Raw genomic sequence first — 55,744 nt, forward strand, 5'->3', positions numbered from 1 at the left:
CGCGTCGTACGCCGCCGTGTCGGCCTGCGTGAAGCCGTGGTGGGCGCCGGCGTAGACCTCGCACCGGTGCCGCACGCCGGCCGCCGTCAGGGCCGCGGCCAGGCGCTCCTGCTGCCCGGCGTCCATGCCCGGGTCCTGGTCCGCGTGGGCGAAGTACGCCTCGGCGGTGATGTCCCCGGCCACCAGGTGCGGACTGTGCGGCCCGTCCGTCGCCAGGTTCGCGCCGTGGAACCCGGCGACCGCGGCGACCCGGTCCGGATACGTCCCCGCGGTGCGCAGGGCGAGCCCGGCGCCCATGCAGTAGCCGACGAGCGCGACCGGGCCGTCGGCCGCCTCCGGACGGTCGGCCAGCAGGCGCAGGTAGGCGCCCGCGTCCCGCATCGCCAGGTCCGGGGTCAGCGACCGCATGACCGGGCCGAGCCGCTCGAAGATCTCCGGCCGCGCCCGCGGGTCGATGAACTCGGGCAGCTCCACGACGGGAGTCCGTCCACTGCGGTAGAACACGTTCGGAACCAGGACGGTGTATCCGGCACCGGCCAGCCGGTCGGCCATCGACCGCAGGCTCGGACGCAGCCCGAAGGCGTCCATGAACAGCAGGACCGCGGGATGCGGTCCCTCCTCGGCCGGACGGGTCAGGTAGGCGTCGGCGGTGCCGTCGCCGGTGGGGATGCCGACGGCGGTTCCGGCTGTGGCGGTCATGCTGTGGTCTGCCTCTCTCTGTTCTTGCGGTCGGACGGCGGGCGCTTCGCTACTCGAACCGGGCCGTGTCGCCCGCGCCGTGCCGCACGATCTCCGCCTCGCCGCCGGAGAAGTCGACGACCGTGGTCGGCTCGGTGCCGCAGTCCCCGGAGTCGACGACCGCGTCCAGCACGTGGTCCAGCCGGTCCTTGATCTCCCAGCCCTGCGTCATCGGCTCCGCCTCGTCGGGCAGCAACAGCGTGCTGGACAGCAGCGGTTCACCGAGCTCGGCGAGCAGGGCCTGGGTGACGACGTGGTCGGGGATGCGCACACCCACGGTCTTCTTCTTGGGGTGCTGGAGCGCGCGCGGCACCTCCCGCGTCGCCGGCAGGATGAAGGTGTACTTGCCCGGGGTCGACGCCTTGATCGCCCGGAACACGTCGTTGTCGATCTGCACGAACTGCCCGAGCTGCGCGAAGTCCTGGCAGACGAGGGTGAAGTGGTGCCGGTTGTCCAGGTGCCGGATCGACCGGATGCGGTCGATCCCGTCGCGGCTGCCCAGTCGGCAGCCCAGCGCGTAGCAGGAGTCCGTCGGATACGCGATCAGCGCACCGGCGCGGACGCTGTCGGCGACCTGGGCGATGCTGCGCGGCTGGGGGTTGTCGGGGTGCACGTCGAAGTACTTCGCCATTCACCGAGCTTATGCCCGCTCGCCCGCCCCGCCCGACAGGCCCGGCGCGGCCTGCCCGCCGACGCCGGAAGGGTTCCGCGGACAGAGCCATGAGGTAACGTCCCCGACCTGGGCCGGGGACGAGGCGAGACGAGGAGAAGGCCGACGTGGCGGGCCGAGAGGACGGCGGACGGCAGCGGACATCCGGGGCCGGTGAGCACACGGGATGGGCGCAGGAACTGCTCGAGCACCTGCGGCCGGCCGGCCGCGACCTGAACCGGGTGGTGGCCTGGCTCGCGGGCATCGCGCGGGCGACCGTCTCGCTGCAGGACGACACCGGCCGGCTGCTGGCCGGCACCCGCGTCCCGCTGGACGAGGTCCTGGCCGCGGACGTCACCTCGGGCCGGATCGCGTCCGCCGCACTGGAGGACCGGGGCCGCCATCTGCGGCTGGTGCGCGTGGAGCGGTCCCGTCCGGCACCGGCCGCGGTGCTCGCGGTGGCCCGCGAGGAGCCCTTCGACCGGCGCGTCTCCGACATCGTCACGCACTCCGCCCAGGTGCTGGAGCTGCTGCTGGCCGGCCACGAGTCGACCGCGGCCGGACACCGGCTGCGACGGGCCACCTCCGACCTGCGCCTGGCCATCCTGCAACTGCTGATGGTGGAGGACACCGTCTCCGCCCGCCGCGTCGCCGCCGGACTCTGGCCCGGCCTCCTCGACACCGACACGGCGTGCGTGTACGTCGTGGAGAGCAGCCCCGCCGAACGGGACCGCCTCGCCGAGGAGTGCCTCTCGGCGACGGGGGAACGGGCGCTGGTCGTGCGGTGCCCGGCGGTCGACGGACACGTCATCGTGCTCGCCCCGCGCGACACGGCCGGGCAGGAGCTGCGCACGCTCGTCGGCCGCCGCCCCGGCGTGTTCGTCGGCGGCAGCACCCGGCAGGGCCTCGCCCGCACCGCGGCCGCCTACGGTCAGGCCGTCAGCGCCCTGGCCGTGGCCCGGTTCCGCCCGGAGAAGGCGGCCCTGTACGCCGAGCGGACCCGCCCCGAGCGGCTGATGGACCCGGCGGCGCTGCACCACTGGACGGCCGACGTGCTGAGCCCCCTCGACAGCCTGGCGCACCACACGCGCGCCGAACTGATCGCCACCACCCGGCTCGGCCTGGAGTTCACCGCCGTCAACACGGCGAAGGTCCTCGGAGTCAGCCGCAACACGGTCCGCGCCCGAATGGACCGCGTCGAGTCACTGCTGCGCACGGACTTCGCCGACCTGACCGTCCGGGCCGCCGTCCACCTGGCCCTGAACGCCCAGGTGGGCCTGGCCGAACCCCCGCCGGGCGCCGGCGCACGGGCCGGTGCCGCCCGGCTCACCGACCTGCTGTCCGGGCCCGCGCTGCGCGCCTGGGCCGTCGACCTGCTCGGCCGCCTCGACCCGGACGGCCGGGACCTGCGGCGCACGCTGCGCACCTGGATCGCCGCGGGCGGCAACGCCGAGCGTGCCGCCCACAAGCTCGGCATGCACGCGCAGACCGTCCGCGAGCACGTCCGCAGCGCCGAGCCCGTCCTCGAACGCCAGCTGCTCGCCGCGGGCAGTGACCTGTACGAGGTCGTGCTGGCCCACCTGGTGGCCGGTGACCTCGGCCAGCCGCTCCTGCACGGGACGAAACCGGGCCATCCGGACTCACCTGTGCACGAGTGAGTGCTCCGGGCCCGGCAGCGGGCACCGGCACGATTCACAACGGCGGACCCGTCCACGTAGGTTCGACGGCACGGGGGCACGACCGGAACGGGGGACCGGTCGCGCCCCCCGTCCGCCCCGGCGGATCGTGCCGCGGCCGCGGGGTCCGGCCCGGTCAGCCGTGCGGCAGGATCACTGCGCGGCCGTTGACCCTGCCCTCGTGCAGCCGCTCGTAGGCGAGCGGGGCGTCGTCCAGGGAGTACGTCTCGGTGTGCACCGACACGGCACCGGAGCGGGCCAGGTTCAGCACCTCGATCAGCTCGCCGCGGCTGCCCCAGTAGGGGGCGTTGACCGACACCTCGAACGGCAGCATGCCGAAGCCGACCGGCAGCGATCCGCCGCCGATGCCGACCAGGGTGACGTCGCCCTCGACGGCCGCGACGGCACCGGCGGTCTTCACGGTGGGCGCCACACCGACGAAGTCGAACACGGCCTCGGCGCCGAGACCGCCGGTGATCTCGCGCACCGTGTCCGCGGCCTTCGCGTCCGAGAGCACCGCCTCGTGCGCGCCCACCGCACGGGCGAGGCGCAGCTTCTCCTCGCTGACGTCCAGGGCGACCACCCGGGCCGACGTCAGGGCGCGCAGCAGCTGGATGGCGACATGGCCGAGACCACCGGTGCCGATGACCACCGCCGTCGAGCCGGGGACCAGCTTGGGCAGCGACCGCTTGATCGCGTGGTACGGCGTCAGTCCGGCGTCGGTGAGCGGCACCGCCGCGACCGGGTCGAGCCCGTCCAGCGGGACCAGGTGCCGCGGGTCGTCGACGAGCAGGTACTCGGCCATGGACCCCGGGCGGCCGAGCCCCGGCGGGCGGATGCCCAGCTCGTCGGCGCGCAGGCAGTAGTTCTCCTTGCCCTCCGCGCACTTGGCGCAGGTGCCGCAGCCCCAGGGCCCGTACACGGCGACCGCGTCGCCCTCGGCGAGCCCCGTCACCCCGGCGCCGAGGGCGGCGACGGTGCCGACGCCCTCGTGGCCGAGGGTGAGCGGCAGCTCGTACGGGAAGCCCTCGGCGGGCCAGCTCATCACCGCGATGTCGGAGTGGCAGACTCCGGCCGCGGTCACCCTCAACAGGACCTGGCCGGGGCCCGGTTCCGGGTCCGGGACCGTGACGACCTCGGGCGGGGCACCGATGGTGCGGTACTGCAGTGCCTTCATGATCGAACTCCTTTGTTCTCTTCCCCCCGACTTCCCCCGGACTGGTGAGTGCCGGTCAGACGGCGGTGTAGGCGCCGTCGACCAGGTGATAGCTGCCCGCGACGAAGGACGCGCGGTCGGACAGCAGGAAGGCGATCAGTTCCGCGACCTCCTCGGCCCGCCCGAGGCGGCCGGCCGGGTGCAGGGCGACCAGGCCGTTGTAGGCGGCCTCGTCCATGGTCTTCAGCAGCGGGGTGTCGATGAAGCCCGGACCGACCGCGTTGATCCGGATGCCCCGGGCGGCGTACTCGGCGGCCGCCGCCTTGGTCAGCCCGACCACGCCGTGCTTGGCGGCGACGTAGGCGGGGGAACCGGCGAAGCCGACCGAGCCGAGGATGGAGGCGACGTTCACGACGGAGCCGCCCTTGCCGGCCGCCTCGATGGCGGGCAGCTCGTAGCGCATCGAGTAGAAGACGCCGTCGAGGTTGGTGCGGACGACGCGCTGGTAGGCCTCCACGTCGTACTCGCCGGTCGGGGCGCTGGGGCCGCCGATGCCGGCGTTGTTGACGGCGAGGTCCAGCGAGCCGTACGTGTCGACGGCGAACCCGACGGCCGCCTCGACGGACTCCGGACGGGTGACGTCCAGCTCGACCGCGGCGGCTTCGACGCCCTCGGCCCGCAGCTCGGCGGCGGCCTTCTCGGCGCCCTCGGCGTTGTAGTCGGCGACGACGACCCGGGCGCCGCCGGCGCCGAGCCGACGGGCGGTGGCCAGGCCGATGCCGGAGGCGGCGCCGGTGACGAGGGCGGTCCGTCCGCCGAACTCGGTCGCGTGGTCGGGGGCGGATGCGGTGGGTGCGGTGGCGGGGGTGGTGCCTGTGGTGCTGCCGGTGGTGCTCATGGTGCTGTTCTCACTCTTCGGTGGTGCTTTCGGGGGTCGCGGCCGCGGCCTCCGAGGTCAGGGCGTCGTAGGCCTGCTCCACGAGGGCGGCGAGGTCTGCGGCTGCCGAGTCCCCCTCACCGCCGCGCGCCCACAGGCGCAGGGCGGCGATCAGGACCCCGGCGGCGGCGTCCACGACGGCGGCCGGGCGCACGTCCCGGACGTCGTCGCTGCCGAGCCGGGCGGCGACGATGCGGATCGACTCCTCCTGGGCGTCGACCCGGATGCGCTGGTAGGCGGCGAACAGCTCGGGCTCGGTGTCGGCCAGGGCCAGCAGGCGGCGCATCCGCGGACGCACGTGCCAGGCCGGGTCCTCCCGGTCCGCCAGCCACTCCCGTACGGCCCTGCGATAGGCCAGCAGGGGCGGCTCCTCGGCGGGGCGGGACCGCAACAGCGCGTTGATCCGGTCGCCGTCCCGGCGGACGAAGTCGAGCGCCGCGTCCTCCTTGCCGGCGAAGTGCCTGCTGAACGTGCGGCGCGTGACGTCCGCGCGCTCGGCGATCGCCTCCACCGTGGTCGCCGCCGACCCGCGCTCCAGGATCAGGTCGCAGGCGGCGGTGGCCAGCGCGTCGCGGGTCTGCCGCGCCTTGCGCTGCCGCCGGTCCTCGGTGGCGGGGGAGGGCTTCGTTGCCGTCATGCCTCCGAGCCTACACCTGGAAATGTCCCAATGGGACATGTGACCCGTTGGGACATTACTGTCCGGGACGCCACTGCCGCCGACCCGGTGAAAAGCGCCCGGTGTGCCGATCGAAGAGCCCCGGTGCGGGGGAGCAGTGGGACTATGACCAGTTCAGCGTTTCATCGCACCATCGTTCTGCCCGCCCCCGTGTGCCGGCAGGCCGCACAGCACCTCGAGCAGGCGGTGCACAAGGCCATCGACGGTGCCGCCACACCGTGGCGCGCCTTCCGCGGGGCCGACGGCGACGACTTCGCCTTCTCCGTCCCGGTCGTCGAGCAGGCCGCGGGCTGCCTGCTGGTGCTGGCCGCCGAGAGCGCCCAGAGCCTGCGGCCCTCCGCGCTGCGCGCCCTGATCTCCGTCGCGCTGCACCTGCGGGACGCCGCCGAAGCGGTCCGGCGGCCGGCGGTCCCCAGCCCGGCGTGGTGAGCGCGGGCCGTGCCCGGGGGCGTGGGGCAGCCGGAGGCGTGGAAAACACCGTGCCCCGGTCCTGAACATGTGTTTGGCTCGGCGGCATGGAGTTCCCCCGCTTCCTCGACTGCCTCGCCACCGACCACGACCGGCTGCGGGGCGTCGTCGAGACCGGCCCCGACGCCCCGGTGCCCACCTGCCCCGGCTGGACCGTCGCCGATCTCACCCGTCATGTCGGCGAGGTCTACCTGCACAAGGCAGCCGCCATGCGCGACGGCGCCGAGCCCGAGCCGTGGCCGCCCAAGGAGTTCGCCGACGAGGCACCGACGGCGCTGCTCGACCGGGGCTACACCGCGCTGCGCGCCGAGTTCGCCGCCCGCGCCCCCGAGGACCCGGCCGGCACCTGGTACGGGCCCGATCAGAGCGTCGGCTTCTGGATCCGGCGGATGGCGCAGGAGACCGTCGTCCACCGCATCGACGCCGAACTCGCCACCGGACGGCCCGTCACCGCCGTACCGGACGACCTCGCCCTGGACGGCGTCGACGAACTGCTGAAGGTCTTCGCCGCGTACTCGGTGGCGGAGTGGGGCGACTACTTCACCGAGATCCTGGACGGCTCGCCGGGGCGCACGTTCCTGGTGCGGGCCGGGGACGACGCGGCCTGGCGGGTGCGGACCGGGCCGGGCGAGTTCACCGTCACGGACGGCGCGGGCGACGGCACGGCCGACGCGACGCTGAGCGGCTCCCCGGAGAGCGTGCTGCGGTCGCTGTGGAACCGGGCGGGTGCCGACGGGGGTGCCGGTGTGGCGGTCGAGGGCGATCCCCTGGCCGTGGCGGAACTCAGGCGCTGCATCGTCGTGGCCACCGAGTGAGCGCACGTCCGGCGGGCGGCGGCGCCGCGGGCGTCAGGCGCCGACGAGGCGCACCGCTCCCCACAGGGCCACCGTCGACGAGGCGACCGTGGCCGGCACGGTGAGCAGTCCCAGCGCGGTGAACCGGCCCAGCTCCACCTCGACGCCGTACCGGTGCAGGATGCGCCGCCACAGCAGGGTCGCCAGCGAACCGACGTAGGTCAGGTTGGGGCCCAGGTTCACCCCGATCAGCACGGCGAGGACCTGGGCCGGACCGGCGGGCGCGGCCAGCGGGAGCAGAGCGAGTACGGCGGGCAGGTTGTTGACGACGTTGGCCAGCACCGCGGCGACCGCCGCCACCCCGAGCAGCGCCGGCAGCGAGTCCCCGTCCGGCAGCAGCCGCCCGAGCCCGCTCGCCGACGCGCCCGCCAGCACCCCCTCCACCACGATGCCGAGGGCGAGTACGAACAGGCAGAACAGCGGCGCGGCGGCGCCCACCGTCTCCCGGGGCGTGACATGGCGGCGGGCCAGCGCCCGTACCCCGAGCACCAGCACGCCGCCGAGCGCGGCCCAGGCGGGGTCCACCCCGGCCGGCGAGGCCACCGCGAACCCGGCCAGGGTCAGGGCCACGACGACCACGGTGAAACGGGGCACGGCGGGCGCGGGCGGCGCGGACGCCACGCTCGGCCCGGCACCGGGGGCGCCGCCCGCGGCCTTCGCGGGGGCGGGTCCGGTGGCTCCGGGAGCGACGGACACGGTGCCGACGCGTGCGGGGGCCGCGGACACCGGCTCGGCCAGGTCCGCGCGGAAGAAGCGGCGGAACACCGCGTACTCGACGGCGATCGCGGCCAGCCAGGGCAGCGCCATCAGCACGGCGAACCGGGTGAAGGACAGCCCGCTGGCCGCGAAGGCCAGCAGGTTGGTCAGGTTGGAGACCGGCAGGAGCAGCGAGGCGGAGTTCGCCAGATGCGCGGTCGCGTACACGTGCGGGCGGGCCCGCGCACCGGCCCGCGAAGCGGTGGCCAGGACCACGGGGGTGAGCAGTACGGCGGTGGCGTCCAGACTGAGCACCGCCGTGACCGCGCAGGCCACCGCGAAGACTCCGGTCATGAGCCGCCGCGGACTGCCGCCGCACCGGCGGGCCAAGGCCGCGCCGACGGCCTCGAACAGGCCCTCCTTGGCACACAGGTACGCCAGCATCAGCACGAGTGCGAGGAAGGCGACGACCGGCAGCAGCGTACGGGTCTGCTCCCACGCCCGGTGCGGGGAAACCATGCCCAGCGCCACGACCAGCACCGCGGCGGGCACGGCGGCCACCGCCTCCGGCAGCCCCCGGGGGCGCAGCACGGCGAAGGCCAGGACGCCCAGCAGCAGGACCACGGGGACGGCCTCGGAGAGGACGGTGTTGCTCAGGACTGCTCCTCCACACCGGTGGGCCGGTCGGGACCCCGCTGATCGACGAACGCGCTCCAGGGTCGCATCCCCGGGCATGGAGGGGTCGTACGAGGTGGCGCGTCCGTTGCCACGCCGGCGACGAGAGCCGGGCCGTGTTCCGCGCGGTGCGCCGAGGGCCCCTCACACGCGGTGCCGAAGGAACCGCTCAGCCGGGCTTCCCCCACCCCGACAAGGCGTTCCGCACCCGTTCGACCGCAGCGGCGTGACCCGGGTCGGGGGCCGGCGCCCGGTCAGACACCCAGCCTGGCCCGGAGACCGCCCGCCCGTGCCGCGGGGCCGGCCGCGGCCCGGACCGAGCGGTGCACCAGGTGGGCGTCGTGCCGCAGGTCCTGGGCGGCGTGCCGGCCGCGCCACAGCAACGAGGGGGCGCCGCCCGTGTCGTCGGCGGCGATCAGGAGCCCGCCCATAATGGACAGGTTCTTGAGGAAGTGGACGCGTTGCTGGGCGCGGTCGGACGGGTCCTCCGCCTCCCAGTACCGGTGCGCCGCCAGCGTGGTGGGGACCAGCGTCACCGCGAGGGCCAGCGCGGCCAGCCGCGGACACCGGCCGAGCCCGAGCATGATCCCGCCCACCACGTGCACGGCGCCGTTGAGCCGTACGAGTTGCTCGGTGCTGTCCGGCAGCACCGGCACCCGGTCGGCCACCGGCCGCACGATCGGCTCGGCCGCCGGTGCCACGTCCTGGGGCCTGCGCAGAGACTGCAGGCCGCCCGCGACGAACATCGAGGCGAGCATCGGCCGGCCGGCCAGACGCAGAAGACTCATGACGCTGTCTCGCTCTCTTGGAGGGGGTGCCGACGGGAACACCAGCGGGGTGGTGCCCCACTGGGATCATCAGGTGCCCCGGCCCGCCGCCGCCATTCGGCATCCGGTGACGCACCGGCGCCGCCGGGCATCGCACCGGGCGGGGAAGGCGCAGCTCAGAGGCTGGTGAGGAGCTGCGGCGACAAGTTCTTGATCATGGTGTTGGTCCAGCGCATCTGGCGCAGTGTCCGCGGGTGGCAGGAGGAGGCGAGCGTCAGCAGACCGCTGTCCCTCGACGCCTGGGCGGCCTGGGCCAGCATCTCCCAGTGCAGTGAGTTCTCCACGGCGGAGACGTGCAGCTCCCGCAGGTCGCGCAGGAGCAGCAGGCCCGGCTCCGGCCGGTGCACGACCGCCTCGGACGCCTTCTTGCGCAGGGTCGCGAAGACGCCGTCCGAGGAGTGGTCCGGCGCCTCGCCCAGTTTCACGCCGTGCTCCGCGGCGGTCTCGGCGAGCAGCCGGACGTGCTCGCGGGACCAGCGGGCGAGGTCGGTGGCGACATGGTGGACCTCGTGCTCGGTGCGGTGCCGCTCGGCGACGGTCACCAGATCGTGGGCGAGACGCCGCTCGCCGCGGTGCAGCGTGCGCAGGGTCGGATTGATGCCGTTCACCGGGCGCCCTCCTGGTGGCCGTGCCGGAACCCGGTGGGCTCCTGCTCCGTCGTGCGCGCCGCCGGTCCGCCCGCGGTGGGCGGGGCGGCACCGACGGCGACCGGTGCCGACGCGGTCGTGGTGGGTGCTGGGGCGGGCCGGCCGTCCCCGCGTTCCACGAGGGTGAGGGCGGCCGTGGCGGTCTTGAACAGCGGCTGCTTGGAGGCCGGGTCCCAGTCGGTGACGGTGGTCTCGTTCGCGGCCCGTCCCGGGGTGTCCGGGCCCGGCCCCGACCCGCCCGCGGTGTCCCAGTAGCCGTAGTGGAACGGCACGAACAGCAGCCCCGCGCGGATGCCGGTCACCCGTAGCCGCCCGCGCAGGGAGCCGCGCCTGCTGGTGACCTCGACCAGGTCGCCCTCGCCGAGGCCGAGCCGCTCCGCGTCCCCGGCGGAGACCTCCACCCACACGTCGGGGGCGGCGGCGTTCAGCTGGGGCGCCCGCCCGGTCTTCGTACGGGTGTGGAAGTGGTAGAGCGTCCGGCCGGTCGTGAGCTGGAACGGGTACTCCTCGTCCGGCTCCTCGTGCGGCGGCAGAAAGGCGGCGGCCTTCAGCATCGCCTTGCCGTCGGGGTTGAGGGAGCGGTACTCCACGACCTCCTGCGAGGCCCCGGTCTCCAGGTCCTTGCCGTAGCTCTCGCACCTGTCGGGGTGGGCCCAGCCGATGCCGTCCGTGTAGAGCCGTGCCGTCCCCTCGGGGGTCCGCTCGTCGCAGGGCCACTGGATGCCGCCGGCGTCGCGCAGCTTGGCGTAGGACAGTCCGGTGTAGTCGCAGGGGCGGCCCGCGCTGCACCGCTTCCACGCCTCGAACGCCGACTCGGGGTCGTCCCAGGTGACCAGCGGACCGCCGTCCTTGTCCCGGAAGTCCATGCGCCGCGCGTAGTCCAGGAAGATGTCCAGGTCGGGCCTGGCCTCGCCGGGCGGTTCCACCGCCTTGCAGGACAGGTGCACCGTACGGTCCGCGTTGGTGAGCGCGCCGGTCTTCTCGCCCCAGGTCGCGGCGGGCAGCACCACGTCGGCCAGCTGCGCCGTCTCCGTCAGGTACAGGTCCTGTACGACGGTGAACAGCCGCTCCTGCGCCAGGATCGAGCGGATGCGCGGCAGTTCGGGCATCGAGACGGCGGGGTTGGTTCCGCTGATCCACAGCATCCGCAGCGAGCCCTGCTCCGCGTACCGGAAGATCTGCATGGCGTGGGTGGGCGGCGCGAAGTGCGGGACGGTCTCCGGCTCGACGTTCCACACCCGGGCCAGGTCGGCCACATGGGCGTCGTTCTGCCAGTTGCGGAAGCCCGGCAGGTCGCCGTTGGCCCCGCACTCGCGGGTGTTCTGGGCGGTGGGCTGGCCGTTCATCTGGAGGAGCCCGGCGCCGGGCCGGCCCAGCATCCCGCGGATCAGGTGCAGGTTGTTGATCTGGACGGCGGCGGCGGTCGCCTGGTGGGACTGGTAGACGCCCTGGAGGACGGTGGACACCAACGCGTCGGTGGTGCCGACCAGTTCGGCCGCCTCCTCGATCCGGGCGGCGGGGACGTCGCAGATCTCCGCGGCCCACTTGGGCGTGCAGTCGGCGACCCGGGCGGCCAGCTCGTCGAAGCCGACGGTGTGCGCGGCGATGAAGTCCCGGTCGGTCCGCTCGTGCCGGATCGTCTCGTGCAGCAGGGCGTTGAGCAGGGCGACGTTGGTGCCGCTGCGGGGCGCGAGGTGTACCGCGGCGTGTGCGGCGACGCGGGTGGGGCGCGGGTCCACGCACAGCAGCCGCGGCGGGTCGGCCCCCTCCAGGCGGTCGAGGAGACGCATCCACTGCACGGGCTGCGTCTCGGCGATGTTGTGGCCGAACAGCGCCACCACGTCGGCGTGGTCGAAGTCGTCGTAGCTGCCGGGCTGCCCGTCGCAGCCGAAGGTCTCCTTCAGCGCTTCCGCCGCGGTGGCGGTGCACAGGCGGGTGTTGCCGTCGAGGTGGTTGGTGCCGATGCCGGCCCGGGCCAGGACCGTGAGCGTGTAGTACTCCTCCAGGAACAGCTGACCGCTCGTGTAGAAGCCGATCGAGCCCGGTCCGCGCGAGTCCAGCAGTTCGTGCGAGCGGGCCGCCACCAGATCCATCGCCGTGTCCCAGTCCGTCTCCGTCAACCGCCCGTTCCGCCGCACCAGCGGCCGGGTCAGCCGGTCACGGGAGGCGTTGGCCTGCCACCCGAACAGGTCCTTCGGACCGAGCCGCCCCCGGTTGACCCGGTCCACGTCCCGGCCCCGTACGCCCACCATGCGGCCGTCGGCCACCGCGATGTCCATGGCGTCGCCGTCCGAGTGCAGGATCGACGCGGACTGCACCCACCGCTGCACCGCCCCGGGCTCCACTCCGTCGGCGAGGAACGTGTCCACCCGGGCCGGCCAGGACTCGTGCCGTCCGAAGGGCACCCGTGTGCCCCACGGCCGCGCGATCCGGTCCGTCGCATCCTCCATCGCCGGCCTCCCGCCAACTCCCGCCAACGTTTCCTCTTTCCGTCACACTGCCGGCCGCCGGGTACCCGGGCGCCACCCATCGAAGCGAACCACTTGTGGGAGCGCTCCCAGGCGGGCAGGATGCCGTGGTGACAGCGACTGCCTCCGTACGCCCCTACCGACCCGCCGACGCCCCGGCCCTCGACGACATCTGCATCCGGACCGCGCACAACGGCCGGGACAGCCGGCCCGTGTACGCCGACCCCGCCGTCCTGCCGGCCATCTTCGCCGCGCCCTACGTCCACCTGGATCCCGACCTGGTCTTCGTGCTGGACGACGGGCAGGGCCAGGCGGTCGGCTACATCCTCGGCACGGCGGACACCGCGCGCTTCGCCGCCGAGTTCCGGGCGACGTGGCTGCCGAGGGTCGCCGACCGGTATCCGGCCCCGCAGGGTCCGCCCGGCACCCGCACCCCGGACGAGGTCATGGCCGGGCTGCTGCACGACCCGGAGCGCATGGTCGTCCCGGAACTGGCGGCCTACCCCGCCCATCTGCACATCGACCTGCTGCCCGACTGGCAGGGGCAGGGGCACGGCCGGACCCTGATGCGGACGTTGTGGCGGGCCCTGCGCGAACGCGGCGTCCCGGCCGTCCACCTGGTCATGGCGACGGCCAACACCCCGGCCAGGGCCTTCTACGACCGCCTGGGCTTCCACGAGATCGCGGCGTCGGGCCTCGACCCCGCGGACGTCACCTGCCTGGGCCGTACGACGCGGGACACGGGCCGTACGACGCGGGACACGGCGCGCACGACGCGGGACGCCGGACGGAGCCGACGCGGCTGACGGGCGGTCAGGCCGGTTCCAGCCGATAGACGTTGAAGGCCCGGCGGATGACCGGCTGCGCCACGTTGCGCACCCGGACTCCGCCCGCCGTCATCCCGTGCTCCGAGCCCAGGTGGGCGTGTCCGTGGACGGCCAGATCGGCGCCGGCCGTGTCGATCGCCTCCGCCAGGAGGTAGCTCCCGAGGAACGGATGGATCTCCGGCGGCTCCCCGGCGAGCGTGTCGGCGACGGGGGAGAAGTGGGTCAGCGCCACCCGCGCCGCGCAGGCCTCCTCGTCCAGCCGCTTCAGCGCGGCGTGCAGGCCGTCCGCCGAACGGCGGGTGGTCCGCACGAACTCCTTCATCACCGGCTCGCCGAACTCGCCGGCGCTGCGCCCCACGAACCCGCCGCCGAACCCCTTGGTCCCGGCGATTCCCACCCGGCCCCCGGCACACTCCACGACGGTCGTCCCGCCCTCCAGTACGGTCACACCGGCGTCCCGGAGGATCGCGGTGACCTCCTCGGGCCGTTCGTCGTGGTGGTCGTGGTTTCCGAGGACCGCCACCACCGGCACCGGCAGGCCGCCCACCTCCCGGGCGACCACCCGTGCCTCCTGAGGGGTGCCGTGCCGGGTGAGGTCCCCGGCGAGCAGCAGCAGGTCGGCACAGTCGGGTAGGGTTTCGAACGCCGGCCTCAGCAGCCCTTCGCTGTCGGGTCCCATGTGGATGTCCCCGACGGCGGCGACCCGGATCGTCACAGCTCCTCCGCGTGGTCGGGACGGGTGGTCTCGGCCACCACGAGGTCGGTGTGCACGGTCAGTCCGGCCAGTTCCTCGCGGGCGACGCGCAGCACGGTCTCACGGCACTGCGCCGAGGGCACGGTGCCGGTGAGCGCGATCGCCCCGGCCCGGATCTCGGCACGTACGCCGAGTTCACCCAGTTCCTCCGCGGCGAGCCGGTCCTGCAGGTGCGCCACACGGTATTCGACGTTCTCGGGCCCACCGGCCGCGGATACGGGGCCGCTCGCCGCGGGACCGCTCGCCGCGGGTCCCTGGTGGCCGACGGGGTCGCTCATCGCTGCTCCTCGTTCGAGGCGGTGGCCGGGGGCCCGGCCGGGGGGATGATCTCCAGTCGTTCGAGAATGAAGAAGAACGCGGCGGGCATCGGGGCGTCGCCGCAGTCGCGGCGCAGCGCCTCCCAGTCGATCTTCTCGCGCAGGGTGCGGGCGATCGGCAGCACCGCACCGAAGTCGCAGTGGTGCTCGGAGAAGGCCGCCAGCAGACCGCGCAGCAGGTCGGTCGGCGAGAGGACCGGCATCAGCACCGAGTCGACCGAGAGGTCCCGGGCCCGGGCCAGCAGAGCCGTCGTGACGGGCTCGTGCGCCAGCTCGAAGATGAGGTCGACCTGCTGTCCCAGGCAGTCCGCCTTGAGCAGCCAGTCCTCGGGCGGCGTGTAGACCGTCAGCCCCGCTTCCCGCAGCGTCGCGGCGACGGCGTCCGCGTCCTCGGGCCGGATGCAGAAGTCGACGTCGTGCTGGAGGTTCTGGGTGCCGCCGTGGGCGTACACGGCGACGCTGCCGGCCAGGGCGAACGGGTGCTCCGCCCTCTTCAGGGTCGAGCCCACCTGCTTGGCGGCCTGGAGGATCGCCTGGTTGCGGTCGAGCGGGAGATCCTCGCGAGGCGCCTCGCGCCGCGGGACGGGGCCGGTGTCCCCGGGGGCCGGACGCAGCTCGGAGACGCCGGCGCGGCGGCCGGTGGCGTGGTCGTCGGCGGGCTGCCTCATCGTCATCCCCTTCCCGGGCTGTCGCCGTCGGCGGAACGGACCGGACGGGCTCTCCCCTGCGGACGCGGGTACCCGGCGCCGTACCGCCGACACCGCGGGCCTCGCCGGTGTGGGGCGTACGGGGATCGGGGGCACTCGTCCGGCATGAGCGACAGGCGGATGCGACAGGGGACCGACGACCCGGCCGACCGGCGGACCGTGGAACGGCTGGTGGCGGCCTGGCTGGCCGAGACCGAGCGGCACGACCCGGAGGCCGCCGGCGAGGGCCGGGACGGATGGGAGCGGGGCGCGCTGTCCGAACGGGCCGCCCAGGACCTGGCCACCTGGGTCACCGCCCGGGTCACGGACACCGGATTCACCGAGGACGAGGGCCCCTACGTGGCGGGCCCCGTGCGGATCACACCGGCGGACAAGGACACCGTGCACGCCTGGCTGCGCTCCCGGGGGCACGCCGTCTGAGGCGGGTACCGGCGCGCCGGGCCGCCTCACGCGGGCGGCCGCCACTCGAACATCAAAAGCGTCGCGTCGTCCCGCAGCCGCCCCTCCTGCATGGCCAGGATCGAATGGATCAGCCGGCGCAGGGACTCCGGAGCCGGCTCACCGCCGGCGGTGGCCCGGATGACGTAGTCGGCGAAGCGTTCGAGGCCCAGCAGCTTGGCCTCCCGGGTCCGGGCCTCCACGACCCCGTCGGTGTACATCAGCACCCGGTCCCCGGGCTCCAGCGAGATCTCGTGCGTCCGGCGCGAGCCCGAGCTGAGCAGGGACGGCATGCCCATGGGCGGGTCGGCGTCGCGCTCCATGGCGTCGATGATCAACCGCTGGCCGCGGATCAGGATGGGAGCGGGGTGACCGCAGTTGGCCCAGCGCAGCACGCCGGTGACCAGGTCCAGCTGCGCGATGACCGAGGTGCAGAACTTGTCCGGGAGCCAGCTGGACAGCGCCTCGTCCACGCTGCGCACCAGCTCGGGCAGGTCGGCACCGCTGCGCCGGGCATTGCGGCAGGCCGCCACCGAGACGGTGGTGGTGAGCCCGGAGGCCAGGTCGTGCCCCATCGCGTCCAGGACGGCCACGTGCAGGGTCGTCTCGGTCAGCGCGTGGTCGAAGGCGTCACCGCCGATCTCGTACGCGGGCTCCAGTACGGCCGTCGACACGACGTTGCCGTCGCCGATGGTGCGCGGCGGCAGCAGGGCGCGGAGCATCTCCGCGGGCAGTTGCATGCGCTCGGTGCGGGTGCGCCGCGCGAAGGAGTCCTCGTAGACCCGCTTGGACGTGATCACCATGGCGAGCAGCGAGGCGAGCGCCCGGCCGCGGGTCAGCGAGGAGGCGGTGAGGGCCGTCTCGTGCACGGCCAGGACGCCGAGCCGCTCCGCGCCGTCCAGCAGCGGGAACCAGGCGGTGATGCCACCGCCCGCCCCGGACTCCTCCACCCGCAGCGACTGCGTGCGGTACGCCCATCCCGCCAGGGAGCCGTCGACCGGCACGGACGGGGCCACGGCAGTCTGGGGCACCAGGTGGCGCTGCTGGAGGTCGACGAGGTAGACGACGGCGTGCCGCAGTCCCAGTGCCCTGGCGCACCGGGCGGTGGCGGTGCGCAGGTCCAGGGTGCGGTGGGCCGGATCGGCGAGGAAGTTCCGCAGCCCCGTGTCGTCCGGGTCCGACGTGGACACCTCGTCTCCCCTCGTCGCAGGCCCGCCCGGCGGGGCCGGTGCACAGCAGTCTGGCACCGCCCGGCCCGCGCCGCCCGGCGGGCCGAAGCGCCCGCGCGAGCGCTTCGGCCCCGGCAGAAGGGGCACGCGTCCCCTCGTACGACCCCGAGCGCCGAGGAGTGGTGCCGTATGACCGAGTACGAGCGTTCCCGCACCATGCCCGCCCAGCCGGAGCAGGTCTTCGACCAGGCCGCGAACGTCGGACAGCTGGAGACCTGGCTGCCCCGGGACCTGCACGTGGAGCCGGAGGAACCGCCCGCCGTCACCGTGCACGAGGACCGCACCGATCAGAACACCTCGGCGCTGCTGAGCGCCCGGCCCGAGCAGATGCGGCTGGAGTGGGGCACCCGCGAGCAGGGCAGCTACGCCGGCTGGCTTCAGGTCGCCGGGCTCGACAGCGGGGCCAGCGAGGTCACGGTGCACCTGTCGTTCTTCGACGACAGCCACGACCCGGGGCGGCGGACGGTGGCCGAGGCCCTCGACGGCAGCCTGCGGCGGCTGGAGGAACAGGTGAGGCTGCGCACCGACAACGCGGCCGGCTGAGGAGGACCGAACTGTCGCCGCACCCCGCCTCCGACTGGTACGCGGGGCCGGTCGCCGCCGGACAGCCCGACCGGCTGCCGTCCGCGTCGGCGACGCGCTGCCGTCCACCGCCTCCCACCGCCGGTACTGGACCGACTACGGCACCGGCGCGCTCCAGGTCACCGGTCGTCGGGCGCGGCCCCCGGCGGGCCGAGCGGCTCGCCACCCCGCCGCGCGAGGGCCTCGACGACTGCGCGCGCAGTGGTGGAGCGGAACCCCGAGGCGTCCGCGGCGTCCACACGGTCACCGAGTGGGGGCCACGGGCATCGGGCGGTTCTCGGTCGGCCCCGTACGCCCGCCCTGACCGGGCGTCAGGGGGACCCGTCGACGACACGTCACGCGACCACCCGTGCAGGGCCGGTTGGCTGATCGTTTGCAGCCCTCCGGGTGTGCGTCCGACCCGGCCGGCCGAAACGGCCGTCACCCGAATGGACCCCGCGCGGTACTGGTCACGGCCGAACCGGTGTCTCCTGGAGGGTGTCAGCGGCGTCCAGGCTGGGAGGCCGATCATGTACGAAATGTGCGTGGGCCCGGAGAAGGCGGGCGGAGCGTTGGTGTGGCACGTACTGGCCAAACAGGCCGCGGCCACACTCTGCGGACAGCAGCTCCGCGAACGTATCGAGGCATCCGACGGTGAACGGGCGCGTCACTGCCCGGACTGCATGGCTTCCTTCGAGAAGTTGATGGCAACCACACCGTGCTGACGGACCGTCCGCAAGCCGTCCGCCCCGTCGCATCCCGCGGCGGGGCGGACGGCGTACCCGGGTCGGCGTGATCGTCGGCCGGGGTCATGGTCATGGGTGCCCGGTCGGCTCCGGAGCCCGGGCGGGAAACCGGGAGCGGGGGCACGGTCCCTGACGATCACTCGGTTGGTGCAGTGTCGTGGTGGGGAGCGGGGGAAATCGCCGGTCATGCCCCGGCGCGCGTCGTCCTCCCGCACCCGGGGCGGCAGGAGGCGCCGCGGCCGGGATCCCCGAGTCGGCCGCGGCGCATCCTCCGCGGGCCTCCGAGCGGCTTCCCCCGCGGCCCGATGGGTGTCGGCCGCCGGACCATTTGGGTGTCGTCCCCGATGGCCGTGCGGTGGCCCGGCGTGTGACCGTGGACCGGCGCCGCGCCCCGGCGGTCCTCGCGGGTGCCGGGGGAGGGGGCGTGGGCCGGCCCGTGCCGCCCGTTCACGGGTGTTGCCGCGTGGTGCGTTCCGGGTGTGACGTGCGCACCCGGGTGCCGGGGGCGGTGTCGAGGCACGGACGCCCCGGGCGGCGTGTTCGCCCGTGTGTCCCCGTGCCGGTTTGCCCGTCCGCCCGTCTGCCTGTCCGCCTGTCCGCCCGTCCACAGTCTGCCCGGCTCCCGTCCGCCGGTCCGTTCGCCCGTCTGCCCGGCTCCCGTCCGCCGGTCCGTTCGCCCGTCTGCCCGGCTCCCGTCCGCCGGTCCGTTCGCCCGTCTGCCCGGCTCCCGTCCGCCGGTCCGACCGCCCGGCTCCCGTCCGCCCGTCCGACCGCCCGTCCGCCCGGCTCCCGTCCGCCCGTCCGTTCGCCCGTCCGCCCGGCTCCTGCCCGGCCGTCTGAGCGCCCGCCTGCCCGGCTCCCGTCCGCCCGCCCGCCCGCACGATGACGCATCCCCGAAGAAGGAGAACCCGCATCCATCCCCGTCAAGTGAAGCCCTCCCGAACCTCCGCGCGGTCGAAGGCGGTGACCCGTGGGACACGCTGACACCCTGCTCGCCATGGGCGGTGCTTTCGTCGCCGCCGCGTTCCTCGCCCGCCTCGGCGGGAGGATCGGACTTCCGACGATCCCGCTGTTCATGCTCGCCGGCATCCTGCTCGGCCCTCACACACCGGGCTTCGTCCTGGTCGAGGACGCGCACGACTTCGAGATGCTCTCCGCGCTCGGACTGGTCCTGCTCCTCTTCTACCTCGGGCTGGAGTTCCACCTCGACGACCTCAAGAGCGGCGGCAAACGGCTGCTCACCGCCGGGGGCATCTACCTGCTCCTCAACGTCGGCGCCGGACTCGGCTTCGGGTTCGTCCTCGGTTGGGGTGTGCGCGAGGCCTTGGTGCTGGCGGGTGTGCTCGGCATCTCCTCCTCCGCGATCGTCACCAAGATCCTCATCGACCTGGGCCGGATCGGCCGCCCGGAGACCCGCCTGATCCTCGGCGTCATCGTCGTCGAGGACATCTTCCTCGCGCTGTACCTGGCCGCCCTGCAACCGGTGATCTCGGGCGCGCACGGCGTCGCCGACACGGCCCTCCAGGCGGGCAAGGCCTTCGGCTTCCTGCTGGTACTGGCCGCCGCGGCCCGCTACGGCACCCGGCTCGTGGGGCGCCTGATCCACACGCGGGACAACGAGCTGCTCGTCATCAGCTTCCTCGGTGCCGCGGTGCTCGTCGCCGGGGTCTCCGAAGTCCTGGGCGTCGCCGACGCCATCGGTGCCTTCATGGTCGGCCTGATCCTCGCCGGGACCCCCTCGGGGCCGCGGATCCGTGAACTGGTGCACCCGCTGCGCGACGCCTTCGCGGCCATCTTCTTCTTCGCGTTCGGGCTGGCCATCGACCCCGGCGACCTCGCCTCCGTCGCCGGTCCGGTCGCCGCGGCGGCGGCCCTGACCGTCGTCATGAACATCGTCGCCGGGCTGTGCGTCGCCCGGGTCTACCACTACGGTTCCCAGCCGGCCGCGGAGATCGCCACCACCCTCGTCGCCCGCGGGGAGTTCGCGCTGATCCTGGCCGCCATGGCCGCGGGCGCCGGACTCGACGCCCGGCTCGCTCCCTTCATCGCCGGATACGTGCTCGTCCTCGCCGTCCTCGGCCCGATCGTCGCGGGACGCGCCCACGTCCTCGCCGCCGCGCTGCGCGCCGTCGGCGGACTCCTGCCGGGGGCGAGGACTCCGGCCGTGGCGGCGGGCGGCGGGTCCGGCGCGGAGGCGGAGGGAGCCGGCGGCCCGGAGCCGGGACCGGTACCGGTGCCGGCCCGGGCCGCTCCCTCGTTCGGGTCGTCCACCTCCTCGGAGCAGACGGAGGCAGAGCACTGAAGCCGGGCCGGGGACGGGAAGGGCCAGGCAGCGGTGCCCGTGGGCGTGGCCGGTCGTCGCCCCGGGCGGCGCGGCGCCTCGGTTCCCGGTGGGACAATCTGCCCACAGGGTCGTTGTCCGACGCCGTGGTCGGACGCGTCCGGGACCGGAAGGAGCCGTCAGCATGATCGAGTGGGTGCCCCTGGGCAGCGGTGCCAGACCCGTTCCCCGGCCGGTCGCGGCTCCCGTGGTGTGGGCCGGGGCATTCGGCGGCGCCCTCCTCCTGGTCGCGCTGCTCAACGGCACCGTGGGCTCGGGGCGTCCGGGACTCGCCCTGGTCGCGCTCTCCCTGCTGGCGGCCGTGCTCGGCCTCTGCGCCCGGTTCACGGCGGCGCCGGGGACGGCCGTGCTGTGCTGGCTGTCCCTCAACGGCTTCGCCATACCGCCGGCCGGCGTGCTCACCTGGGCCGGCCGGCGGGACGCGCTCTGGCTGGCCTGCCTGCTCGGTGCGGCCCTCGTCGGCACGGCGCTGGCCCGTCTGGTCCACGCGCGGGCCGCCTACCGTCGGCTGACCACGGCGACGGGCCTGGACGTGCCGGAGCCCGGGACCGGACCCGGCGACGTCTGAGCCCACCGGCACGCGGGGGACGCGGAACCGCGGACACCGGCGGCCGGGAAGGGCCGGACCGTGGACTCGGCCCGGCCCGGCCCTCCCCACCGCTGTCCGGTCAGGCCGTGTGCAGGGTCAGGCCGTAGCGGTTGAGGATCTCGTTGACCGGCTGGAACCACGTCTCCCCGCCGCTGGAGCAGTTGCCCCAACCGCCCGAGGTGACGCCCTGCGCCTGGTCACCGCTGATGAAGGAGCCGCCGGAGTCGCCGCCCTCGGCGCACACACTGGTCTTGGTCAGCTGGTGCACCACCGAGCCGTCGCTGTAGTTCACCGTCTCGTTGTGCGCGAGCACGGTGCCGCAGTGCCAGTGCGTGGTGGACCCGGAGCGGCAGATCGAGGCACCGACAGGTGCCACGTTCGAGCCGCGTACGAGCTGGTCGGAGACGGTGCCCCAGCCGAGCACGACCGGCACCGTCCACCAGCCGCTGCCCACGCTGACCCACGCGTAGTCGTTGTCGGGGAAGGACGAGCCCTGGAAGGTGCCGATGTACGAGCGGTCCCAGCCGCTGACCCCGGCGCCCGCCCGGCCGCAGTGTCCGGCGGTGACGAACCCGCCGTGCACCGAGAAGCCGATGGAGCAGCGGACGTTGCCGGTGTAGTAGGGGTCACCGCCGACGGTGCCCGCCGCGAAGGTCTGCGGGGCCGACGGTACCGTCCGCACCGTGACCGGTGCGGCCTCGCGGGCCTGCTTCAGGAAGCTCTGGACATCGTTGTCAGCGCGCTCGCCCGCGACCACGTCCACGACGACCCTGCTGGTGGCCTGGTCGACGCGCCAGCTGCTCACTCCGGCCGGTGCGTCGAGACGGTCGACGCGCGCCTTGGCGGCGTCGAGCTGCCGTGCGCTGTGCGCCACGGTGCGGACCTGCGCGCCGGTGGCACGGACCGCCCGCAGGGTCGAGGGTGCCGCGTCCGCGGTGACGGCCACCGTAAGCCGTCCGGCGTCCGCGTCGAACCACGAGCCGCCGAAGGCCTTTCCGGCCGCCCGGCGTGCCACGGGCTCGATGCCGGTGGCGTCGCGTTCGGCCGCGAGCCGGTCCTCGGCCTCGGCCCTGGTGAGGCCGAAGTCCCGCTGCATGGCGTCCAGCAGGCCGGCGGAGGCCGGCTGCTCGGAGGACGAGGGGGAGTGGGCGGGGGCGTCGGCCGCCGAGGCCGGCAGGGTGCCGACCGCGGTGAGGCTGCCGAGCACGAGAAGTCCGGCCAGGCCGAGGTGCCTGAGTCTGCTGCGTCTCACGGGAGTTGCCCTTCGTCGTTCCAGCAAGGTGGGGGTGGAACAGATGGCATGGAACAACCGCGGTTTGAGAGCGCTCTCATCGGGTCGCTTCGAGCTTAGCCAGCAGTTGTCATCAGGTCCATGCCAATGCAGGGCCTTTCCGTGCCGCCGGTTCGGTGCCACGGCGATCCGGCCCCCTCCGGTTGGCCGGCCGTCGACGGGGCACTCAGTGCTGCGTCCTCGCGATGACGGCCGCACGGCGGCCACTGGACGTAGGAGGTACGCGTGGCGGTCAGGCACAGGCTCATCCAGGCGACACCGGACGCGGTCTGGGACGTTCTCGCGGACGGCGACCTGTACGTGGAATGGGTCGTGGGGCCCTCCGAGGTCACCCCCAGGGACGGACAGTGGCCGCAGGTCGGCGCGACGATCGCGTACGAGGTGGGGCTCGGACCGCTGCGGCTGCACAACGAGTCGGTGGTCAGACGCTGCGTCCCGGGCTCGGAGCTGGAGCTGGAGGCGAAGGCGGGCAGACTCGGCACGGCCAGGATCGCCATCGAGCTGCGCCCCTGGGGCGAGCAGTGCCTGGTGATCGTGGACGAACACCCCCTGCGCGGCCCCGGCGGCCTGCTGCACAACGTCGGCGTCGAGGCGCTGATCCAGGTACGGCACCGGGCCATGCTCGCCAGGCTCGCGAAACTGTGCGAGTCCACGGCCGGTGGGCGGTGCCGTCCCGACCCCCCGGGCGTGACGGGGTCCGTGGAGTACCGGCCGGGAACCGGCCGTGCCTGACGCCGTCGTGGTCGGGGCCGGCCCCAACGGCCTGGTGGCGGCGAACGTGCTGGCCGACGCCGGCTGGAGCGTCACGGTCCTGGAGGAACAGCCCGAGCCGGGCGGCGCGGTGCGGCACGACGGCGAGGTCGCCCCCGGCTTCGTCAACGACCTGTTCAGCTCCTTCTACCCGCTCGCCGCGGCCTCCCCGGTCCTCGGCGGACTGCGGCTGGAGGACCACGGGCTGCGCTGGGCCCACGCGCCCCACGTGCTGGCCCATCCCCTGACCGACGGGACCTGCGCCGTCCTCGACCGCGACGTCGCGACCACCGCCGCCTCCCTCGACGCCTTCGCCCTCGGGGACGGCGCCGCCTGGGAGCGGCTGCACGAGGTGTGGGACCGCTACCGGGCCGACATCCTGGACGCTCTGTTCACCCCCTTCCCGCCGGTGCGCGCCACCGCCCGGATGGCCCTGCGGCTGCGCGGCGCGGGCGGACTCAGGCTCGCCCGCACCCTGGTGCTGCCGGTGCGCCGCATGGGCGAGGAGGAGTTCCGCGGCGAGGGCGGCAGGCTGCTTCTGGCCGGCAACGCCCTGCACGCCGACCTCGCTCCCGAGGCGGCGGGCAGCGGCGGCTTCGGCTGGCTGATGTCGATGCTGGGACAGAGCTACGGCTTCCCCGTGCCGGTCGGCGGTGCCGGCGCCCTCACCGAGGCCCTCGTCCACCGGCTGCGCGCCCGGGGCGGCACGCTGCACTGCGGGCGGCGCGTCGAACGGGTCCTGGTCCGCGACCGGCGCGCCGTCGGCGTGCGCACCGCCGACGGGGAGACGGTCACCGCCCGCCGCGCCGTCCTCGCGGACGTCTCCGTGCCCGCCCTCTACGGCGGGCTCGTCGCCCCGGCGGACCTGCCGGACCAGGTCCTCACCGACCTGCGGCGCTTTCAGTGGGACTTCGCCACCTTCAAGGTGGACTGGGCGCTGGACGGGCCCGTGCCCTGGCGGTGCGAGGAGGCGGCGCGGGCCGGCACCGTGCATCTGTCCGACGGTCTCGACGAGCTGACCCGGTTCGCCGCCCAGATCGCCATGCGGCAGGTCCCCGACCGTCCCTTCTCGCTGTTCGGCCAGATGACCACCACGGACCCGACCCGCTCACCGTCCGGCACGGAGTCCGCCTGGGCCTACACCCACGTCCCCCACGACATCCGCGCCGACGCGGGCGAGGAGGGCATCACCGGGACGTGGGACAGCAGGGAGCGCGAACTGATGGCCGACCGGGTCGAACGCCAGGTGGAACGCTTCGCGCCCGGCTTCCGGGCGCTGGTACGGGCCCGCCGCGTGCTCGCCCCGCCGACGCTCCAGGCCATGGACGCCAACCTGGAGGGCGGCGCCATCAACGGCGGCACCACCGCCATGCACCAGCAACTCGTCTTCCGGCCCGTGCCCGGCACCGGGCGGCCGGAGACACCGGTGGCCGGTCTCTTCCTCGCCTCCGCGGGCGCCCACCCCGGGGGCGGGGTGCACGGAGCACCCGGCGCCAACGCCGCGCGCGCCGCACTGCGCCAGCACCGGTTCGCGGGCCTCGCCCGGATCCAGCGGGCCCTGACCCGGCGGGACCGGGCCGGTGACCGGCACTGACCGTCGCGACGGTACGCCAACACCCGAGGAAGGACCCGACCGGTGACAGACAGCCCCCTCCAGAACCGCACCGTCGTGGTGACCGGCGCCGCGCGCGGACTCGGCGCCGCCCTGGCCCGCGCCTGCGCACTCCGCGGCGCCCGGATCGCGCTGCTCGGTCTCGAGAAGCCCCGACTGGACGCCCTCGCGGCGGACCTGCCGACCCCGGCGCTCGCCGTCGAGACCGACGTCACCGACCCCGCCGCGCTGGCCGCCGCGGCCGGCGAGACACGCCGGCGCCTGGGAAAGCCGTCGGTCGTCGTGGCGAACGCCGGGATCGCGCACGGCGGACCCTTCGCCACGACGGACCCCGCCGAGTGGCGCCGCGTCGTCGACGTGAACCTGACCGGCAGCGCCCACACCGCCCGCGCCTTCCTGCCGGACCTGCTCGACACCGCCGGCTACCACCTCCAGATCGCCTCACTGGCCTCGCTCGGTGCCGCACCCATGATGAGCGCCTACTGCGCCTCCAAGGCGGGCGTGGAGGCCTTCGCCCACTCGCTGCGCGCCGAGGTGGCCCACCGCGGTGTCGCCGTGGGCGTCGCCTACCTCAACTGGATCGACACCGACATGATCCGCGACGCCGACCGTTACCCGGTCCTGCGCGAACTGCGCGCCCACCTGCCACCCCCCGCCCGCCGCACCTTCCCGGCGGACGACGTCGCGGCCCGGCTGGTCCGCGCGCTGGAGCGTCGCCGCAGCGCCGTGTACGTGCCGGGCTGGCTGCGCCTGGTGCAGCTGGGGCGCGCGGCACTGCCGCCCGCGGTGGCCCGGCTGTCCCGCCACGAACTGCCCCGTCTGGAGGCCGAGGAGACACTGGGACCCACCGGTCCGCTCGGCGCGGGCGGCCGGGCCGGCCACGCGGCGGGGACGAGGACCTAGCCGCCGGCGCCGGCGCGGAGCGGCCCCCGTCGGGAGCCACGCCACGCCGCTCGGCCCGGACGGAGCGGGCGGCCGCACCCGGCGTCGGCGAGGCCGTGGCCGCCCCCTCGGACCGGACCGGCTTTCCCCCCCGGCGGGACGACCTCGCCCACCGCGAACGCCGTGGACACCTGCGCGCCCACCCCGAACGCCGTGGACACCTGCGCGCCCACGGCCTCTTCCCCGGCCGAACGGAGCGGAACCGGCATGCAGACCTTCCTCCCCCACCCCGGTTTCCGGGAATCGGCACTCGCCCTGGACCGGCGCCGCCTGGGCAAACAGCGCGTCGAGGCGCTCCAGGTGCTGCGCGGGCTCACCGTCCCCGGCTACGGCTGGCGCCGGCACCCGGCGGTGCGGATGTGGACCGGCTACGAGGAGGCACTGGTCCGGTACGGCCTCGACGTCTGCCGGGTCTGGCGCGAGCACGGTCACCAGGACAGCTGCGCGGCCTCCCTCGTCGCGGGACTCGCCGCGGTCCGTCCGGGTGAGCCGGTGCGCGACCAGCCGGACCTGGCGGCCGCCGGGGAACTGCCGCCCTGGCTGGGCGACGAGGCCTTCCACCGCAGCCACCGCTCGGCACTGGTGCGCAAGGATCCCGCGGTGTACGCGGAACTGTTCCCCGGGGTACCCGACGACCTGCCCTACGTGTGGCCCCGTTCGGACCGCGAGCGCGGCGAGCCGGGGAGCGGCGCCGCCTGAGACGGGTCAGAACGGTCCTCGTCGCGGATTGGTCCCCGACGGCGCACGCGAAGTGGACCCCGTGACGGACCGCCGCGCTCTCTAGCGTCGTGGCCATGAACGCCACCACCACACGCGGGTCCCTGCTCGCCGCGCTCGCCTGCGTCCTCGTCGGAGGATCCTTCACCGCCAACAGCCTGCTCGGCGACTACCCGTACGCGGGCGGCCAGTTCCTGCGCTACGGCCTGGCCTTCCTGCTGCTCCTCCCGCTGGCCGGGCCCGGCGCGGCGACCCGGCTGCGCGCGCTCGGTGCCGGCCGGTGGCTGCGCCTCGCGCTGCTCGCGGCCGTGGGCATGGTCGGCTTCAACCTCGCCGTCCTCGCCGCGGAACGCACGGCGGAGCCCGCGGTACCCGGCGTCTTCGTCGGCTGCGCGCCCGTGGTCGTCGCCGTCGTCGTCCCCCTCCTGGAGGGGCGCCGTCCGCAACGGATCGTCCTGTACGGCGCGTTGTTCGTGGCCGTGGGGGCCTTCACGGTCCAGGGCTGGGGGCGCACCGACGGCGCGGGCATCGCCTTCTCCGTGTGCGCGCTGGTCGGCGAGGTCGGCTTCGCGGTGCTGGCCGTGCCCGTCCTGCGGCCGCTGGGCCCGCGGCTGCTGTCCACCGTGGTGTGCGGCATCGCGGCGGCCGAGTCGGCGCTGGCGGGTGTCCTGGCCGACGGGTCCGGATGGCTGCGCCGTCCGGACGCGGTGGAGGCGGGTGCGCTGCTGTGGCAGGCGGTGGTGGTCACCGTCGTCGGGTTCGTGTGCTGGTACATGGGCATGCAGCGGATCGGGGCCGAGCGCGCCACCCTGTTCTCCGGGTTGATCCCGGTCGCCGCCGCCTGCACGGCACCGCTCGTCGGCACCGGTTCCTACGGCGCCGCCCAGGCCGTGGGCAGCGCCCTCGTCTTCGCCGGGGTCGCCGTGGGGTCGGGCGCGACGCGCCCGTTCGCGCGCGGACGACGGCCCGCGGCCGAGCGTCAGACGGCGCCCGAGCGGTCCTTGGAGAAGCTGTAGAGGTCCTTCGAGGTCGTGATGAGTTCGCCCTGTTCCTGCCGGGAGCCGACCATGGGCTGCGAACCGTGCAGCGGCACCTGGGCGCTCTCGGGCAGGAACTTCACGGTCACCAGGCCGACGGCGCCCGCGACCATCAGGTAGTAGGCGGGCATCAGTTCGTCCCCGGTGATGCTGACCAGCGCCTCGGCGACCAGCGGTGTGGTGCCGCCGAAGGCCGCGACGGCGAAGTTGAAGCCGATGGCCATGGCGGCGTAGCGCACGGCGGTCGGGAACAGCGCCGGCAGGGTGGCGGCGCTCGGCGCGGCGAAGCAGGCCAGCAGGGTGGACAGCAGCAGGACCCCGGCGACCGGTGCCCAGACGCCGTCCGACCTCAGCAGCAGGAAGGCCGGGACGGCGAGGACGATCATCGCCGCGGCGCCGGTGGCGTAGAGCGGACGGCGGCCGACGTGGTCGCTGAGCCGGCCCAGGAAGGTGATCAGCAGCACGATCCACACCATGCCGATCAGCACCAGCACGTCCGCGAAGCCGCTGGAGCGGTCCAGGGTCTCCGTCTGGTACGTCGGCAGATAGCCGGTCACCATGTAGTTGGTGACGTTGTAGAGCAGCACCAGGCCCATGCACACCAGCAGCGGGCGCCAGTGCTCGCGCACGATGGTCTTGAACTCGCTGCCCGCCGACTCCTGCGCGAGGCCCTTCTCGTGTTCGTCGAGCTGCTGCTGGAAGGCGGGCGACTCCTCCAGCTTGAGCCGCATGTACAGGCCGATGATGCCGAGCGGCCCGGCGATCAGGAACGGCAGCCGCCAGCCCCAGTGCAGCATCTGGGCGTCGGTCAGCGCCAGGTTCAGGACGGTGACCAGCGCCGAGCCGAGGGCGTAGCCGACGAAGGTGCCGAAGTCGAGCCAGCTGGAGAGGAAGCCGCGCCGCCGGTCGGGTGAGTATTCGGCGACGAAGGTGGTGGCGCCGCCGTACTCGCCGCCCGTGGAGAAGCCCTGGACCATCCGGGCGAGCAGCAGCAGGATCGGGGCGGCGATACCGATGGTGGCGTAGCTGGGGATGAGGCCGATGGAGAAGGTGCCGAGGGCCATCATGATCATGGTGGTGGCGAGCACCTTCTGCCGTCCGATGCGGTCCCCGAGCGGCCCGAAGACCAGGCCGCCGAGCGGGCGTACGACGAAGGCCGCGGCGAAGGTGGCGAAGGAGGAGACGACCTGGGCGGCGGGGGAGGCGCCGGGGAAGAACACCTTCCCGATGGTGGCGGCCAGGTAGCTGTAGACGCCGAAGTCGAACCACTCCATGCAGTTGCCGAGCGCCGAGGCCCCGACCGCGCGCTTGAGCAGCGGTGCCTCGACGACCTGGACGTCCTCCTCGCGGAAGGCCCGCCCGCTGCGGCGGAGCCGGCGGGCCAGCTCCTCGCGCACCTGCCGCGGCAGGTGCGCGACCGTGCCCGGCATCCTCGCCCCGCCCGGCGGACCGGACCCGCCGTCGGGCTTCGCCTCCACCACACCGTCGCCTCTCCGTCGCTCCACCACGATTCGCCTGAGCGAATTCTGTGCAGGAACCCGGGGTCGGCGCATGCCGGAGGCAGGGCTCAGGGCTGTACGGGCATGCTCCAGCAGTTGGAGCCGGCGGGCTCGCCGGAGAGCCGGTCGGTGAGCCAGGCGATGGCGTTGCCCTGATCGGCGAGCAACGGGGCGAAGTGGTTGAGCAGGCCGCTGCCCACGCCCGGCAGCAGCACGGGGACGTAGGTCACCTTCCCGCCCTCGCCGCACCAGTCGACGGCCAGTTGGCGAGCCTGGCCGTGCGGGACCAGGTCGTCGCTGACGCCGGTGGCCACGCGGACCGGGCTGCCGGGCTCCATCGAGCCGATGCGCTGCTCGGCGAGGAAGCTCTGCAGCGCGGGTTCGGCGCGGATGACGTCGCTGATGGACTGCCCCGTCCTCGTCCAGTCCGTGCTGCTGTCGCCGCCGTAGCCGAAGAGCGCGTCGCCCACGCACATCGTCGACAGGTCCTTCAGCGCCTCCTGCCCCGCCTCGTTGATGTACCGGTCGGCGATGGGCCGCAGGGCGGGCTCGGTCTGCAGGAAGCCGTTGAGCGACCAGCCCAGGGCGCCCGCGAGGTCGCTGCCGTCGATCGCCTTCGTCACCTTTGTGAGGTCGGCGGGCGGGGCGCCGGCGTAGGTGCCCGCCAGTTGGACGTCCGGGGCGTAGGAGGGCTGGAGCTCGGCCGCTGCCGCCGTGGCGCCGCCGCCCTGGCTGTACCCGAACAGACCCACCCGGGAGGCGGAGGTGACGGACGCCGAGTCGAGGGAGCGTGCGGCGCGCACGGCGTCCAGTACGGCGTGGGCCCCGTCGACACGGTTGACGTAGGTGTGCAGCCGGTCGGTGGTGCCGAGGCCGACGTAGTCGGTGACGACGACGGCGACGCCGCGCAGCAGCAGCCGGTAGACCGACAGGTCCTCGTAACCGACGGAGACCGTCCGGCCGTTGAGTCGCAGGGGGTGCTCCAGGGCCATCGAGGCGGCGCACTGGTCGCCCTGCCCCATGGTGCCGGGCGCGACGGCGACCAGGGGGCGCGGCCCGTCGCCGCGCCACTTGGCGGCCGGTTCGATGTAGGCGCCGGTCACGGCGACCGCTTCGCCGTTCGCGTCGGTGGACTTGTACATCAGCCGGGTCGCCCGGCCGGGGAGGGGGCCGTCGATGCCCGGCAGGCTGAGCGCCAGGGGGAGCGGCTCGCTGCGGATCAGCGTGCCGTCGGCGCCGGGCAGTTCGGACGGCGGGGTGTAGAAGGCGGGGATCTCGACGCCGCGGGACGTCGTGGCCGTCGAGCCGCCGGCCGGGCCGTCGGCCGCGGCGGCCGGGACGGCCTGGGCGCCGAGGGCGAGGGCGGCGGCGATCGCCGCGGCGAGCGTGCGTGGACGTGGGGGCATGGCGAACCTCCTGGGGAAGGGCCGGATCCGGTCGTCCGCGGTCCCGTGGGGTCAGGTCCGTGGTCGCGCTGCTCCTGTGGGGTTACGGGACGGTAACCGGACAGGAGTTACCAGGGGTAGCACCTGACTCATTACGGTTCAGTAACTTGACGTCGCGTCTAACAAGAGCCGGGCCAGGCATCCCGACCGGCCAGCCCCAGCACCAGTGCCGCGATGTTCCAGGCGTCGTCCACGCCCCGGTGGTGCCGCCCTTCCAGGGGCAGCCCGGCGATCTCCAGGGCCGCCGCCATGCCGGGGCGTCGGCGCAGTCCGTGGGCGTCGGCGAAGACCGCCTTGGCGTTGGTGTGCGCACGCTCGGCCGGGTGGCCGAAGGGGTACGGCACGCCGTCGGCCGCGCACTGGCGGACGAACTGCTTCCGGTCGTAGTCGCCCCAGCTCGTCCAGGGCCGCACGCCCGCCCCGTGCTCGCGCACCAGCGTCTCGCAGGCCGCGGCGAAACCCACACCCCGGTCGGCCTCGGCCCGGGTGAGGCCGGTCAGCTCCGTGCAGAAGGCGCTGACGCGGGAGCGGGCGGGCCGCACCAGGATCCGGTGCCGGGCCACCCGCTCCCGGGCGTCGAGGTCGACCACGGCGAGCCCGATCTCGATGATCTCGCTCACCTCGCCGGGCGGCGGCTGCCCGTCCCAGCAGGTGGCCTCGAGGTCGATGACGTTCAGCAGGCCCGCGTGGCCCCCGTCCGCGGCGCGCCGGTCCATGCCCGCACCGTACGGGGGCACACGGCTCGCCGGCACCCGGATTTCTCTCCCCCGGCGTGCCTAGCGACGGCTCCGGACCAGCAGGTACAGGAAGTACGGTGTCCCGATCACCGCCGTCATGAGCCCGGCGCCGAGCTGGGCCGGGGCGATGACCGTGCGGCCGAGGAGGTCGGCGGCGCAGACGAGCGTGGCACCGAGGAGGATCGCGACCGGCACGACCCGCACGTGCCGACGGCCGACCAGAGCGCGGGCGGCGTGCGGCGCCACCAGCCCCACGAACCCGATGGTGCCGGCGCAGGCCACCGCGGTCGCGCTGAGGACGACGCTCAGCACCAGGAAGCCCAGGCGCCCCGGCGCCAGCCGCAGACCGAGCAGCCGCGGCGTGTCCTCGTCCAGGGAGATCAGGTCCAGTTCGGTGCGCCGGGCGACCGCGACACCGATGCCGACCAGCAGCGCCAGCGCGACCGGCACGACGTCGGGCATGGTCCGCCCGTAGGTCGAACCCGACAGCCAGGTCAGCGCCTTGTTGGCGTTGAAGGGGTCGGTGAGCACGATCAGCAGGCTGATCAGCGCCGCCGTCCCGGAGGCCACGCCGATGCCGACGAGGACCAGCCGGTTCTGCCGGAAACCGCCCCGGGCGGCGAGCCCGAAGACGAGGACGGCGGTCACCGCGGACCCCGCGAACGCGGCTCCCGCCACGCCCCACGTCCCGGCGGCCGGCACGGTGGTCACCAGGATCACCGCGCCCAGCGCGCCGCCGCCGGTCACGCCGAGGACGTTCGGTTCGGCGAGCGGGTTGCGGGTGACGGCCTGCACGAGCGTGCCGGCCAGGGCGAGCGCCGCGCCCGCGCCCAGCGCGGCGAGCACGCGCGGGACCCGCGTGTCCAGGACGAAGGAGACGGTCCGACCGGCCCGGCCCTGGGCCCAGTTGACGACGTCACCGAGCAGCAGCTTGCTGTCGCCCACCAGCACTGCGGCGATCACGAGTCCGACCAGGACCACGACCAGGACGGCGACCGTGGCCAGGAACACCGCCCGGCCCGGGATCCGCAGCCGGTCCGGCGCCCCGGCCCCGGCGGTGTCCCGCACCCGCAGCGCCATGGCGACCAGGAACACGGCGCCGACCAGGCTGGTGACCACACCCGTGGGCACGGACACCGCCCGGTCGCCCCCGACCAGGGCCCGCAGCAGCACGTCCGAACCCAGCACCAGGGCCGCGCCGGTGAGCGCCGCGGCGGGCATCGCCGTACGGGAGCGGGCGAAGCCGCGGAAGCGGCGGGCGAGCGGGCGCACCAGGGCCGGCGCGCACAGGCCGACGAAGCCGATCGGGCCGGCGAGCGTCACCGCGGCGGCGGACAGCAGCGCCGCGAGCACGACGACCGTGACCCGGGTGGCCCGCACCGGCACGCCGAGACCGCGCGCCGCGTCCTCGCCGAGGGCCAGCGCGTCCACCCGGCGGGCCGTCAGCATCAGGCCCACGAGCCCGATCAGGGCGATCGGCAGCATCTGCAGGACGCCGTCGAAGCCGTTCTGGGCGATGCTGCCCTGGTTCCACTCGTACAGGCCCTTCGTCTGCTCCGGGAAGAGCAGCAGCAGTGCCTGCGTCATGGAGTGCAGACCCAGCATCAGCGCGGTGCCGGCCAGCACCAGCCGGACGGTGCCCGTGCCGAGTCCGGACAGTCCGAGCACGACGGCCGCCGCCGCCAGGCCGCCCACGAAGGCGATGCCGGACGAGGCGAGCATCGGCAGTGAGAGGCCGGTGGCGCCGGCCAGCCCGAGCGCCAGATAGGACCCCGCGTTCACCGCGAGCGTGTCGGGCGAGGCCAGCACGTTGCGGCTGACCGCCTGGAGCACGGAGCCGGCCATGCCGAGGACGGCGCCGACCAGGAGCCCCGCGGTCATCCGGGGCAGCCGGGAGGCGACGACGACGGACGCGTCGTCGGCGTCGGCCCGCCCGGTCAGGGCCTTGAAGACCTCCGACGGGCCGACGGAGGCGGTGCCCTGGGTGATGTCGACGACGGCGAGGACGGCGACCAGCAGGACGATTCCGGCCGTCACCGCGGCCGCGCCCGACCGGGACGACGGGACCGTCGACGGACGGGCCGCGGTGGGCTCGGTGGCGGGTTCGGTCGCGGTGACGGCCATGGCCCCGCTACTTCGTCAGCGCGCCGACGACGGCGTCGATGTACGCCTCCATCGACCCGGGACCGCCGAACATCCAGATGCCGTCGTCGAGGCGGTGTACGTCCCCCGCCTTCACGAACGGCAGGGACTTCCACACCGAGTTCTTGGCCAGCTCACCCGTGAAGGGGGTGGCGCTCGGGTCGTCGTCGTTGCCGATGTAGGCGAACTGGGTGTCCTCGGGCAGCTTGGTCAGGCCCTCGACGTCGGTGGCGCCGAGACCGTAGGCCTCGTCGCCCTTCACCGTCCAGGCGTTCTTCAGACCGACGGCCTCGTTGACCTCACCGATGAGCGAGGTCGCGGTGTAGGGGCGGATCGAGACCTGGTTGGAGGCGACGTAGCCGTCCGCGAAGGCGATGTCCTTGCCGGCCATCCCGGCGTCGGCCAGGGCCTTCCTGCCCTCGGCGACCTTGGCCTCGAAGCCGTCCCGCAGCGACTTCGCCCTGTCCGTGGTGCCGGTGGCCCTGGCGATGAGGTCGACGTTCTCCAGCATCCGGTCGATCTGGCCGGTGCCGTCGGCGGACGTCACCTCGATCACCGGAGCGACCTCGCGCAACTGCTTCACCGCGGCGGGGCTGAGGTCCGTGGTGGCGACGATGAGGTCCGGGGCGAGGGAGGCGACGGTGTCCATGCTCGGCTCGCCACGGGTGCCGATGTCCTTGGGCTCGTTCTCGAGCGGAACGGCGCTGTCCCAGGTCTTGTAGCCCTTGACGTCCGCGACGCCGACCGGGTCCACCCCGAGTGAGACGAGGCTCTCGACGACGTTCCACTCGGTGGCGACGACCTTGGTGGCCGGTCCGTCGAGCTTCACCTCGGTGCCCTTGCCGTCCTTGAGCGTGATCGCCTCGGAGGCCTTCTTCTCCGTCTTGTCGGCGGCGGGTTCGGTGGTGCCGCAGGCGGCCAGGGTGAGCGCCGCGGCGGTGGTGGCGGCCGCGGTGAGCAGGAGGCGTCTCATGAGGTGGTGCCGAGCCTTTCGGGGGTTCGTGTGCGGGGGGTGCGTATGTGGTGGCGGCCGATCGGGCGGGTGCGCAGCCGGCCGGTCAGGGGGTCGGTGTCGACGTCGATCCGGATGCCGTAGACGGCGGTGAGCCGCTCCGGCGTCAGCACGTCCTCGGGCGGGCCGTCGGCGACGATCCGGCCCGCTTCGAGCAGCGTGATCCGGTCGGCGACGGCCGCCGCCTGGTCGAGGTCGTGCAGGACGACACCGACGGCGATGCCGTGGTCGTCCGCCAGGTCGCGGACGAGGTCGAGGAGTTCGACCTGGTAGCGCAGGTCCAGGTAGGTCGTGGGTTCGTCCAGGAGCAGTACGCCGGTCTCCTGGGCGAGACAGCTCGCGAGCCACACCCGCTGCAACTGCCCGCCGGAGAGGTGGTCCGCGCCGCGGTCGGCGAGGCCGTCGACGCCGGTGAGCGCGAGCGCCCGCTCGACGGCGGCCGGGCCGTCCGGATCGGGCCGTCCCCAGCGGCCCCGGTACGGGTAGCGGCCGAACTCGACGAGGTCGCGCACGGTCAGCCCGCCGGGCGTCGGACGTCCCTGCGTCAGCAGGGCGACGTACCGCGAGAACTCACGGGACGTCAGCGCCAGCCCGTCGGTGGTGCCGTCCAGGCTGAGCGTGGCACTGCGGGCCCGCTGCAGCCGGGCGACGGTCCGCAGCAGCGTCGACTTCCCGCTGCCGTTCGGGCCCACCAGGACGGTCACTTCGCCGGGCCTGAGCCTGACCCCGGCGTCGTGCACGACATCCACACCGTCGTACGCGACGGTCACGCCCGTGGCCGACAGCTCATGTCCGCGCAGGCGCGGGGTACCGGCTGCTGCGTCTTCACCTGATCTCACGCGGTGAAGGTTAGCCTAACCTAAATAGTGCTGGTAGAGGCGGGGGTCACACGGGCGCCGCGGGCGCTGTGCCGTCCCTCGGCCTGGGGCCGCGCGATGGGCTCAACTCGCTTGCGAAGGCCCGGATTTCCACAGTCCTGCCCGGTTCAGGGACATCGGGCAGTGGAGGTAGATCTCGTCGATCTCCAGGAGCAGGGCGAGGTCCGGACGCCGTCCGTCGCGCACCATCGCGTCGAAGAAGGGCGCGTCGGTGAGGATGCGGGCCCGGCCGTTGACCCGGAGCACCTCCTTGCCGCCGGGGATCAGATAGAGCAGGCCGGCGTGCGGATTGTCGAGGATGTTGTGGAAGCTGTCCCCGCGCCGGTTGCCCGCCCGGTCCGGCAGGGCGAGGGTGCGCGAGTCGAGGACGTGGGTGAAGCCGGGGGTGTCGCCGCGCGGCGACACGTCGCAGTTGCCGCCCGCGTCGGAGGTCGCCAGGAGGCAGAAGGGGGAGCGGGCCAGGATGTGCCGGTCCTCGTCCGTGAGCCGGTCGTGCACCTTGTCGATGACGAGGGGCCAGGGTTCGCCCAGCAGCTCGCGCAGCTGTGCGCGCGAGCCGAGTTCGACCCAGCCCTCGGCGGTGGCGGTGGCTGTGTCGGAGGCGGTGGCGGCGTCCGGCCGGTCTCCGGCCGTCTCGATCGTGTGTGGCAAGGCCGGCTCCCAGGTGTGCTCGCGAAACCGCCGGAAGGGTTGTCCCGATGGTTGTTGCACACGCAACATTATCTGATCTTAGGTTCGCCTTACCTGGGGCCCCGGCGGCCGCGCTCGGCGTTGTCCGCCGTGTCACGCACCCCGTCGGGGGCATACGCGAGATACGGCACCGCCCCGGTGCCGCCGATCCGAAGGGTGTACACCGTGCTCGCCATCGTCGCGGCGGTTCTGTTCCTCATCGCCTGGCTGATCAACGCGGCGGAGGTGTCGACCAACGACATCTTCACCTCCACCAACGTCATGCTCATCGGCCTCGCCCTGCTCGCCCTGCACGTCGCCGGGATCGGCAGCGGCCGGGCGGTACGCGGGCGTCGTCGCTGAACCCGCGCACCGGAGTCCGCGCACCGGAGTCCGCGCACCGGAGTCCGCGCCCCGGGTCCCGTGCCCGTCAGGGGATGCGCGCCACGCCCGCGTAGATACCGCTCTCCTCCGGCGCGGGCGGCTCCAGGCCCTCGCCGGACCACTCGGTGGCCGTGACCAGGCCCGGCGGCACCAGCTCCAGGCCGTCGAAGAAACGGGTGACCTCCGCCCGGGTGCGGAAGCCGAGCCGGATGCCGCCCTTGGCGTACTGGGCGATCACCTGCTCCGCCAGCTCCGGGAAGAGGTCGATCGCGGCGTGCGACAGAACCAGGTGGCTGCCCGACGGGAGGGTCTCCACCAGTCCCCGGACAATGCCGTGGGCGTCCTGGTCGTCCGGAACGAAGTGCATCAGCGCGATCAGCGACAGCGCGATCGGCCGGTCGAAGTCCAGGATCCCGCGCGCGTGCCGCACGATTTCCTCGGGCTCGCGGACGTCGGCCTGGATGTAGTCCGTGGCCCCCTCGGGGCTGCTCACCAGCAGCGCCTCCGCGTGCCGCAGCACGATCGGGTCGTTGTCGGCGTAGACGACCCTGGCCCCGGGCACCGTCCGCTGGACGATCTGGTGCAGGTTGGGCTCGGTCGGGATGCCCGTGCCGATGTCCAGGAACTGGTCGATGCCCCGGGCGGCGAGATGCGCCACCGCGCGGTTCATGAACGCGCGGTTCTGCCGCGCCGCGTCCCGTGCCTCGGGCGGCAGCGTCTCGCCCACCGCCTCGTCGACCGGGTAGTTGTCCTTGCCGCCCAGCAGCCAGTCGTAGACCCGCGCCGGGTGGGCCCGGCCGGTGTCGATCTGGGGAGGCTGGGTGTGGTCCGTGGTCATGGCAGGCTCCGTGGTCCGGGAGGGTGACGCTCCGCCGCAGTTCTGGATCATCGTACTGCGGTGTGGCCGTGCCATGTGCCGGGCGGGCGGCGGAAGTTGCCGGTCACCCCGGTCCCCCGTCCCGACCCGGGCCCAGGGTGCGGGGCGGACGGTAGGTCCACTCGCGGTCGGCGTCCGTGATCTCGCGCAGTACCCGGGCCGGGGTCCCGGCGACGACCGTCATCGGCGGCACGTGTGCCGTCACCACGCTGCCCGCACCGACCACCGAGCCCCGGCCGACGGTCACCCCCGGCATGATCAGCGCGCCGGCCCCGATCCACACGTCGTCCTCGATGCGCACCGGAGCCGAGAACTGGGTGCCGTCCCTGCGCAGATCCGGGTGGACGGGGTGACCGGTGGTGCTGACGGTCACGTGCGGGGCGAACATCACCCGGTCGCCGACGAAGACCTCGACGTCGTCGACGAGGGTGAGGCCGAAGTTGGCGTACACGTCGTCGCCCAGGTGGATCCGGTTGCCGTAGGCCACGTGCAGCGGCGGCTCGATCCACACCCCCGTGCCGAGCGAGGCGAGCATCTCCTTGAGGAGTGCCCGGCGGCCCTCCTCGTCCCGCGCGCCGGTCCGGTTGTAGGCGTCGGCCAGTTCCTTGCCGCGCAGCCGCTCCTCGGCGAGGCCCTCCAGGCCCGGGGCGCCGTCCGCGTACAGCTCACGGGCCGCCATCCTGCGGCGGACCTCGCGCTCACGGGGGTCGGTGGTCATGCGGTCCTCTCGTGTCCGAACGGGGTGGGCCGACGGTCCGTCCGCACCTCGGCGAGCGTGCGGACGGGACCGCCGGCAACCTGGGAAGGGATCAGCCGGCGGACCCGTCCGTCAGCGTCCAGCGCTGGTTGGCACCGGAGTTGGGCGGCCAGGTCGTGACGGCCGCACCGTCGTGGGTGGCCTGGCCGCCCACTTCGAGCAGGCGCCCGGTGGCGGCGTTGACCAGGGTCCAGGTGCCGTCGCCGGTGCTCGAGGCGAGCCACTCGGCGGCCCGGTCCGGCCTGCCCGTGTCGGGCTCGGCCACCGGGACGTCGTCGCGCACGGCGAGGCGGGTGCCGTCCTCGGGCCGGGTGAAGACGTAGCGGTCGCGGACGCCGCCGTCGTGGCGCACCGCGCTCAGCCGCCACTGCCGGGCGCTCGCGTCGGCCCCGGTCCCGAGGACCAGGTTCGTGCCGTCCGCGGCCACGGTGACGGCCTTGCCGCTCTGCACGCCGGTCAGCGTGTAGGTGTGCCCCTTGCGCAGCGCGGCGGCGTCCTTCGCGACCCCCGAGACGCCCTCGATCGCGAAGGAGGTGACGGACTGGGCGGGCACGGTGAAGGTGGCCGTGCGGTCGCTCACTCTGATCGGGGACTGCTTCTCCAGCTTGCCGTCGGCGCTGGTCACGACCGGGGTCACGGTGGCGCGGCGGCTCACGTCGCGGAACTTGGACAGATCGAGGGTGACCGTGCGGGCCTCGGTGGTGCGGTTGACGTGGACGAGCGAGGCGCCCTTGCCGTCGCGGGTGACCGCGGCGGCGCTGGAGGTGTCGTCCGTCTGGATCAGCCGGTCGCCGGGCTTGATGAAATGGGTGAAGTTGCGGGCGGCGTCGAACTTGGTGTTGGTCCGGATCGGGCAGGTCTCCAGGGTGTCCTGGGCCGTGCAGTCGAACGGGAGCTGGATGCTGCCCCAGTTGCCGCCCTTCGCGGACTCGCCGCCCGGCTTCATGTTGTCGTAGTCCTCGACGGGCTGCCAGAACACCCAGGCGCGGGGCTCCAGTTCCCGCAGGTCGTCGACGATCTGCTGGGCGAGGCCGAGGCCGGGCCGCATGTCCTCGAAGTCCTGGCCGTCGCCCCAGTCGCCGCCCACCTCGCTCATCCACAGCGGTTTGTCCGCGGCCTTGGCGAGGTCCCGCACGGTGGTGCGCTGCCCGGTGCCGTAGGTGTGGACGTTCATCTGCCCGACGAGCGCCCGGTCGGCCGCGGAGTAGGCGTTCCAGTTCTTGGCGAAGGTGCCCGGGTTGGTCTCGTCCATGGCCGAGACGTCAGCCTTGACCTTCGCCTTCCTCAGTGCCGGGGCGAGGGCTCGGAGCACCTCGCGCTGCAGCTCGGGACCCATGTGGGCCCCTTCCTGCCGGCCGCCGACGGGCTCGCCGTCCGCGCCGAGCTGTGTACCCCAGTACGGGGTGTTGGGCTCGTTGAACGGGTCGACGGTGTCGACCTCGATGCCCTCGGCCTTCTCCAGCCGTCTGGTCGCCCCCGCGACGTAGGCGGCGAAGTCGTCGACCGACTCGGGCTTCAGCTGGTCGGCGGAGGAGTCGAAGCCGCCGGAGACGTATCCGCTGACGGTCATGAACCAGGGCGGGGAGTTGCTGAACGTCTCCCAGTGGTCGATGTCGTCCTTGATGCGCTCGACCCACCAGCGCTGGGTGGCGTCGGCGTCCTCGTTCCAGTCGGCCGGGTCGTCGGCGCTCCACCAGTCGATGTCCTCGCGCGTGGTGCCCGCGGGCGCCTGCCACCAGCCCTCTACCGCCCCGCCGGCCCGCAGGTAGTCCTTGACGTCCGGCGCGTTGCCGCCGCCGATGTTGTAGCGGGCGATGTTGAGTCCGAGGCCGTTCTCGCCGAACAGGAGGCGGGCCAGCCTCTCGCGGATCTCGGGCGGGTAGTCGCCCGTGGCGTTGGCGAACCAGACCAGGCTGGTGCCCCAGCCCTCGAACGCCTCCTGCTGGTACGAGGGGTCCGGCCGCACGGTGACGGAGGCGGGGGCGGCGGCCGGATCGGCCTGTGCGGGGACGCCGAGCAGGGCGGCCCCGGTGGTCAGAGCGGTCAGGACCGCGGCGCCGAGGAGGCGTCTGCTGCGGGTACGGCGTGCCATCGTGTGCTCCCAACGGAAAGGTGTGGTCGCTGCGGTGGCCCCCGCCACCGGGTTCGGGGCAGCGGGGGATGGCCCCGGGGCGGGCCGTGCCCGCTCCGGGGAGCATGGGGTGGTGCGGGGGGCCTAGGAGGTGGGCGTGCGCAGGACGGCGACCCCTCGGCCCGCCAGGACGACGGCGCCCTCGTCACCGGTGTCGCCCACCAGGACCTCTCCGGCGAGCCCGGGGACGGTCACGGTCTCGTCGGTCCGGTTGACCAGGAACAGGAACCGTCCCCCGGCGCCCCGGCGCACGGTTGCCTCGACCCGTCCCCGCACCGAGGCGGGCAGCTCGCTCTTCACCCCGGCCGCCTCCAGCAGCCTCGGCAGCAGCGCGGCGAGCCCGTCGGCGCCGAGCCGGGTGGAGACGTAGGCGGCCGAACCGGCGCCCGCCGGACGCCGGGTGACGGCGGGGCGGCCCGCATGGGTGCCGGTGCGGTAGTGCGCCAGGACCTCGGTCTCCGGCGCGGTCACGGTGATCCGGTCGGTCCACAGATCCCCGCTGCCCGCGCCGTCCAGCTCCACACTCTGTCCGGCGGGCAGCGGGCCGAACTCCTCGACACGGATGCCGAGCAGGTCTCGCAGCGCGCCCGGGTAACCACCCAGCCAGACGTGGTCGTGCTCGTCCACGATGCCGGAGAAGTACGTGGTGACCAGGTGACCGCCCTGCTCGGCGTAGCGCGTGAGGTCCTTGGCCAGCTCGGCCGGGACCATGTGCAGCACCGGGGCGATCAGCACCCGGTGGCGGCTCAGGTCGGCGCCGGTGGTGACGACGTCGGCGCGGATGCCCAGGGAGAGCAGCGCCGAGTACCAGTCGAGCGCCTCCTGGTGGTAGTCGAGCAGCGAGGTGGGGTGCGAGTCCTGCTCGCTGGCCCACCTGGACTCCCAGTCGAAGACGATGCCGACCGCGGCCGGCTCCCGCTCGCTCCCGGCGACCGGCGCGAGCGCCTTCAGGGTGTCGCCGAGCGCGGTGACCGCACGGAACAGGTCGCTGTCCGCACCGGCGTGCGGGACCATCGCCGAGTGGTACTTCTCGGCTCCGGCCGCCGACTGGCGCCACTGGAAGAAGCACACCGCGTCGGCGCCGTGCGCCACGTGGGTCAGCGAGTCCCGGGCCATCTCGCCGGGCTGCTTGGCCAGGTTGACGGGCTGCCAGTTCACCGCGCTGGTGGAGTGCTCCATCAGGAACCACGGACGGCCGCCCGCGATGCCGCTGGTGAGGTTCGCCGAGAACGACAGCTCGTCGCGGGCCTGGGGGTGCGGGACGACGTAGTGGTCGTTGGCGACGAAGTCGACCTCGCCGGCCCAGTCCGCGTAGTTCATGCCCTTGGTGCCGGGCATCACCATGAAGTTGGTGGTGACCGGGACGTCCGGGGTCAGCTCCCGCAGCAGGTCCCGCTCCGCGCGCAGGTGGTCCTTGAGCGCGTCCGAGGAGAAGCGCTTGAAGTCCAGCTGCTGGGTCGGGTTCGGATGCGAGGCCGCCAGCCGGGGCGGCAGGATCTCCGCCCAGTCGCCGTAGCGCTGCGACCAGAACGCCGTGCCCCAGGCGTGGTTGAGGGCGTCCGTCGTGCCGTACCGCGCGCGCAGCCAGTCCCGGAAGGCACGGGCCGCGTCGTCGGAGTAGTCGTAGACGTTGTGGCAGCCCAGCTCGTTGTTGACGTGCCAGGCGACGAGCGCCGGGTGGTCGGCGTAGCGGGTGGCCAGCTTCCGGACCAGGCGCAGGGCGTGCTCCCGGAAGACGGGCGAGGTCGGGCGCCAGTGCTGGCGCGCTCCCGGCCACAGCGTCTCGCCCCGGTCGGTGACCGGGAGGATCTCGGGATGCGCGGTGGTCAGCCACGGCGGAGGGGAGGCGGTGGCGGTCGCCAGGTCGACGCCGACGCCGTGCCGGTGCAGCAGGTCCATCACCTCGTCGAGCCAGGCGAAGTCCCAGGTGCCCGGCCCCGGCTGGATGCGGGCCCAGGAGAAGATGCCGAGCGACACGATGTTGACCCCGGCCTCCCGCATCAGCCGTACGTCCTCCTCCCACACCTCCCGGGGCCACTGCTCGGGGTTGTAGTCGGCGCCGTAGGCGAGACGCGGGGCGGGCGCACCGTCCGCCCCGCGGTGCAGGCGGGAGTGGAGGGTGGAGATCATGGCGGTCCTTCCGGTGGGGGCGTGCGCTACTTCTCGACGGTGAAGCCCTGCTCCTCGCCGTACTTGACCGAGGCCTCCTGCCAGGACTCGAGGCCCTCGGCCAGCGTGGTGCCGGAGACGTAGGCCTTGCCGACGGTGTCGTTGAAGACCGAGTTCGCGTAGACCTGGTAGGGCAGGTACGACCAGTCGTCGGGGACCTCGGCGGCCGACTCGGCGAAGATCTTGTTGGCCTTCTGGCCGCCGAAGTACGGGAACGCGGTGTCCTGGAACTTGGTGGACTGCAGATCCGCGGTGGTCGCCGGGAAGGCGCCGTTCTTCAGCCGGGTCTGCACGCCGTCACCCGCGTTCGCGTACTCGACGAAGGCGTACGCCAGTGCCTCGTTCTTGCCGAGTTCCGGGAGCGCGAGCGCGCTGCCGCCGTTCTCGGCGCTGACCTTGTCGCCCGCCTTCCACTGGGGCATCGGGGCGACGCGCCAGTCGCCGGAGGCCGCCTTCGCGCCGGACTCCAGGTTGGCGGGCATCCAGGCGCCGGTCGCCAGCGTCGCGATGCTGCCGTCGCCGAGGCCCTTGTACCACTCGTCGGTCCAGGCGGGCACGGAGGCGAGCAGCTTCTCGTCGATCAGCTGCTGCCAGGTGCCGGTGAACGTCTTGGCGCCCTGGTCGGAGAAGTCGATCTTCACCTTGGTGCCGTCGACCGTGTAGGGGCGCGAACCGGCCTGCCAGAGCATGCTGGTGGCGAACCCGGCGTCGCCGTTGTCGGCGGTGATGTACGCCTTCGGGTCGGCCTTGTGCAGGTCGCGGGCGGCGTCCAGGTACTCGGCCCAGGTGGTGGGGACCTTGATGTCGTACTTGTCGAAGACCTTCTTGTTGTAGAACAGGGCCATCGGACCGGAGTCCATCGGCAGCGCGTAGACGCCGTCCGAACCGGCCTTCACCCCGTTCCACGGGCCGGGGGAGAACTGGGCGGAGAGCTTGTCGGCGCCGAAGGACTTGAGGTCGGTGAGCTGCTTGGTCAGGGCGTACTGGCCCATCGCGTAGTACTCGATCTGGGCGACGTCCGGGACGCCCTTCTTCGCCGAGATGGCGTTCTGCAACGCCGTGTACTGGTCCTTGTTGGTGCCGGCGTTGACCAGGTCGACCTTGACGCCGGGGTGTTTCTTCTCGAAGTCGGTGGCCACCTGCTTGAGGGTGGGCTCCCACGCCCAGACCGTGATGGTGCCGCCCTCCTTGAGGGCCGCCTGTATGTCCGCCTCGGAGACGGCCTTCTGGCTCGATCCCCCGTCGTCGGAGTCGCCGCAGGCACTCGCTCCCAGGGCGAGGGCGCAGACGAGGACCGTGCCGCGCAGGAGGCGGCGCGAGTGCTTGGTCAGGTGTGTGGGCATGGGCGTGCTTCCACTTCTTCGTGGCCGGAACCGGCACCGTTGAGGGTTGGCGAGGTTGTGGTCGGGGGAGGCGGGCGAGGGACGGGGGAGGGCTACTCCTTGACGCTTCCGGCGGCGAGACCGGACTGCCAGTACTTCTGGAGCAGCAGGAACGCGGCGATCAGCGGCAGGATGGTGATCAGCGAGCCGGTGACGACGAGGTTGAAGACGGCCTCGCCGCCCGCGGTCGCGGCCTGCTGGTTCCAGCTGTTGAGCCCCAGGGTCAGCGGGTACCAGTCGGGGTCCTTGAGCATGACCAGCGGCAGGAAGTAGTTGTTCCAGGTGGCGACCATGGTGAACAGCAGGACGGTGACGATGCCGGGCGCCAGCAGCGGCAGGGCGACCCGGAAGAAGGTGCGCACCTCGCCCGCCCCGTCGATGCGGGCGGCCTCCATCAGCTCGGTCGGGATGGCCTCGGTCGCGAACACCCACATCAGATAGAGGCCGAAGGGCGAGATCAGGGACGGGATGATCACCGCCCAGGGGGTGTTGGTGAGGCCCATCTTGCTGAACATCAGGAAGGTCGGCACCGCCAGCGCCGTCCCCGGCACGGCCACCGCGCCGATGACGACGGCGAAGACGGCGCGTCGGCCGGGGAAGTCGAACTTGGCGAGCGCGTAACCGCCGAGCACGGCGAGGAAGGTGGCACCGCCCGCGCCGAGCCCCACGTACAGCAGGGTGTTGAGCAGCCAGCGGGTGAAGACGCCGTCGTGGTACGTGAACGTCTCGGTGATGTTGTCCCACAGCGCGAAGTCGCCGTCGAACCAGAGCCCGGCGGAACGGGACAGCCCCTCCTGCGTCTTGGTGGCGCTGATGGCCAGCCAGACCAGCGGAACCAGGCTGTACAGCAGGACGAGCGAGGTGAGCACGGTCAGCAGCACGCTGCGCCGGGGCTGGTCGGCGGAGTGCCGGCGCCGGGGGGTACGCAGCCGCGGGGCGGAGCGGGAGGTGCCGGACGGCGTGGGCGCGGAACGGTCCGAGGCGGTGGCGACGGGACTGGTCATCGCTGCTTCACACTCCCTTGCGCATGCCGCGCAGCTGCACGGCGTAGGCGATGACCATGGTGATCAGCCCCATGACGATGGCGACCGTCGCGGAGTAGTTGTGCTGCTGCCCGTTGAAGGACAGCGCGTACGTGTAGTAGTTCGGCGTGTAGTCGGTGGTGATCGCGTTGCGCGCCAGGGGCTGCAGGATGCTGGGCTCGTTGAAGAGCTGGAAACTGCCGATGATCGAGAAGATCGTGGCGATCACCAGGGCCCCGCGGATGGCCGGGAGCTTGATGGCGGTGATCACGCGGATCTGCCCGGCGCCGTCGATCTGCGCCGCCTCGTACAGCGAGTGCGGCACGACGCGCAGCGCCGAGTAGAAGATCAGCATGTTGTAGCCGACGAACTCCCAGGTCACGATGTTGCCGATGGAGGCGAGCACCAGGTCCGGGGAGAGCGGGTCGGGCAGCGAGACGCCCAGCGCGCCGTTGATGTCACCGACCAGGCCGAAGCGGGTGCCGTACATGAAGCCCCACATCAGGGTGGCCACCACGGCGGGCACGGCGTACGGCAGGAAGATGGAGATGCGGAAGAAGCTCCGGCCGTAGAGGCGGCCGCTGTCCAGCGCGAGGGCCACGAGCAGCGCGATGCCGAGCATGATCGGCACCTGTACGGCGAGGAAGAGCGAGACCCGGCCGAGCGAGGCCCAGAACCGGTCGTCCTTGAGCGCCTCGCCGTAGTTGTCGAGGCCGACGAAGGTGGTCCCGCCGATCAGCTGGTCGCGGAAGAGGCTGAGGTAGACCGAGTACGCGAGGGGCGCGAGGAACACCAGGGCGAAGACGGCCACGAAGGGGCCGAGGAAGCCCCACCCCGTCCAGGAACGGCGGTCCCGCCTCACCGGGGGCGGAGCCGGCCGCGGCTCGGCGGCGGCCGGCGGTTGCAGCGTCGTCATGTCGTTCCTCGCTCGTCCACGTCCTGGAGCTTCGCCTGATGTTTACGTAAACATGGCGCACCGCGAAAGAGCGACGACCTGTTATGTTTACGTAAACATCTGATGGCGGCATGTCTACACTGCCCCGATGACGACGGTCAAGGGTCCTTCCGCACCGGGACCCGACAGCGACAGAGAGGCGGCTGACGGCGAGTGAGCACGGCTGAGGAAGTCCCGACGAGCGCACCCGTGCCACCCCGGCGCGGCCGGGACCGCACGGCCTCCATGGCGGACGTGGCCCGGCTGGCCGGAGTCTCCTCGCAGACCGTCTCCCGCGTCTCCAACGGCTACGCGGGCGTGACCGAGGAGACCCGGCAACAGGTGCTGGCGGCCATGAAGGAGCTGGGCTACCGGCCCAACAGCGCGGCCCGGGCCCTCAAGCGGGGCGAGTTCCGCACCATCGGCGTCATCACCTTCACGCTGGCCACCACGGGCAACGTGCGCACCCTGGAGGCCATCGCGACCTCCGCGGCGAGCGAGGGGTACGCGGTGACGCTGCTCCCGGTCGCCGTCCCCACCCAGGACGAGGTGCGCGGCGCGTTCTCGCGGCTGGAGGAACTGGCCGTCGACGCGGTCATCGTCATCATGGAGGTCCACCTCCTGGACGCGGCCTCCCTCAAACTGCCGCCGCACGTCCAGGTCGTCGTGGTCGACTCCGACGCCGGCGACACCTACACGGTCGTCGACACCGACCAGGCCGGCGGCAGCCGCGCCGCCGTGCGCCACCTGCTGGACCTCGGGCACGACACGGTGTGGCACCTGGGCGGCCCCGAAGGCTCCTTCGCCGCCCAGCGCCGCACCGACGCCTGGCGGCGCACCCTCACCGAGGCCGGCCGCACCCCGCCGCCGCTCGTGAGGGGCGACTGGTCGGCGGAGTCCGGCTACCGGGCCGGCCTGGAACTCGCCGCCCGCGAGGACTGCACCGCCGTCTTCGCGGCCAACGACCAGATGGCCCTCGGCCTGCTGCGCGCCCTGCACGAACGCGGCCGGCGCGTGCCCGAGGACGTCAGCGTCATCGGCTTCGACGACATCGCCGAGGCCGGTTCCTTCCTGCCCCCGCTGACCACCGTCCACCAGGACTTCGCCGAGGTCGGGCGGCTGTGCGTGCGGGCCGTGCTGCGCACGATGCGCGAGGCGGGTCCGCAGCGGGGCACCACGCTGGTGCCCACCCGGCTGGTGACCCGCGCGAGCACGGCGCCGCCGCCCGCGTAGGGGGAGGGGACCCGCGAACGGCCGCGAGGGGACGCGGGGCCGGTTTAGGAGCGGCCGCGACGGTAACCCCACACACCGACCGTCGTCCCCGCACGCCTGGGAGAGCCCCATGACCCAAGTCGCCGACTATGTGCTCCAGCGCCTGTCCGAGTGGGGCGTCCAGCGGGTGTACGGCTATCCGGGCGACGGCATCAACGGTCTGCTCGGCGCTTTCGACCGGGCCGACGGCGACCCCGAGTTCATCCAGGCCAGGCACGAGGAGATGGCCGCGTTCATGGCCTGCGGCCACGCCAAGTTCACCGGCGAGGTGGGCTGTTGCGTCGCCACCTCGGGGCCGGGCGCCGTCCACCTGCTCAACGGCCTGTACGACGCCAAGCTCGACCACCAGCCCGTGGTGGCGGTGGTGGGCCAGCAGAAGCGGCTGTCGCTGGGCACCCACTACCAGCAGGAGATCGCCCTCGACCAGCTGTTCGCGGACGTGTCCGAGTACTGCCAGATGGTCGTGCACCCGGGCCAGGCCCGGCACGTCATCGACCGGGCCTTCAAGACCGCGCTGACCACCCGGGGCGTCGCCACCGTCATCATCCCGGGCGACATCCAGGAGGAGGAGGCCCAGCCCTCCCCGCCCAGGGAGCACGGCTCCGTCTTCTCCAGCGTCGGCTGGAGCAGGCCGCGGGTGCTGCCCGACCTCGACGAGCTGCGCAAGGCCGCCGACGTGCTCAACGCGGGCAACAAGGTCGCGATGCTCGTCGGCCAGGGCGCGGCGAACGCGGAGGCCGAGGTGAAGGAGGTCGCCGAACTGCTCGGCGCCGGCGTCGCCAAGGCCCTGCTCGGCCGCCAGGTCCTGCCCGACGACCTGCCCTACGTCACCGGCCCCATCGGCCTGCTGGGCAGCAAGGCCAGCGACAACATGATCCAGGGCTGCGACACCCTGCTCATGGTCGGCAGCAGCTTCCCGTACTCGGAGTGGCTGCCCGAGGAGGGGCAGGCCCGGGGCGTCGAGATCGACATCGACGGCCGCATGATCGGCATCCGCTACCCCATGGACGCCCACCTCGTCGGCGACTCCCGGGAGACCCTGCGCGCCCTGATCCCGATGCTCCAGCGCAAGGCGGACCGGGGCTGGCGGGAGAAGATCGAGAAGGACGTCCGGGAGTGGCACGACCTGTGCGACCGCTGGGCGGGCGAGCACTTCGGCAAGACCATCAACCCCCAGGCCGTCGCCGCCGAACTCTCCCCGCGGCTGCCGGACGACGTCATCCTGACGGCCGACTCCGGTTCGGGCACCAACTGGTGGGCGCGCCACCTCCTGCTGCGCGACGGCATGCAGGCCTCGCTCTCCGGCACCCTGGCCACGATGGGCCCGGGGACGCCGTACGCCATCGCGGCGCGGTTCGCGTACCCCGAGCGTCCGGTGATCGCCTTCATCGGGGACGGTGCCTTCCAGATGAACGGCATGAACGAGATGATCACCGTCAAGCGCTATCTGGACCGCCTGTCCGGGTCGGCACCGCTCATCTTCTGCGTGTTCAACAACCAGGACCTCAACCAGGTCACCTGGGAGCAGCGCGCCATGGCCGGCGACCCCAAGTACCCGGGCTCCCAGGACATCCCCGACGTCCCCTACGCCGCCTACGCCGAGCTCCTCGGCCTCAAGGGCATCGTCTGCGCCGACCCCAAGAAGGTCGGCTCCGCCTGGGACGAGGCGCTCGCCGCCGACCGGCCGGTGGTCCTGGAGTTCAAGGTCGACGCGGAGATCGCGCCGATCCCGCCGCACATCATGAAGGACCAGGGCAAGAAGGCCATCAAGGCGGCGCTGCACGACCCGGAGCTGACCGGGATCGCCACCAAGGGCGTACGCCAGAAGCTCACCGAGTACGCCGGGCACCTCCCCGGCCGGGGCAGGAAGTGAGCGGCACCCGGCACCGGGGGACGAAGGGCACCGAGGTCGTCGTCGTCACCGGCGCGACCGGCGGCGTCGGCCGGGCCACCGCCCGGGCCTTCGGCGCCCGCGGGGCCGCGGTGGCCCTGCTCGCGCGGGGCGAGTACGCCCTTCGGCGGGCGGCCGAGGAGGTCGAGAAGGCAGGCGGGCGGGCGCTGCCGCTGGTCGTGGACGTCGCCGACGCGGCGGCCGTGGACGAGGCGGCCGGCCGGGTCGAGGAGGAACTCGGCCCGATCGACGTCTGGGTGAACGCCGCGTTCTCGACCGTCTTCGCGCCCGTGCCGGAGATCCGGCCCGAGGAGCTGAGGCGGGCCACCGAGGTCACCTACTTCGGCTTCGTCCACGGCACCCAGGCAGCCCTGCGGCGCATGACGCCGCGCGACCGAGGCACCATCGTCCAGGTCGGCTCGGCCCTGGCCGAACGCAGCGTCCCCCTCCAGGCCGTCTACTGCGGGGCCAAGCACGCCATCCAGGGGTTCACCGAGTCGCTGCGCTGCGAGCTGCTGCACGACCGCAGCGGGGTGCGGGTGACGATGGTGCAGATGCCCGGGCTCAACACGCCCCAGTTCAGCTGGGTCCTCACCCGGCTGCCCCGCCATCCCCGCCCGGTGGCCCCCGTCTACCAGCCCGAGGTGGCCGCCCGTGCCGTGCTGCACGCCGCGGACCATCCCGAGCGGCGCGTGTACTGGGTCGGGGGCTCCACCGTCGCCACCCTGCTGGGCCAGAAGTTCGCCCCGGGCCTTCTCGACCGCTACCTGGCCCGCACCGGCTACGACGGGCAGCAGACGGACGAGCCCGTCGACCCGTCGCGGCCCGTCAACCTCTGGAAGCCGCCGGACGACACCGCCCCCGACGACTACGGCGCACACGGGATCTTCGACGACGAGGCCCATCCGCGCAGCGTCCAGTTCTGGATATCCCGCAACCGCCGGCCGCTGGCCCTGGCCACGGCCGCGACCGGGGCGGTCGCCGCGGCCCTGGCCGGGGGCCTGCGCCGGCGCGCCTGCTGACCGTCAGTCCGGCGGTCTTCGGTCGATGTTCCGCGCCCACCAGTGGTGCTCGCAGAACCAGTGCCCGACCATCGCGCCGCCGAAGACGACGAACCCGACGCCGATCAGCCAGGACTCCACCACCAGCACGATGCCGACCGCGCCGTAGCTGAACGCGTTGTCGAGGATCAGCGGCGTGAAGAAGAGGTACGAGAAGCCGCGCAGGCCGATCAGCCCCACCATCGTGGCGAACGCCCCCGGCAGCAGGTCGCGCCAGCGGACCTGGCCGCCCAGCAGGAAGTGCTGGCCCCACCAGAAGAACAGCATGCCGCTGGCGGTCGACAGCGCGATCCGCGCCGTACCGTGCAGCGCGGTCCGCGTCTGCACCTCCTGGTAGAGGTAGGCGGTCAGCAGGACCACCCAGGTCATCTGGCGCCAGATGCGGTGCCACGGGCCCGAGGGCAGTTCCCAGATGCGCTCGTAACCGTTCTGGACGCTCGCCGCGAAGGACACGCCGAACACGCCGAGCAGGATTCCGCCCCACACGCTCGTGGTGCCGACGACCTTGGTCGGCGGGCTGATGATGTCGGTCAGCACCTTGGCCGACCGCCCGGACAGGCCCATGCCGTCGGCCAGCCACGAGGCGAAGCCCCCACGCCCCAGCGGGTCGGCCGCCGCCACCACGATCAGCAGCGGTGCCAGCGTGACCAGGGCGAGGGTGGCGAAGCCCATGGCCCTGTGCATCAGCTCCAGGTCCCGGCCGCGCCGGACCAGGGCGGACGCGGCCAGCCAGTCCCACACACGGTGGAACGGCCGCCACAACCGGTTCACGGGTGCTCCTCGGGCGTCCTTTCGATGGCTCGCGACGGGGAACTGAGTGACCCGGCCCGCACCCGGACAAACGTCGGTTGACCCGGACGGCCCGCGCATGGACCGGACGGAGTGGGGAACCGGCCCCGGTACGCGAAGGCGAGGAGTGCGCGATGGCGTCGCTGACCGGCCCGGACGCACGGGTACTGGACGAGTGCGTGGTCGACGCGGTCGACGTGCACGCCTTCGAGGTGCCCACCGACGGTCCCGGGGGCCGAGAGCAGGACGGCACCCTGGAGTGGGACGCCACGACCCTGGTCCTGGTGCGCGTGCACGCCGGCGGCCGCACCGGCCTCGGATACACCTACGGGGACGTGTCGGCGGCGTCCTTCGTGCGGTCCGTGCTCGCGCCCGTCGTCGAGGGCCGGCCGGTCTCCTCGCCGCCCGCGCTGTGGGAGCGGATGGGGGCGCGGATGCGCTACGCCGGCCGTCCGGGCGTGGGGGCGATGGCCCTGTCCGCCGTCGACGTGGCGCTGTGGGACCTCAAGGCACGGCTGCTGGGTCTGCCGCTGGTCCACCTCCTGCCGGCCCACCACGACCGGGTGCCCGTCTACGGCAGCGGCGGCTTCACCAACTACCCCCTGGACCGCCTCACCGACCAGCTCGCCGGATGGGTTCAGGAGGGCATCAGGCGCGTGAAGCTGAAGACCTCGCGGGACCCGGAGGCCGACCCGCGGCGCCTGAGGGCCGTACGCCGGGCGGTCGGCGACGGGCCCGAGCTGTTCACCGACGCCAACGGGGCGCTCGGCCGCAAGGAGGCCCTGTACTGGGCGCACCGGTTCCACGACGAGTGGGACGTGCGCTGGTTCGAGGAGCCGGTCGCCTCCGCCGACCTGGAAGGGCTGCGGATGCTGCGCGAGCGGGGCCCGGCGAGGCTGGAGATCACCGCGGGCGAGTACGCCTTCACCGCGCAGGACTTCGCCAACCTCACCGAGGGACCGGCCGTCGACTGCCTCCAGGCCGACGTCACCCGGTGCGGCGGCGTCACGGGTGTGCTGGAGGTCGCGGGGCTGTCCGCCGCCCGGCACCTCGACCTGTCCGCGCACTGCGCGCCCGCGGTGTCCGCCCACGCCTTCTGCGCCGTGCGCCGGCTGCGGCACCTGGAGTACTTCCACGACCACGTGCGCGTCGAGCGGCTGCTGTTCGACGGCGCCCCGTCGCCCGAGGGCGGGGCCCTGCGGCCCGACATTTCGCGGCCCGGCCTCGGCCTGGAAGTGAGGTGGGCCGACGCGGAGCCGTACCGGGTGCACGGGGTACGGCCGCCGCGCTGACCTCGGCGATCCCACGCCGGGGATCGTCGACGTCAGGGCCCGCCGACGTCAGGGCCCGCCGACGTCAGGGGTCGCTGCGCTGCTGGGCCTCCCGCATGCGCTCGTTGTGCCAGGCGACGGCCGCACGGATCTGGGGCTCCTGGAGGCCCGTCCGGCAGCCGAGCTGGTCCATGGAGAGGGCCGGCGGGCCGGTGGTCAGCGCCCGGGTCAGCTTGGCCGCCCACAGCTCCTCGTCCACGAAGGGCCGGTGCGCGTACCCGTCCTTGATCACGTCGAAGTGGTCGTCCGAGCACGCGGTGATGAGCCGCAGCCCGTCGAACCACTCGTTGGTGGCGTGCACCGCGGACGAGTCCGGTACGTAGCCCGTCACGGACTCGTCCTCGGGGAAGACCCTGGCGCACAGGTCGCACAGCTCCATGGGGACCGGCTTGGCGGCCCGGCGGTCCTTCCTGCCCTTGCGCTTCCACATGGCGACTCCCGGGGATCGGTGTCCGGAATGCCGGAGTTACCCGCGGGGCGGGATGCAAACGCCCCGCGGGTGGGGGACCGGGCCGCGGCCGGGCGGGGTCAGGCCAGCCTGACCGGCAGTTCGAAGAGGTCGTTCTGGGTGACCACCGGCTTGTTACGCAGCTCCGTGGCCGGCACCGCCAGGTCCAGGTGCGGGAAGCGGGCGTACAGGGCCGGGAGCGCCACGCCCGCCTCCATCCGGGACAGGGCCGCACCGGGGCACACGTGCGGGCCGTGGCCGAAGGAGATGTGCCGGTTCCCGGACGTGCGGGTGATGTCGAACCGGTCCGCCGTCGGACCGTGTGCCCCCTCGTCGCGACCCAGCGCGCCGTACGAGACGATGAGCGCGTCCCCGGCGGGTATCACCCGGTCGCCGACCGGGACGTCCTCGGCCGCGAACCGGATCAGGACGTGCGAGGTCGGCGTCGAGAAGCGCAGCGTCTCCTCGATCACCGCGGACCACTCCTCCTTGCCGGAGAGCACCAGGTCCCGCTGGTCGGGGTGGGTGGACAGGTTGACCACGGCGTTCACGACGAGCGAGATCGTCGTCTCGTGTCCGGCGGCCACCATCAGCTGGAGGGTGGAGACGATCTCCGCGTCGGTGAGGCGGTCGCCGTCCTCGGACGCCTGGATCAGGGCACTCGTCAGGTCGTCCCCGGGGTTCGCGCGCTTCGCGGCGACCGTGTCGGCCATGATCGAGGCCAGTTCGGTGAGGGTCGCCACGACCTCCTCGGGCGGGGTCTGCGTCGAGAAGAACTTCTCGAACAGCTCCTTCAGGCGCGGCAGCCGCGCCTCCTCGATGCCCATCAGGTCGGCGATGACGTACATCGGCAGCGGATAGGCGAAGGCGGCCTTGAGGTCGACGACGCCGCCGTCCGCGGGCAGCTCGTCGAGCAGCCGGTCGGTCAGCTCGGTGATCCGCCCGCGCATGTGCTCCACCCGGCGGACCGTGAGCGCCTGCGCCACCAGGGTGCGCAGCCGGCGGTGCTCGGCGCCGTCCACGGTGAGCATCGAGCGGCCCGGGTTGGCCAGCCCGATGAGCGGCCAGTCGGCGGGGATCTCGCCGCGCCGCCAGGCGCCCCACACGTTGATGTCCTTGACCAGCCGGGGGTCCGTGAGCAGGGCCTTGGCCTCCGCGTGGTGCGTGACCGCCCACACGGGCACGCCGCCCGGCAGCTCCACGGCGGCGAGCGGTCCGGCCGCGCGCAGCCGGGCACTCTCGCCGTCCAGGTCGGTGACGAACGGGTCCAGCGGGATCCGGGCTTCTTCGGTGCCGGTCGTCATGCTGACGTGCCTCCCAGGGCAGTGGTCGGGGTGAACCGCACGGGCAACTCGGTCAGCCCCCGCAGCCAGGGCGAGGGGCGACGGGTGAGGGACCCGGCGGGCACCGCCAGGTCGATGTCCGGCAGCCGGTCGAGCACGACCTCGATGCCGGTGCGCGCGATCACCTCGGCGACCTCCTGCGCGGGGAACGGGCAGCGGTGCTCGCCGTGGCCGAAGGAGAAGTGCGCGTTGTTGCCGCCGGTGAGCGCGGAACCGTCGGTGCGGACCTGCGGGTCGGAGTTGGCGCCCTGCAGCCCGAGCAGCACCAGGTCGCCGGCCCGGATGCGGCGCCCGCCGAGCTGGGTGTCCCGGGCGGCCCAGCGGCCGGCCACGTTCTGCGTGGGCGTGTCCTCCCACAGCACCTCGTTCATGGCCTCGGCGACACTGTTGCGCCCGCCGAAGAGGGAGGCGGCGAAGCGGTCGTCGGTCAGCATCAGGCGCAGCGAGTTGCCGATCCAGTCCGCCGTCGGCTGGTGGCCCGCGGCCATCATCACCATCAGGTCCTGGGCGATTTCCTCCTCGGTGAAGCCGCTCTCGTCGGCCAGCATCCGGGAGGCGACGTCGTCGGCGGGCGCCGCCTTCCGGTCCGCCAGCAGCCGCGCCATCGAGGTGGCGAGGTGCGTCTGGCCCGCCAGGGCCCGCTCCCTGCCGTCGATCATGTCGTTGAGCGCGGTGACCAGTGCCGGACCCTGCTCGTCGGGGAACCCGTACAGGCGGGCCAGGACCCGGACCGGCAGCAGCATCGCGTAGTCGCCGACGAGGTCGGCGGCGCCCTTCGCGCACAGCCGGTCGACGAGTTCGTCGGCGAACCGTTCGGCGTGACCGCGCAGGAGGTGCGGGTCGACGGCCTCCAGCGCGTCACTGATCATCGCGGCGCGCTCGCGGTGCCGCTCGCCGACCGTGTACAGGATCGACGGCTGCTTGCGGCCGATCATCGGCAGCAGCGGCCAGTCGTCCGGGATGTTCTCCCACTGGTTCCACAGGTCCGAGTCCCGGCTGAACAGCACCGGGTCGCCGGTCACCTGGTGCAGCTCGCGGTACCCGAGCACCAGCCAGGCCGGTACGTCGCCGTCCAGCACCACCGGCGTGACGGCACCGTGCTCGCGCCGCATCTGCCGGTACAGCAGGGCGGGTTCGGTCTGGAAACGGGGGCCGGCGAGCGGTACGGCGCCCGGGGCGTCGTGGGCGTCGGTGCTCACGCGAACTCCTGTCGGGGCCGGGCGGAGGGACCGGCGTAGTGGGCCTGGAGATGCTCGACCAGCGTGATCAGCACCTGCTTGCTGGACTCCCGGGACCTGGCGTCGCAGGAGACCAGCGGCACCCGCGGATCCAGGTCGAGGGCCTCGCGGACCGCCTCGGGCGGATGCTTCGGGCCGCCGAAGTCGTTGCAGGCCACGATGAACGGCGTGCCGTGGTGCTCCAGGCGGTCGATCGCGTACCAGGAGTCGTCGATGCGCCGGGTGTCCACGAGGACCACCGCGCCGAGCGTGCCCGAAAACAGCCGGTCCCACAGGAACCAGAACCGCTCCTGGCCGGGCGCGCCGAACAGGTACAGCACGTTGCGCGCGTCGAGGCTGATGCGGCCGAAGTCGAAGGCGACGGTCGTCGCGGACTTGCCGCGCACCTCGCTGATGTCGTCGACCGTCTCGCCGGCCTGCGTCATCGTCTCCTCGGTGCTGAGGGGACGTATCTCGCTGACCGAACGGACCATGGTCGTCTTGCCGACGCCGAAGCCGCCCACGACCACGATCTTCAGACCGTTGTCGGCGGCCGCGCCCAGCGGGGTGCGGTCCGGGGCGCTCGCCGGGGTACGGGCGTCAGAGATTGCGGAGTCCAACGAGCACCTGCTCCAGGATGTCGGGATCGGGGACGGCTGCCGTGTACGGGTGGCGTGCGCTCACCCGGCCGGCGGCGTGCAGGTCGGAGAGCAGGATCTTGGTGATGCTCACCGGAAGCCGCAGCTCGGCGGCGATCTCCACGACGGCCGTGGGGGCCTCGGTCAGCCGAAGGATCGCCGTGTGCTCGGACTGCATTCCGGGCGTCGGCGCGCACTCGGCGACCACGAGGGTGACCAGGTCGAAGGGGTTGTCGGGGCCCGAGCTGCTGCGTCCCTGGGTGACGGTGTACAGCCGGTCGGGCGCGTCGTCCCTGCCGGGGCGGCTCATGAGGTGCGCGGCCGCGCGGTGAGGTGCTCGCCGAGCTGCTCGATGAGTTCGCTCATGTGGTGTCCGACGAGTCCCGCGTCC

Annotated in this window: 53 protein-coding genes (2 of these 53 running past the window's edge); 18 read left to right on the plus strand and 35 right to left on the minus strand. The window is 73.3% G+C overall.

The genetic code is table 11. The annotated features are described in order from the left end of the window. Positions 1–699, minus strand: partial view of a dienelactone hydrolase family protein gene (locus C4J65_RS32750; RefSeq protein ID WP_115745687.1) — the 5' portion only. 57 nt of this gene lie to the left of the window's left edge; the window shows 699 of its 756 coding nt (coding positions 1–699); its start codon is at positions 697–699; its stop codon lies beyond the left edge, outside the window. Between the two features lie 49 nt (positions 700–748). Continuing rightward, on the minus strand, positions 749–1,369 hold the full coding sequence (locus C4J65_RS32755; protein WP_162833466.1) for an L-threonylcarbamoyladenylate synthase: 621 nt from the start codon (positions 1,367–1,369) through the stop codon (positions 749–751). Between the two features lie 146 nt (positions 1,370–1,515). Here C4J65_RS32755 and C4J65_RS32760 point away from each other — a divergent pair, with 146 nt between their 5' ends. Continuing rightward, on the plus strand, positions 1,516–3,045 hold the full coding sequence (locus C4J65_RS32760) for a helix-turn-helix domain-containing protein (protein ID WP_115745688.1): 1,530 nt from the start codon (positions 1,516–1,518) through the stop codon (positions 3,043–3,045). A 154-nt stretch (positions 3,046–3,199) separates the two neighbouring features. On the opposite strand, the gene C4J65_RS32765 is transcribed toward C4J65_RS32760, so the two are convergent. From C4J65_RS32765 to C4J65_RS32775, 3 genes are read right to left on the minus strand one after another with little or no spacing between them, the layout of a single operon-like run. Beyond that, entirely contained in the window at positions 3,200–4,240 is a 1,041-nt protein-coding gene (locus tag C4J65_RS32765; protein WP_115745689.1) for an NAD(P)-dependent alcohol dehydrogenase, read from the minus strand. Between the two features lie 55 nt (positions 4,241–4,295). Continuing rightward, positions 4,296–5,117, minus strand: coding sequence for an SDR family NAD(P)-dependent oxidoreductase (locus C4J65_RS32770; protein WP_115745690.1), 822 nt, complete (start codon positions 5,115–5,117; stop codon positions 4,296–4,298). A 10-nt stretch (positions 5,118–5,127) separates the two neighbouring features. Continuing rightward, positions 5,128–5,793, minus strand: coding sequence for a TetR/AcrR family transcriptional regulator (locus C4J65_RS32775; protein WP_162833467.1), 666 nt, complete (start codon positions 5,791–5,793; stop codon positions 5,128–5,130). A 144-nt stretch (positions 5,794–5,937) separates the two neighbouring features. Between C4J65_RS32775 and C4J65_RS32780 the strand changes: the two genes are divergently transcribed. Further along, a complete protein-coding gene (locus C4J65_RS32780) occupies positions 5,938–6,261 on the plus strand; it encodes a hypothetical protein (RefSeq protein ID WP_003971778.1) in 324 nt (107 codons plus the stop codon). A gap of 86 nt (positions 6,262–6,347) precedes the next feature. Then, positions 6,348–7,115, plus strand: a complete 768-nt coding sequence (locus C4J65_RS32785; protein ID WP_115745692.1) for a maleylpyruvate isomerase family mycothiol-dependent enzyme — start codon at positions 6,348–6,350, stop codon at positions 7,113–7,115. Positions 7,116–7,148: 33 nt separating this feature from the next. Here C4J65_RS32785 and C4J65_RS32790 read toward each other — a convergent pair whose 3' ends face one another. The 4 genes from C4J65_RS32790 to C4J65_RS32805 form a co-directional block, all read right to left on the minus strand. Then, a complete protein-coding gene (locus tag C4J65_RS32790; RefSeq protein ID WP_240330572.1) occupies positions 7,149–8,474 on the minus strand; it encodes an SLC13 family permease in 1,326 nt (441 codons plus the stop codon). 305 nt (positions 8,475–8,779) lie between these two features. Further along, positions 8,780–9,313, minus strand: coding sequence for a DoxX family protein (locus C4J65_RS32795; protein ID WP_115745693.1), 534 nt, complete (start codon positions 9,311–9,313; stop codon positions 8,780–8,782). 155 nt (positions 9,314–9,468) lie between these two features. Further along, entirely contained in the window at positions 9,469–9,960 is a 492-nt protein-coding gene (locus C4J65_RS32800) for a hypothetical protein (RefSeq protein WP_115745694.1), read from the minus strand. Next, positions 9,957–12,449 (minus strand): nitrate reductase, encoded by a 2,493-nt coding sequence (locus C4J65_RS32805; protein ID WP_115745695.1) that lies wholly within the window; start codon positions 12,447–12,449, stop codon positions 9,957–9,959. Before C4J65_RS32805 ends, C4J65_RS32800 begins: the two co-directional genes overlap by 4 nt. Before the next feature lie 128 nt (positions 12,450–12,577). Between C4J65_RS32805 and C4J65_RS32810 the strand changes: the two genes are divergently transcribed. Further along, positions 12,578–13,273: an N-acetyltransferase gene (locus tag C4J65_RS32810; RefSeq protein ID WP_240330573.1), complete on the plus strand. Its 696-nt coding sequence runs from the start codon at positions 12,578–12,580 to the stop codon at positions 13,271–13,273. Positions 13,274–13,280: 7 nt separating this feature from the next. Here C4J65_RS32810 and C4J65_RS32815 read toward each other — a convergent pair whose 3' ends face one another. Genes C4J65_RS32815 through C4J65_RS32825 form a run of 3 tightly spaced genes read right to left on the minus strand, consistent with a single transcriptional unit; the run spans position 13,281 to position 15,033 of the window. Beyond that, positions 13,281–14,009: a metallophosphoesterase gene (locus tag C4J65_RS32815; RefSeq protein ID WP_115745697.1), complete on the minus strand. Its 729-nt coding sequence runs from the start codon at positions 14,007–14,009 to the stop codon at positions 13,281–13,283. Next, a complete protein-coding gene (locus C4J65_RS32820; RefSeq protein WP_240330574.1) occupies positions 14,006–14,326 on the minus strand; it encodes a BON domain-containing protein in 321 nt (106 codons plus the stop codon). Before C4J65_RS32820 ends, C4J65_RS32815 begins: the two co-directional genes overlap by 4 nt. After that, a complete protein-coding gene (locus C4J65_RS32825; RefSeq protein WP_115746756.1) occupies positions 14,323–15,033 on the minus strand; it encodes a nucleotidyltransferase family protein in 711 nt (236 codons plus the stop codon). The genes C4J65_RS32820 and C4J65_RS32825 overlap by 4 nt, the downstream gene beginning before the upstream one ends. A gap of 144 nt (positions 15,034–15,177) precedes the next feature. On the opposite strand from C4J65_RS32825, the gene C4J65_RS32830 reads away from it, so the two are divergent. Continuing rightward, positions 15,178–15,492, plus strand: coding sequence for a hypothetical protein (locus tag C4J65_RS32830; protein WP_115745698.1), 315 nt, complete (start codon positions 15,178–15,180; stop codon positions 15,490–15,492). 26 nt (positions 15,493–15,518) lie between these two features. Here the strand turns inward: C4J65_RS32830 and C4J65_RS32835 are convergent, their stop codons facing one another. Then, entirely contained in the window at positions 15,519–16,700 is a 1,182-nt protein-coding gene (locus tag C4J65_RS32835) for a PP2C family protein-serine/threonine phosphatase (protein ID WP_115745699.1), read from the minus strand. Between the two features lie 168 nt (positions 16,701–16,868). On the opposite strand from C4J65_RS32835, the gene C4J65_RS32840 reads away from it, so the two are divergent. The 3 genes from C4J65_RS32840 to C4J65_RS32860 all read left to right on the plus strand — a co-directional run bounded on the left by C4J65_RS32840 (position 16,869) and on the right by C4J65_RS32860 (position 20,955). Beyond that, positions 16,869–17,282 (plus strand): SRPBCC family protein, encoded by a 414-nt coding sequence (locus tag C4J65_RS32840; RefSeq protein WP_115745700.1) that lies wholly within the window; start codon positions 16,869–16,871, stop codon positions 17,280–17,282. A 1,734-nt stretch (positions 17,283–19,016) separates the two neighbouring features. Next, positions 19,017–20,348 carry a cation:proton antiporter gene (locus tag C4J65_RS32855; RefSeq protein ID WP_115745701.1) on the plus strand — a complete coding sequence of 444 codons (1,332 nt, stop codon included), beginning with the start codon at positions 19,017–19,019 and terminating at the stop codon, positions 20,346–20,348. Positions 20,349–20,511: 163 nt separating this feature from the next. Further along, complete coding sequence (locus C4J65_RS32860) at positions 20,512–20,955, plus strand: hypothetical protein (RefSeq protein ID WP_115745702.1); 444 nt, start codon at positions 20,512–20,514, stop codon at positions 20,953–20,955. 100 nt (positions 20,956–21,055) lie between these two features. Here C4J65_RS32860 and C4J65_RS32865 read toward each other — a convergent pair whose 3' ends face one another. Further along, complete coding sequence (locus C4J65_RS32865; RefSeq protein ID WP_115745703.1) at positions 21,056–22,228, minus strand: S1 family peptidase; 1,173 nt, start codon at positions 22,226–22,228, stop codon at positions 21,056–21,058. Between the two features lie 264 nt (positions 22,229–22,492). Here C4J65_RS32865 and C4J65_RS32870 point away from each other — a divergent pair, with 264 nt between their 5' ends. The 5 genes from C4J65_RS32870 (at position 22,493) to C4J65_RS32895 (ending at position 27,304) form a co-directional block, all read left to right on the plus strand. Continuing rightward, on the plus strand, positions 22,493–22,999 hold the full coding sequence (locus tag C4J65_RS32870) for an SRPBCC family protein (protein ID WP_115745704.1): 507 nt from the start codon (positions 22,493–22,495) through the stop codon (positions 22,997–22,999). Next, positions 22,992–24,611, plus strand: a complete 1,620-nt coding sequence (locus tag C4J65_RS32875; RefSeq protein ID WP_115745705.1) for an NAD(P)/FAD-dependent oxidoreductase — start codon at positions 22,992–22,994, stop codon at positions 24,609–24,611. The genes C4J65_RS32870 and C4J65_RS32875 overlap by 8 nt, the downstream gene beginning before the upstream one ends. 42 nt (positions 24,612–24,653) lie before the next feature. Continuing rightward, positions 24,654–25,532 (plus strand): SDR family oxidoreductase, encoded by an 879-nt coding sequence (locus C4J65_RS32880; protein WP_115745706.1) that lies wholly within the window; start codon positions 24,654–24,656, stop codon positions 25,530–25,532. Between the two features lie 246 nt (positions 25,533–25,778). Next, complete coding sequence (locus C4J65_RS32890; protein WP_115745708.1) at positions 25,779–26,270, plus strand: MSMEG_6728 family protein; 492 nt, start codon at positions 25,779–25,781, stop codon at positions 26,268–26,270. Positions 26,271–26,365: 95 nt separating this feature from the next. Then, positions 26,366–27,304, plus strand: coding sequence for an EamA family transporter (locus C4J65_RS32895; protein WP_115745709.1), 939 nt, complete (start codon positions 26,366–26,368; stop codon positions 27,302–27,304). Here C4J65_RS32895 and proP read toward each other — a convergent pair. The 7 genes from proP to C4J65_RS32930 form a co-directional block, all read right to left on the minus strand. Beyond that, a complete protein-coding gene (gene proP / locus C4J65_RS32900) occupies positions 27,268–28,755 on the minus strand; it encodes a glycine betaine/L-proline transporter ProP (protein ID WP_115746758.1) in 1,488 nt (495 codons plus the stop codon). The genes C4J65_RS32895 and proP overlap by 37 nt on opposite strands. Positions 28,756–28,892: 137 nt before the next feature. Then, on the minus strand, positions 28,893–30,230 hold the full coding sequence (locus C4J65_RS32905; RefSeq protein WP_115745710.1) for a lipase family protein: 1,338 nt from the start codon (positions 30,228–30,230) through the stop codon (positions 28,893–28,895). Positions 30,231–30,388: 158 nt separating this feature from the next. Further along, positions 30,389–30,985, minus strand: coding sequence for a 3'-5' exonuclease (locus C4J65_RS32910; protein ID WP_115745711.1), 597 nt, complete (start codon positions 30,983–30,985; stop codon positions 30,389–30,391). A 60-nt stretch (positions 30,986–31,045) separates the two neighbouring features. Then, positions 31,046–33,130, minus strand: a complete 2,085-nt coding sequence (gene cdtC / locus C4J65_RS32915; RefSeq protein ID WP_115745712.1) for a siderophore ABC transporter permease CdtC — start codon at positions 33,128–33,130, stop codon at positions 31,046–31,048. A gap of 7 nt (positions 33,131–33,137) precedes the next feature. Further along, positions 33,138–34,121: a siderophore ABC transporter substrate-binding protein CdtB gene (gene cdtB, locus C4J65_RS32920; RefSeq protein ID WP_115745713.1), complete on the minus strand. Its 984-nt coding sequence runs from the start codon at positions 34,119–34,121 to the stop codon at positions 33,138–33,140. Then, entirely contained in the window at positions 34,118–34,999 is an 882-nt protein-coding gene (gene cdtA / locus C4J65_RS32925) for a siderophore ABC transporter ATP-binding protein CdtA (protein WP_115745714.1), read from the minus strand. Before cdtA ends, cdtB begins: the two co-directional genes overlap by 4 nt. A 102-nt stretch (positions 35,000–35,101) precedes the next feature. Beyond that, positions 35,102–35,689, minus strand: a complete 588-nt coding sequence (locus C4J65_RS32930) for an MSMEG_1061 family FMN-dependent PPOX-type flavoprotein (RefSeq protein ID WP_115745715.1) — start codon at positions 35,687–35,689, stop codon at positions 35,102–35,104. 204 nt (positions 35,690–35,893) lie between these two features. Between C4J65_RS32930 and C4J65_RS32935 the strand changes: the two genes are divergently transcribed. Further along, positions 35,894–36,070 carry a hypothetical protein gene (locus tag C4J65_RS32935; RefSeq protein ID WP_205351105.1) on the plus strand — a complete coding sequence of 59 codons (177 nt, stop codon included), beginning with the start codon at positions 35,894–35,896 and terminating at the stop codon, positions 36,068–36,070. A 67-nt stretch (positions 36,071–36,137) separates the two neighbouring features. Here the strand turns inward: C4J65_RS32935 and C4J65_RS32940 are convergent, their stop codons facing one another. The 7 genes from C4J65_RS32940 to C4J65_RS32970 all read right to left on the minus strand — a co-directional run bounded on the left by C4J65_RS32940 (position 36,138) and on the right by C4J65_RS32970 (position 45,345). Then, positions 36,138–36,929 (minus strand): SAM-dependent methyltransferase, encoded by a 792-nt coding sequence (locus tag C4J65_RS32940; protein ID WP_115745717.1) that lies wholly within the window; start codon positions 36,927–36,929, stop codon positions 36,138–36,140. A gap of 103 nt (positions 36,930–37,032) precedes the next feature. Further along, positions 37,033–37,686 (minus strand): sugar O-acetyltransferase, encoded by a 654-nt coding sequence (locus C4J65_RS32945; RefSeq protein WP_115745718.1) that lies wholly within the window; start codon positions 37,684–37,686, stop codon positions 37,033–37,035. A gap of 91 nt (positions 37,687–37,777) precedes the next feature. Then, positions 37,778–39,817: a glycoside hydrolase gene (locus C4J65_RS32950; RefSeq protein WP_115745719.1), complete on the minus strand. Its 2,040-nt coding sequence runs from the start codon at positions 39,815–39,817 to the stop codon at positions 37,778–37,780. A 123-nt stretch (positions 39,818–39,940) separates the two neighbouring features. Beyond that, positions 39,941–41,986 carry a beta-galactosidase gene (locus C4J65_RS32955; protein WP_115745720.1) on the minus strand — a complete coding sequence of 682 codons (2,046 nt, stop codon included), beginning with the start codon at positions 41,984–41,986 and terminating at the stop codon, positions 39,941–39,943. Positions 41,987–42,012: 26 nt separating this feature from the next. Next, on the minus strand, positions 42,013–43,368 hold the full coding sequence (locus C4J65_RS32960) for a sugar ABC transporter substrate-binding protein (RefSeq protein WP_115745721.1): 1,356 nt from the start codon (positions 43,366–43,368) through the stop codon (positions 42,013–42,015). 92 nt (positions 43,369–43,460) lie between these two features. After that, positions 43,461–44,411, minus strand: coding sequence for a carbohydrate ABC transporter permease (locus tag C4J65_RS32965; RefSeq protein WP_115745722.1), 951 nt, complete (start codon positions 44,409–44,411; stop codon positions 43,461–43,463). A 7-nt stretch (positions 44,412–44,418) separates the two neighbouring features. Beyond that, positions 44,419–45,345, minus strand: a complete 927-nt coding sequence (locus C4J65_RS32970) for a sugar ABC transporter permease (protein WP_115745723.1) — start codon at positions 45,343–45,345, stop codon at positions 44,419–44,421. 192 nt (positions 45,346–45,537) lie between these two features. Between C4J65_RS32970 and C4J65_RS32975 the strand changes: the two genes are divergently transcribed. From C4J65_RS32975 to C4J65_RS32985, 3 genes are all read left to right on the plus strand, one after another. Continuing rightward, positions 45,538–46,596, plus strand: a complete 1,059-nt coding sequence (locus C4J65_RS32975; RefSeq protein WP_115745724.1) for a LacI family DNA-binding transcriptional regulator — start codon at positions 45,538–45,540, stop codon at positions 46,594–46,596. Between the two features lie 109 nt (positions 46,597–46,705). Next, a complete protein-coding gene (locus C4J65_RS32980) occupies positions 46,706–48,508 on the plus strand; it encodes a thiamine pyrophosphate-requiring protein (RefSeq protein WP_115745725.1) in 1,803 nt (600 codons plus the stop codon). Next, the gene (locus C4J65_RS32985; RefSeq protein WP_115745726.1) at positions 48,505–49,548 is read left to right on the plus strand and encodes an SDR family oxidoreductase; all 1,044 of its coding nucleotides are present in this window, start codon (positions 48,505–48,507) and stop codon (positions 49,546–49,548) included. The genes C4J65_RS32980 and C4J65_RS32985 overlap by 4 nt, the downstream gene beginning before the upstream one ends. A gap of 3 nt (positions 49,549–49,551) precedes the next feature. On the opposite strand, the gene C4J65_RS32990 is transcribed toward C4J65_RS32985, so the two are convergent. After that, complete coding sequence (locus C4J65_RS32990) at positions 49,552–50,358, minus strand: ribonuclease BN (RefSeq protein WP_115745727.1); 807 nt, start codon at positions 50,356–50,358, stop codon at positions 49,552–49,554. A 152-nt stretch (positions 50,359–50,510) separates the two neighbouring features. On the opposite strand from C4J65_RS32990, the gene C4J65_RS32995 reads away from it, so the two are divergent. Further along, positions 50,511–51,668: an enolase C-terminal domain-like protein gene (locus tag C4J65_RS32995; RefSeq protein WP_115745728.1), complete on the plus strand. Its 1,158-nt coding sequence runs from the start codon at positions 50,511–50,513 to the stop codon at positions 51,666–51,668. A 64-nt stretch (positions 51,669–51,732) separates the two neighbouring features. Here the strand turns inward: C4J65_RS32995 and C4J65_RS33000 are convergent, their stop codons facing one another. The 6 genes from C4J65_RS33000 to C4J65_RS33025 all read right to left on the minus strand — a co-directional run. Next, a complete protein-coding gene (locus C4J65_RS33000; protein ID WP_115745729.1) occupies positions 51,733–52,137 on the minus strand; it encodes a hypothetical protein in 405 nt (134 codons plus the stop codon). 98 nt (positions 52,138–52,235) lie between these two features. Then, complete coding sequence (locus tag C4J65_RS33005) at positions 52,236–53,459, minus strand: cytochrome P450 (RefSeq protein ID WP_115745730.1); 1,224 nt, start codon at positions 53,457–53,459, stop codon at positions 52,236–52,238. Next, positions 53,456–54,697, minus strand: coding sequence for a cytochrome P450 (locus C4J65_RS33010; protein ID WP_115745731.1), 1,242 nt, complete (start codon positions 54,695–54,697; stop codon positions 53,456–53,458). The genes C4J65_RS33005 and C4J65_RS33010 overlap by 4 nt, the downstream gene beginning before the upstream one ends. Continuing rightward, on the minus strand, positions 54,694–55,335 hold the full coding sequence (locus tag C4J65_RS33015; RefSeq protein WP_205351106.1) for an ATP/GTP-binding protein: 642 nt from the start codon (positions 55,333–55,335) through the stop codon (positions 54,694–54,696). The genes C4J65_RS33010 and C4J65_RS33015 overlap by 4 nt, the downstream gene beginning before the upstream one ends. Further along, the gene (locus C4J65_RS33020) at positions 55,316–55,663 is read right to left on the minus strand and encodes a DUF742 domain-containing protein (RefSeq protein ID WP_115745732.1); all 348 of its coding nucleotides are present in this window, start codon (positions 55,661–55,663) and stop codon (positions 55,316–55,318) included. Before C4J65_RS33020 ends, C4J65_RS33015 begins: the two co-directional genes overlap by 20 nt. Beyond that, a protein-coding gene (locus C4J65_RS33025) for a roadblock/LC7 domain-containing protein (protein ID WP_003971722.1) crosses the window boundary here: on the minus strand, positions 55,660–55,744 show its 3' portion. It continues 323 nt past the right edge of the window; 85 of the gene's 408 nt are visible here — the last part of the coding sequence; its start codon lies off the right edge, out of view; the stop codon is at positions 55,660–55,662. The genes C4J65_RS33020 and C4J65_RS33025 overlap by 4 nt, the downstream gene beginning before the upstream one ends.

Origin of the sequence: Streptomyces sp. CB09001, from assembly GCF_003369795.1 — a bacterium.
Classification (GTDB): Bacteria; Actinomycetota; Actinomycetes; order Streptomycetales; family Streptomycetaceae; genus Streptomyces.

Coding starts and splice junctions, on each gene's coding strand:
- C4J65_RS32755 (WP_162833466.1), bottom strand. CDS start 1,369: ATGGCGAAGTACTTCGACGTGCACCCCGACAACCCCCAGCCGCGCAGC.
- C4J65_RS32765 (WP_115745689.1), bottom strand. CDS start 4,240: ATGAAGGCACTGCAGTACCGCACCATCGGTGCCCCGCCCGAGGTCGTC.
- C4J65_RS32770 (WP_115745690.1), bottom strand. CDS start 5,117: ATGAGCACCACCGGCAGCACCACAGGCACCACCCCCGCCACCGCACCC.
- C4J65_RS32775 (WP_162833467.1), bottom strand. CDS start 5,793: ATGACGGCAACGAAGCCCTCCCCCGCCACCGAGGACCGGCGGCAGCGC.
- C4J65_RS32780 (WP_003971778.1), top strand. CDS start 5,938: ATGACCAGTTCAGCGTTTCATCGCACCATCGTTCTGCCCGCCCCCGTG.
- C4J65_RS32785 (WP_115745692.1), top strand. CDS start 6,348: ATGGAGTTCCCCCGCTTCCTCGACTGCCTCGCCACCGACCACGACCGG.
- C4J65_RS32795 (WP_115745693.1), bottom strand. CDS start 9,313: ATGAGTCTTCTGCGTCTGGCCGGCCGGCCGATGCTCGCCTCGATGTTC.
- C4J65_RS32805 (WP_115745695.1), bottom strand. CDS start 12,449: ATGGAGGATGCGACGGACCGGATCGCGCGGCCGTGGGGCACACGGGTG.
- C4J65_RS32820 (WP_240330574.1), bottom strand. CDS start 14,326: ATGAGCGACCCCGTCGGCCACCAGGGACCCGCGGCGAGCGGTCCCGCG.
- C4J65_RS32825 (WP_115746756.1), bottom strand. CDS start 15,033: ATGAGGCAGCCCGCCGACGACCACGCCACCGGCCGCCGCGCCGGCGTC.
- C4J65_RS32830 (WP_115745698.1), top strand. CDS start 15,178: ATGAGCGACAGGCGGATGCGACAGGGGACCGACGACCCGGCCGACCGG.
- C4J65_RS32840 (WP_115745700.1), top strand. CDS start 16,869: ATGACCGAGTACGAGCGTTCCCGCACCATGCCCGCCCAGCCGGAGCAG.
- C4J65_RS32860 (WP_115745702.1), top strand. CDS start 20,512: ATGATCGAGTGGGTGCCCCTGGGCAGCGGTGCCAGACCCGTTCCCCGG.
- C4J65_RS32890 (WP_115745708.1), top strand. CDS start 25,779: ATGCAGACCTTCCTCCCCCACCCCGGTTTCCGGGAATCGGCACTCGCC.
- C4J65_RS32895 (WP_115745709.1), top strand. CDS start 26,366: ATGAACGCCACCACCACACGCGGGTCCCTGCTCGCCGCGCTCGCCTGC.
- proP (WP_115746758.1), bottom strand. CDS start 28,755: ATGCCGGGCACGGTCGCGCACCTGCCGCGGCAGGTGCGCGAGGAGCTG.
- C4J65_RS32905 (WP_115745710.1), bottom strand. CDS start 30,230: ATGCCCCCACGTCCACGCACGCTCGCCGCGGCGATCGCCGCCGCCCTC.
- C4J65_RS32910 (WP_115745711.1), bottom strand. CDS start 30,985: ATGGACCGGCGCGCCGCGGACGGGGGCCACGCGGGCCTGCTGAACGTC.
- cdtC (WP_115745712.1), bottom strand. CDS start 33,130: ATGGCCGTCACCGCGACCGAACCCGCCACCGAGCCCACCGCGGCCCGT.
- cdtB (WP_115745713.1), bottom strand. CDS start 34,121: ATGAGACGCCTCCTGCTCACCGCGGCCGCCACCACCGCCGCGGCGCTC.
- C4J65_RS32940 (WP_115745717.1), bottom strand. CDS start 36,929: ATGACCACGGACCACACCCAGCCTCCCCAGATCGACACCGGCCGGGCC.
- C4J65_RS32945 (WP_115745718.1), bottom strand. CDS start 37,686: ATGACCACCGACCCCCGTGAGCGCGAGGTCCGCCGCAGGATGGCGGCC.
- C4J65_RS32950 (WP_115745719.1), bottom strand. CDS start 39,817: ATGGCACGCCGTACCCGCAGCAGACGCCTCCTCGGCGCCGCGGTCCTG.
- C4J65_RS32955 (WP_115745720.1), bottom strand. CDS start 41,986: ATGATCTCCACCCTCCACTCCCGCCTGCACCGCGGGGCGGACGGTGCG.
- C4J65_RS32960 (WP_115745721.1), bottom strand. CDS start 43,368: ATGCCCACACACCTGACCAAGCACTCGCGCCGCCTCCTGCGCGGCACG.
- C4J65_RS32965 (WP_115745722.1), bottom strand. CDS start 44,411: ATGACCAGTCCCGTCGCCACCGCCTCGGACCGTTCCGCGCCCACGCCG.
- C4J65_RS32970 (WP_115745723.1), bottom strand. CDS start 45,345: ATGACGACGCTGCAACCGCCGGCCGCCGCCGAGCCGCGGCCGGCTCCG.
- C4J65_RS32980 (WP_115745725.1), top strand. CDS start 46,706: ATGACCCAAGTCGCCGACTATGTGCTCCAGCGCCTGTCCGAGTGGGGC.
- C4J65_RS32995 (WP_115745728.1), top strand. CDS start 50,511: ATGGCGTCGCTGACCGGCCCGGACGCACGGGTACTGGACGAGTGCGTG.
- C4J65_RS33000 (WP_115745729.1), bottom strand. CDS start 52,137: ATGTGGAAGCGCAAGGGCAGGAAGGACCGCCGGGCCGCCAAGCCGGTC.
- C4J65_RS33005 (WP_115745730.1), bottom strand. CDS start 53,459: ATGACGACCGGCACCGAAGAAGCCCGGATCCCGCTGGACCCGTTCGTC.
- C4J65_RS33020 (WP_115745732.1), bottom strand. CDS start 55,663: ATGAGCCGCCCCGGCAGGGACGACGCGCCCGACCGGCTGTACACCGTC.